Source organism: Streptococcus suis (assembly GCF_017601095.1).
GTDB lineage: Bacteria > Bacillota > Bacilli > Lactobacillales > Streptococcaceae > Streptococcus > Streptococcus suis_Z.
Map to the genome: position 1 here is coordinate 57,672 of NZ_JAGFUX010000007.1, position 57,671 is coordinate 115,342.

50 protein-coding genes, 1 tRNA gene and 1 other RNA gene (2 of these 52 cut by a window edge) are annotated in these 57,671 nt (G+C 44.0%); 36 read left to right on the forward strand and 16 right to left on the reverse strand.

The window, feature by feature from the left end:
- The 10 genes from dnaG to J5566_RS07195 all read left to right on the forward strand — a co-directional run.
- Positions 1-768, forward strand: the 3' portion of a protein-coding gene (dnaG, locus tag J5566_RS07150) for a DNA primase (protein WP_208562691.1). 1,020 nt of this gene lie to the left of the window's left edge; only the last 768 of its 1,788 coding nucleotides appear in the window; its start codon lies off the left edge, out of view; its stop codon occupies positions 766-768.
- Between the two features lie 2 nt (positions 769-770).
- The gene (gene rpoD / locus J5566_RS07155; RefSeq protein WP_158454537.1) at positions 771-1,889 is read left to right on the forward strand and encodes an RNA polymerase sigma factor RpoD; all 1,119 of its coding nucleotides are present in this window, start codon (positions 771-773) and stop codon (positions 1,887-1,889) included.
- A 568-nt stretch (positions 1,890-2,457) separates the two neighbouring features.
- Positions 2,458-2,781, forward strand: a complete 324-nt coding sequence (locus J5566_RS07160; protein WP_208562692.1) for a metal-sulfur cluster assembly factor — start codon at positions 2,458-2,460, stop codon at positions 2,779-2,781.
- A 520-nt stretch (positions 2,782-3,301) separates the two neighbouring features.
- Positions 3,302-4,750, forward strand: a complete 1,449-nt coding sequence (locus J5566_RS07165; protein ID WP_208562693.1) for an aminotransferase class I/II-fold pyridoxal phosphate-dependent enzyme — start codon at positions 3,302-3,304, stop codon at positions 4,748-4,750.
- 2 nt (positions 4,751-4,752) lie between these two features.
- Positions 4,753-5,610 carry a polyamine aminopropyltransferase gene (gene speE, locus J5566_RS07170; RefSeq protein ID WP_208562694.1) on the forward strand — a complete coding sequence of 286 codons (858 nt, stop codon included), beginning with the start codon at positions 4,753-4,755 and terminating at the stop codon, positions 5,608-5,610.
- Positions 5,610-6,869, forward strand: a complete 1,260-nt coding sequence (locus J5566_RS07175; RefSeq protein ID WP_208562695.1) for a saccharopine dehydrogenase family protein — start codon at positions 5,610-5,612, stop codon at positions 6,867-6,869. Before speE ends, J5566_RS07175 begins: the two co-directional genes overlap by 1 nt.
- Complete coding sequence (gene nspC, locus J5566_RS07180; protein ID WP_208562696.1) at positions 6,870-7,997, forward strand: carboxynorspermidine decarboxylase; 1,128 nt, start codon at positions 6,870-6,872, stop codon at positions 7,995-7,997. It begins immediately after the preceding gene.
- Positions 7,994-9,097, forward strand: a complete 1,104-nt coding sequence (aguA, locus tag J5566_RS07185) for an agmatine deiminase (protein ID WP_208562697.1) — start codon at positions 7,994-7,996, stop codon at positions 9,095-9,097. The genes nspC and aguA overlap by 4 nt, the downstream gene beginning before the upstream one ends.
- On the forward strand, positions 9,094-9,969 hold the full coding sequence (gene aguB / locus J5566_RS07190; RefSeq protein WP_208562698.1) for an N-carbamoylputrescine amidase: 876 nt from the start codon (positions 9,094-9,096) through the stop codon (positions 9,967-9,969). Before aguA ends, aguB begins: the two co-directional genes overlap by 4 nt.
- 37 nt (positions 9,970-10,006) lie before the next feature.
- The gene (locus J5566_RS07195) at positions 10,007-11,278 is read left to right on the forward strand and encodes a transglutaminase domain-containing protein (RefSeq protein WP_208562699.1); all 1,272 of its coding nucleotides are present in this window, start codon (positions 10,007-10,009) and stop codon (positions 11,276-11,278) included.
- Positions 11,279-11,306: 28 nt separating this feature from the next.
- On the opposite strand, the gene J5566_RS07200 is transcribed toward J5566_RS07195, so the two are convergent.
- Positions 11,307-11,900 carry a TVP38/TMEM64 family protein gene (locus tag J5566_RS07200; protein WP_208562700.1) on the reverse strand — a complete coding sequence of 198 codons (594 nt, stop codon included), beginning with the start codon at positions 11,898-11,900 and terminating at the stop codon, positions 11,307-11,309.
- A gap of 106 nt (positions 11,901-12,006) precedes the next feature.
- Here J5566_RS07200 and ssrA point away from each other — a divergent pair.
- The 3 genes from ssrA to add all read left to right on the forward strand — a co-directional run bounded on the left by ssrA (position 12,007) and on the right by add (position 13,579).
- Positions 12,007-12,354, forward strand: a transfer-messenger RNA (tmRNA) gene (gene ssrA, locus J5566_RS07205).
- A gap of 2 nt (positions 12,355-12,356) precedes the next feature.
- Positions 12,357-12,444, forward strand: a tRNA-Ser gene (locus J5566_RS07210).
- Between the two features lie 118 nt (positions 12,445-12,562).
- The gene (gene add / locus J5566_RS07215) at positions 12,563-13,579 is read left to right on the forward strand and encodes an adenosine deaminase (RefSeq protein ID WP_208562701.1); all 1,017 of its coding nucleotides are present in this window, start codon (positions 12,563-12,565) and stop codon (positions 13,577-13,579) included.
- A gap of 41 nt (positions 13,580-13,620) precedes the next feature.
- Here the strand turns inward: add and J5566_RS07220 are convergent, their stop codons facing one another.
- From J5566_RS07220 to J5566_RS07230, 3 genes are read right to left on the reverse strand one after another with little or no spacing between them, the layout of a single operon-like run.
- On the reverse strand, positions 13,621-14,388 hold the full coding sequence (locus J5566_RS07220; RefSeq protein ID WP_208562702.1) for an ABC transporter permease: 768 nt from the start codon (positions 14,386-14,388) through the stop codon (positions 13,621-13,623).
- 15 nt (positions 14,389-14,403) lie between these two features.
- Complete coding sequence (locus J5566_RS07225; protein WP_208562703.1) at positions 14,404-15,114, reverse strand: ABC transporter ATP-binding protein; 711 nt, start codon at positions 15,112-15,114, stop codon at positions 14,404-14,406.
- Positions 15,107-15,481, reverse strand: a complete 375-nt coding sequence (locus J5566_RS07230; protein WP_208562704.1) for a GntR family transcriptional regulator — start codon at positions 15,479-15,481, stop codon at positions 15,107-15,109. Before J5566_RS07230 ends, J5566_RS07225 begins: the two co-directional genes overlap by 8 nt.
- Positions 15,482-15,628: 147 nt before the next feature.
- Between J5566_RS07230 and J5566_RS07235 the strand changes: the two genes are divergently transcribed.
- The 3 genes from J5566_RS07235 (at position 15,629) to pyk (ending at position 21,401) form a co-directional block, all read left to right on the forward strand.
- Entirely contained in the window at positions 15,629-18,739 is a 3,111-nt protein-coding gene (locus J5566_RS07235) for a DNA polymerase III subunit alpha (RefSeq protein WP_208562705.1), read from the forward strand.
- A gap of 81 nt (positions 18,740-18,820) precedes the next feature.
- On the forward strand, positions 18,821-19,831 hold the full coding sequence (pfkA, locus tag J5566_RS07240) for a 6-phosphofructokinase (RefSeq protein ID WP_208562706.1): 1,011 nt from the start codon (positions 18,821-18,823) through the stop codon (positions 19,829-19,831).
- A gap of 64 nt (positions 19,832-19,895) precedes the next feature.
- Positions 19,896-21,401 (forward strand): pyruvate kinase, encoded by a 1,506-nt coding sequence (gene pyk, locus J5566_RS07245; protein WP_208562707.1) that lies wholly within the window; start codon positions 19,896-19,898, stop codon positions 21,399-21,401.
- 97 nt (positions 21,402-21,498) lie between these two features.
- Here the strand turns inward: pyk and J5566_RS07250 are convergent, their stop codons facing one another.
- Entirely contained in the window at positions 21,499-22,614 is a 1,116-nt protein-coding gene (locus tag J5566_RS07250) for an NAD(P)/FAD-dependent oxidoreductase (RefSeq protein ID WP_208562708.1), read from the reverse strand.
- 76 nt (positions 22,615-22,690) lie between these two features.
- Between J5566_RS07250 and J5566_RS07255 the strand changes: the two genes are divergently transcribed.
- The 10 genes from J5566_RS07255 to J5566_RS07300 all read left to right on the forward strand — a co-directional run bounded on the left by J5566_RS07255 (position 22,691) and on the right by J5566_RS07300 (position 33,942).
- The gene (locus J5566_RS07255) at positions 22,691-23,308 is read left to right on the forward strand and encodes a GDSL-type esterase/lipase family protein (RefSeq protein ID WP_208562709.1); all 618 of its coding nucleotides are present in this window, start codon (positions 22,691-22,693) and stop codon (positions 23,306-23,308) included.
- Between the two features lie 70 nt (positions 23,309-23,378).
- Positions 23,379-23,924, forward strand: coding sequence for a signal peptidase I (lepB, locus tag J5566_RS07260; RefSeq protein ID WP_208562710.1), 546 nt, complete (start codon positions 23,379-23,381; stop codon positions 23,922-23,924).
- 186 nt (positions 23,925-24,110) lie between these two features.
- Positions 24,111-25,925, forward strand: a complete 1,815-nt coding sequence (glmS, locus tag J5566_RS07265) for a glutamine--fructose-6-phosphate transaminase (isomerizing) (protein WP_208562711.1) — start codon at positions 24,111-24,113, stop codon at positions 25,923-25,925.
- Positions 25,926-26,081: 156 nt separating this feature from the next.
- Positions 26,082-26,723: an amino acid ABC transporter permease gene (locus J5566_RS07270; RefSeq protein WP_208562712.1), complete on the forward strand. Its 642-nt coding sequence runs from the start codon at positions 26,082-26,084 to the stop codon at positions 26,721-26,723.
- An 11-nt stretch (positions 26,724-26,734) separates the two neighbouring features.
- Entirely contained in the window at positions 26,735-27,367 is a 633-nt protein-coding gene (locus J5566_RS07275) for an amino acid ABC transporter ATP-binding protein (RefSeq protein ID WP_208562713.1), read from the forward strand.
- Between the two features lie 15 nt (positions 27,368-27,382).
- Positions 27,383-28,216, forward strand: coding sequence for an amino acid ABC transporter substrate-binding protein (locus J5566_RS07280; RefSeq protein WP_208562714.1), 834 nt, complete (start codon positions 27,383-27,385; stop codon positions 28,214-28,216).
- Positions 28,217-28,601: 385 nt separating this feature from the next.
- Positions 28,602-30,365 carry a PTS mannitol-specific transporter subunit IIBC gene (locus J5566_RS07285; RefSeq protein WP_208562715.1) on the forward strand — a complete coding sequence of 588 codons (1,764 nt, stop codon included), beginning with the start codon at positions 28,602-28,604 and terminating at the stop codon, positions 30,363-30,365.
- A 29-nt stretch (positions 30,366-30,394) separates the two neighbouring features.
- Complete coding sequence (locus J5566_RS07290; protein WP_208562716.1) at positions 30,395-32,347, forward strand: BglG family transcription antiterminator; 1,953 nt, start codon at positions 30,395-30,397, stop codon at positions 32,345-32,347.
- A gap of 1 nt (position 32,348) precedes the next feature.
- Complete coding sequence (locus J5566_RS07295; RefSeq protein ID WP_208562717.1) at positions 32,349-32,786, forward strand: PTS sugar transporter subunit IIA; 438 nt, start codon at positions 32,349-32,351, stop codon at positions 32,784-32,786.
- A gap of 13 nt (positions 32,787-32,799) precedes the next feature.
- Entirely contained in the window at positions 32,800-33,942 is a 1,143-nt protein-coding gene (locus J5566_RS07300; RefSeq protein WP_208562718.1) for a mannitol-1-phosphate 5-dehydrogenase, read from the forward strand.
- A gap of 15 nt (positions 33,943-33,957) precedes the next feature.
- On the opposite strand, the gene J5566_RS07305 is transcribed toward J5566_RS07300, so the two are convergent.
- The 3 genes from J5566_RS07305 to J5566_RS07315 are packed head-to-tail and all read right to left on the reverse strand — an operon-like array spanning position 33,958 to position 36,449.
- Positions 33,958-35,172: a cation diffusion facilitator family transporter gene (locus J5566_RS07305; protein WP_208562719.1), complete on the reverse strand. Its 1,215-nt coding sequence runs from the start codon at positions 35,170-35,172 to the stop codon at positions 33,958-33,960.
- Between the two features lie 56 nt (positions 35,173-35,228).
- Positions 35,229-35,687 carry a threonine/serine exporter family protein gene (locus J5566_RS07310; protein ID WP_208562720.1) on the reverse strand — a complete coding sequence of 153 codons (459 nt, stop codon included), beginning with the start codon at positions 35,685-35,687 and terminating at the stop codon, positions 35,229-35,231.
- Positions 35,688-35,690: 3 nt separating this feature from the next.
- Positions 35,691-36,449 (reverse strand): threonine/serine exporter family protein, encoded by a 759-nt coding sequence (locus J5566_RS07315; RefSeq protein WP_208562721.1) that lies wholly within the window; start codon positions 36,447-36,449, stop codon positions 35,691-35,693.
- Between the two features lie 151 nt (positions 36,450-36,600).
- On the opposite strand from J5566_RS07315, the gene J5566_RS07320 reads away from it, so the two are divergent.
- Positions 36,601-37,041 carry a MarR family winged helix-turn-helix transcriptional regulator gene (locus J5566_RS07320; protein WP_208562722.1) on the forward strand — a complete coding sequence of 147 codons (441 nt, stop codon included), beginning with the start codon at positions 36,601-36,603 and terminating at the stop codon, positions 37,039-37,041.
- Positions 37,042-37,054: 13 nt separating this feature from the next.
- Entirely contained in the window at positions 37,055-37,414 is a 360-nt protein-coding gene (locus J5566_RS07325; protein ID WP_208562723.1) for a DUF1304 domain-containing protein, read from the forward strand.
- A 168-nt stretch (positions 37,415-37,582) separates the two neighbouring features.
- On the opposite strand, the gene J5566_RS10540 is transcribed toward J5566_RS07325, so the two are convergent.
- Positions 37,583-37,885 (reverse strand): hypothetical protein, encoded by a 303-nt coding sequence (locus J5566_RS10540; protein WP_244228977.1) that lies wholly within the window; start codon positions 37,883-37,885, stop codon positions 37,583-37,585.
- A gap of 37 nt (positions 37,886-37,922) precedes the next feature.
- On the opposite strand from J5566_RS10540, the gene J5566_RS10545 reads away from it, so the two are divergent.
- Positions 37,923-38,615, forward strand: a complete 693-nt coding sequence (locus tag J5566_RS10545) for a C39 family peptidase (RefSeq protein WP_348002281.1) — start codon at positions 37,923-37,925, stop codon at positions 38,613-38,615.
- 166 nt (positions 38,616-38,781) lie between these two features.
- Here J5566_RS10545 and J5566_RS07335 read toward each other — a convergent pair whose 3' ends face one another.
- Genes J5566_RS07335 through J5566_RS07350 form a run of 4 tightly spaced genes read right to left on the reverse strand, consistent with a single transcriptional unit; the run spans position 38,782 to position 41,669 of the window.
- A complete protein-coding gene (locus J5566_RS07335) occupies positions 38,782-39,627 on the reverse strand; it encodes a DUF4097 family beta strand repeat-containing protein (RefSeq protein WP_208562724.1) in 846 nt (281 codons plus the stop codon).
- Positions 39,614-40,198, reverse strand: a complete 585-nt coding sequence (locus J5566_RS07340; protein WP_208562725.1) for a DUF1700 domain-containing protein — start codon at positions 40,196-40,198, stop codon at positions 39,614-39,616. The genes J5566_RS07335 and J5566_RS07340 overlap by 14 nt, the downstream gene beginning before the upstream one ends.
- 11 nt (positions 40,199-40,209) lie before the next feature.
- Positions 40,210-41,355: a DUF1700 domain-containing protein gene (locus J5566_RS07345; protein ID WP_208562726.1), complete on the reverse strand. Its 1,146-nt coding sequence runs from the start codon at positions 41,353-41,355 to the stop codon at positions 40,210-40,212.
- Positions 41,352-41,669, reverse strand: a complete 318-nt coding sequence (locus J5566_RS07350; protein ID WP_208562727.1) for a PadR family transcriptional regulator — start codon at positions 41,667-41,669, stop codon at positions 41,352-41,354. Before J5566_RS07350 ends, J5566_RS07345 begins: the two co-directional genes overlap by 4 nt.
- Before the next feature lie 148 nt (positions 41,670-41,817).
- Between J5566_RS07350 and J5566_RS07355 the strand changes: the two genes are divergently transcribed.
- Entirely contained in the window at positions 41,818-42,723 is a 906-nt protein-coding gene (locus J5566_RS07355) for an AEC family transporter (protein WP_244228978.1), read from the forward strand.
- A gap of 36 nt (positions 42,724-42,759) precedes the next feature.
- On the opposite strand, the gene J5566_RS07360 is transcribed toward J5566_RS07355, so the two are convergent.
- From J5566_RS07360 to J5566_RS07370, 3 genes are all read right to left on the reverse strand, one after another.
- Positions 42,760-43,161 (reverse strand): DUF5684 domain-containing protein, encoded by a 402-nt coding sequence (locus J5566_RS07360; RefSeq protein WP_208562728.1) that lies wholly within the window; start codon positions 43,159-43,161, stop codon positions 42,760-42,762.
- Positions 43,162-43,288: 127 nt separating this feature from the next.
- Positions 43,289-44,509: a peptidase T gene (pepT, locus tag J5566_RS07365; RefSeq protein ID WP_208562729.1), complete on the reverse strand. Its 1,221-nt coding sequence runs from the start codon at positions 44,507-44,509 to the stop codon at positions 43,289-43,291.
- A gap of 9 nt (positions 44,510-44,518) precedes the next feature.
- The gene (locus J5566_RS07370) at positions 44,519-45,334 is read right to left on the reverse strand and encodes a Cof-type HAD-IIB family hydrolase (protein ID WP_208562730.1); all 816 of its coding nucleotides are present in this window, start codon (positions 45,332-45,334) and stop codon (positions 44,519-44,521) included.
- Positions 45,335-45,502: 168 nt separating this feature from the next.
- Between J5566_RS07370 and J5566_RS07375 the strand changes: the two genes are divergently transcribed.
- From J5566_RS07375 to addA, 6 genes are all read left to right on the forward strand, one after another.
- On the forward strand, positions 45,503-45,937 hold the full coding sequence (locus J5566_RS07375; protein ID WP_208562731.1) for a hypothetical protein: 435 nt from the start codon (positions 45,503-45,505) through the stop codon (positions 45,935-45,937).
- 59 nt (positions 45,938-45,996) lie between these two features.
- On the forward strand, positions 45,997-48,681 hold the full coding sequence (locus J5566_RS07380; RefSeq protein ID WP_208562732.1) for a glycoside hydrolase family 3 N-terminal domain-containing protein: 2,685 nt from the start codon (positions 45,997-45,999) through the stop codon (positions 48,679-48,681).
- Positions 48,682-48,852: 171 nt separating this feature from the next.
- Positions 48,853-50,220 carry a H2O-forming NADH oxidase gene (gene nox, locus J5566_RS07385; protein WP_208562733.1) on the forward strand — a complete coding sequence of 456 codons (1,368 nt, stop codon included), beginning with the start codon at positions 48,853-48,855 and terminating at the stop codon, positions 50,218-50,220.
- 139 nt (positions 50,221-50,359) lie between these two features.
- Complete coding sequence (gene pcrA / locus J5566_RS07390; RefSeq protein WP_208562734.1) at positions 50,360-52,633, forward strand: DNA helicase PcrA; 2,274 nt, start codon at positions 50,360-50,362, stop codon at positions 52,631-52,633.
- 81 nt (positions 52,634-52,714) lie between these two features.
- The gene (gene rexB / locus J5566_RS07395) at positions 52,715-55,981 is read left to right on the forward strand and encodes an ATP-dependent nuclease subunit B (RefSeq protein ID WP_208562735.1); all 3,267 of its coding nucleotides are present in this window, start codon (positions 52,715-52,717) and stop codon (positions 55,979-55,981) included.
- Positions 55,981-57,671, forward strand: partial view of a helicase-exonuclease AddAB subunit AddA gene (gene addA, locus J5566_RS07400; protein WP_208562736.1) — the 5' portion only. Its footprint extends 1,957 nt past the window's final position; 1,691 of the gene's 3,648 nt are visible here — the first part of the coding sequence; it begins with the start codon at positions 55,981-55,983; its stop codon lies beyond the right edge, outside the window. Before rexB ends, addA begins: the two co-directional genes overlap by 1 nt.

The following is a 57,671-nucleotide window of genomic DNA, read 5'->3' on the forward strand; positions in this document are numbered from 1 at the left end:
ATGGACCCGGATGAGTTTCTATCAAAAAATTCACCTCAGGCCCTGCAGGATGTCCTGAACAAATCTCGTATGAGTCAGGTGGAGTTTTTAATTCATCACTTGAGGCCAGAAAATCCGGATAATCTGCAGATGCAGATTGATTTTGTGGACCGAATCGCTCCAATTATCGCAAATACCAAGTCGATTACGGCTCAGAACACTTATATCTATAAGGTGGCTGATTTGCTGTCTGACTTTGATTACAGCCAGGTGGAATTGGCTGTCAATGCGGTTCGCCTTCATCAAAGGCAGGAAAGGAGTCGAGATGTTTCGAGGCAGGAAATGCTTCCTCCCCTTGTTCGAGAATTACCGCAGCAACTAAAGATTAGCCCATTGATTCGGACCGAAAATCATTTGTTGTATCGGATGCAAGAGCATGCCCACATTTTGAATGATTACCGTTTGAGGGAAGATTTTCATTTCTATACCCCTGAATTGGAAACCTTATATCAAGTTCTCAAGACTGAGGGAGAAGTTTCCAGTTATGAGCTGGCCCAGATGGAGGAATCTGTTCAGCGTGCCTGGTACCGTGTTATGGAAGAACGGTTGCCAGCGGATGTTGGACAGGATGAACTTGAGGAATTAGAAGCTAGAAGGCAAAGGGAGTGGATGCGACGTGAAAATCAAGTCAAATCTAGAACCATTCGTGAACAAACCCATGTGGGAAATGATGCTGCTGCCCTTGATGAGTTAGCACAACTCATCGCACAAAAAAGAAAAATGGAGTAAACATGGCAAGTAAAAAAGAAAAGAAAACAGAAGTGACCACCTTTGATGTCCAAGTTGCAGAATTTATCCGCAACCACAAAAAACAAGGGACAGCGGTTGATGATGTCATTAACGACCAGTTGATTATTCCTTTCACCTTGGATGCTGACGGTATTGATGATTTGTTGCAACGCATCCAGGATGCGGGAATTTCCATTGTTGACAAGGAAGGCAATCCTTCTGCCCGTGTTATGCAGGTGGAAGAAGAACCAGAACTATCGGATGAAGAATTGCTAGGTAGCAACTCTGCCAAGGTCAATGACCCTGTCCGCATGTACTTGAAAGAAATCGGTGTGGTGCCACTCTTGACCAACGAAGAGGAGCAGGAATTGGCTTTGGCGGTCGAAGCGGGGGATCCAGAAGCCAAGCAACGTTTGGCAGAAGCCAACTTGCGTCTGGTTGTATCTATTGCTAAACGCTATGTTGGCCGTGGTATGCAGTTCCTTGATTTGATTCAAGAAGGGAATATGGGCTTGATGAAGGCTGTTGACAAGTTTGACTATTCTAAAGGCTTCAAGTTTTCAACCTATGCAACCTGGTGGATTCGTCAGGCCATTACCCGTGCCATTGCGGACCAGGCTCGTACTATTCGGATTCCTGTTCACATGGTGGAAACTATTAACAAATTGGTTCGTGAACAACGCAATCTTTTGCAAGAATTAGGGCAAGATCCTACGCCTGAACAAATAGCAGAGCGTATGGACATGACACCAGATAAGGTCCGTGAAATCCTCAAAATCGCTCAAGAACCTGTTTCTCTGGAAACACCAATTGGTGAAGAAGATGATAGTCATCTTGGAGATTTCATCGAAGACGAAGTGATTGAAAATCCAGTTGACTACACGACACGTGTTGTCCTCCGTGAGCAATTAGATGAGGTATTGGACACGCTGACAGACCGTGAAGAAAACGTTCTCCGCCTCCGCTTTGGTCTTGATGACGGTAAAATGCGCACGCTTGAAGATGTTGGTAAAGTCTTCAACGTAACCCGCGAACGCATCCGCCAAATCGAAGCCAAAGCCCTCCGCAAACTCCGCCACCCATCCCGCAGCAAACCACTCAGAGATTTTATAGAGGATTAAAACACCACTGACGTGGTGTTTTAACCCGAGCCTAGAAATAGGAAAGCGAGGCATAAGCCTACGGATAGGCTTTCTCAACGTCCGCATAGAAATCCGAAAGCGGACAAAGTTCGGTGGCACTTATCAGTTCACTTGCTAAATATTGGCAACAAGCGAGAGTTCGGGGAGGTTTTGACACAAACTTCGTTTGTTTAATCTCCAACCTTCAACAGTCTCCCAGACTGATTTTGACACAAACTTCGTTTGTTTAATCTCCAACCTTCAACAGTCTCCCAGACTGATTTTGACACAAACTTCGTTTGTTTAATCTCCAATCTTCAACAGTCTCCCAGACTGATTTTGACACAAACTTCGTTTGTTTAATCTCCAATCTTCAACAGTCTCCCAGACTGATTTTGACACAAACTTCGTTTGTTTAATCTCCAACCTTCAACAGTCTCCCAGACTGTTGAAGCCTGCCCAGAAATATGAAAGCAGGCTAACCCAGTGGTGTTTTTACGCGAGCAGAGAAAGTGCACGCAGTGGAACTGTTTGCAAAAAAATTATATGATCCAGAGAGGAATCGAAAATGGCCTATTCTGAAGAAGAAGTAAAGGAAATCCAGGAGCGAATTTTCCATGCTTTGGAAGAAGTGATTGACCCTGAATTGGGGATTGATATCATTAATCTTGGTCTGATTTATGACATCCGTTTTCAGGATGGACGGACTGAAATTGATATGACCCTTACAACCATGGGCTGTCCTTTGGCTGACTTGATAACAGATCAGATTCATGATGTGTTGAAGTCTATTCCAGAAGTGACAGAAGTAGATGTGCGCTTGGTTTGGTCTCCAGCTTGGACTATTCAAAAAATGAGCCGCTATGCTCGCATTGCCCTTGGAATCAAATAAACAAACAGTCTCGAATGATGAGACTGTTTTTTCTATTTTTATACGGAATTTTATCGATTTTTTGTTGAAATCATCAAAAAGTTCTTGCTAAATAGTTGGAATGATGGTAAACTTAACGTGCCTAGGAAAAGTTATTAAACCTATTCTAGCAAATATCAGACCTATATGGGAACAGTAGCTCCGCTATTGATCATAACCGAAGCCTACGGACAGGCGGGTCGAATGCCGAAGCGTGGCGTAAGCCACATTATTGATAGGGTTAAAAGCCTACATTTTATAAGTTGATGTTGGGAAGTTTTTCCTAATTTCTAATTTTGTCAGTGTGGTGAAAGCACACGTCATCTTGTGAAACGGTCAATAAAGTACGTATATATTTGCACTGGAGAGTAGGAAACGGTAGGCACATAAACTCAAGAGAAGAATAAAAAACGTCAATTTGGATTGTAGAGCAGGATGAACCCTGCTCTTTTTACTTTTTTAAAAAAGTGCAGGAGTCCATCAAGCAAAGGAGTTTTTCAATATGAAAAATCAACACCAAGCCCCTATTTATCAGGGATTGGTACAGTTACGCCGAAAACGGATTGTTCCTTTTGATGTCCCAGGACACAAAAGGGGCCGTGGAAATCCAGAGTTGGTTGAACTGTTAGGAGAGAAATGTGTTAGTATTGATGTTAATTCTATGAAACCTTTGGATAATCTGGGGCATCCTGTGTCCATTATTCGAGAGGCTGAGGAATTGGCAGCGGAAGCCTTTGGCGCCAGCCATGCCTTTCTCATGGTTGGAGGAACCACATCTTCCGTCCAGACTATGATTTTGGCAACCTGTAAGGCGGGCGATAAAATCATCCTCCCTCGAAATGTACACAAATCTGCCCTCAATGCTTTGGTCCTATGCGGAGCTATACCAGTCTATGTGGATATGAGTGTGGAGCCACGGATTGGTATTGCTCTTGCCTTGGAAAATGATGCCTTTGAACGGGCTATTTCTGAGCATCCTGATGCGGTTGCTGTCTTGATCAACAATCCGACCTACTATGGAATCTGCTCAGACCTGCGTACCTTGACTGAGAAAGCTCACGCAGCGGGCATGAAAGTCTTAGTCGATGAGGCTCATGGTGCGCATTTGCATTTTTCGGACCAATTGCCAGAGGCGGCTATGGATGTGGGGGCTGATATGGCAGCTGTTTCTATGCACAAATCAGGTGGCAGTCTGACCCAGAGCTCGCTCCTCTTAGTCGGTCCTGATATGAATGTGGAGTATGTCCGCCAGATTATCAATCTGACCCAGTCGACATCCGCTTCCTATCTCTTGCTGGCTAGTTTGGATATTTCACGGAGAAATCTGGCCCTTCGTGGCAAAGAATCTTTTGAAAAGGTCATTGAAATGTCTGAGTATGCTCGCCGTGAAATCAATGCCATCGGTGGTTACTATGCCTATTCTAAGGAATTGATTGATGGCAAAACGGTGCATGATTTTGATGTAACCAAGCTCTCCATCTATACGCAGGGCATTGGTCTGACGGGGATTGAAGTCTATGATTTGTTGCGGGATGAGTATGACATCCAGATTGAATTTGGCGACATTGGCAATATCTTGGCCTATATTTCAATCGGTGACCGCCTGCAGGATATCGAGCGGCTGGTGGGGGCTCTGGCTGACATCAAGCGTCTCTACTCACGAGATGGTTCGGATTTGATTTCGGGAGAATACATCCAGCCGCAGCTGGTTTTGTCACCGCAGGAAGCCTTTTATGCGGAGCGGGAAAGCCGTTCCCTGCAAGAAGCAGTTGGTCAGGTCTGCGGAGAATTTGTTATGTGCTACCCGCCTGGTATTCCGCTCTTGGCTCCAGGTGAACGAGTGACTCAGGAAATTGTTGACTACATCATCTTTGCCAAGGAGCGCGGTTGCTCCGTCCAAGGTACAGAAGATCCAGATGTTAATTTTATCAATGTCATTAAGGAGGGTTAAAGATGGAAATGTGGTTTTCAGAAGTCCAAACGCCAGATGTCAAGTTATCCATTCGGACCAGCCAGCAGCTCTATGCTGGCAAGAGTGAATTTCAGGACATTGCTGTACTGGATTCACCAGCCTTTGGAAAGATTTTGACACTTAACGGTCGGGTTCTCTTTTCAGATGCAGATGATTTTGTTTACAACGAAATGGCTGTCCATGTGCCCATGGCCGTCCATCCCAATCCCAAGAAAATCTTGATTCTGGGTGGGGGAGATGGTGGCGTTGCCCAAGTTCTCAGTATGTATCCTGAAATTGAACGTATTGACGTTGTAGAGCCAGATGAACTCTTGGTTGAGGTCTGTCGGGAATATTTCCCAGACTATGCATCGGGTTTAGAAGATGAGCGGGTCGAGGTTTATTTACAAGATGGTCTGCGTTTCTTGCGCAACTGTGAAAACGAATACGACATCATCATCAATGATGCGACAGATCCATTTGGACACACGGAAGGGCTCTTTACCAAGGAATTTTATGGTAATGCCTACCGAGCTTTGAAGGAAGATGGCATCATGGTTTACCAACATGGTTCACCATTCTATGACGAAGATGAGTCTGCTTTTCGTTCCATGCACAGAAAGGCGACCCAGTCCTTCCCAATCAGCCGTGTTTATCAGGCCCACATTCCGACATCTGCGGCGGGCTATTGGTTATTTGGCTTTGCCTCTAAAAAATACCATCCCATTGAAGATTATGATAAGGAAAAATGGAAGGCGCGTCAGCTTTTCACAGAATACTATACCGCAAATTTGCATATTGGAGCATTTCTCTTGCCCCGTTATGTCGAAGATATTTTAGAAGAAGAGGAGAAAAAATAATGAGTCGTTTATTAGTGATTGGTTGTGGCGGAGTTGCCCAAGTTGCCATCAGCAAGGTTTGCCAGGCGGAAGATACCTTCAAGGAGGTCATGATTGCCAGCCGGACCAAGTCCAAATGTGATGATTTGAAGGCAGTCTTGGAAGCTAAAACGTCTGTAAAAATCGAAACTGCCCAAGTGGATGCAGACAAGTTAGAAGAAGTGATTGCCTTGATTGAAAGCTACCAGCCTAAAGCTGTTTTGAACGTGGCCCTTCCATATCAAGACTTGACCATCATGGATGCTTGCTTGGCGACAGGAGTGGACTACATCGACACCGCCAACTACGAGTGTGAGGACACCGAAGACCCAGAATGGCGGGCTATCTACGAAAAACGCTGTGCAGAAGAAGGCTTTACGGCTTACTTTGACTACTCATGGCAGTGGGCTTATAAGGAGCGTTTTGAAAAAGCAGGGCTGACAGCACTATTGGGATCCGGTTTTGATCCAGGTGTGACTAGCGTATTCTCAGCCTACGCATTGAAACATTATTTCGATGAAATTCATTACATCGACATCCTAGACTGTAACGGTGGAGACCACGGCTATCCATTTGCGACCAACTTTAACCCTGAAATCAACTTGCGTGAAGTTTCAGCCCCAGGCTCCTACTGGGAAAATGGCAAATGGGTGGAAGTTGAAGCTATGTCTATCAAGCGAGAATATGACTTCCCAGAAGTGGGTCAGAAGGATATGTACCTCCTCCACCACGAAGAAATCGAGTCGCTTGCTAAGAATATTCCAGGTGTCAAACGCATTCGATTCTTCATGACCTTTGGTCAGTCTTACTTGACCCACATGAAGTGTTTGGAAAATGTTGGCCTCTTGCGTACGGATCCAATCAACTTTAATGGACAAGAAGTAGTGCCTATCCAATTCCTCAAAGCATTATTGCCAGACCCAGCTAGCCTAGGTCCTCGTACTGTTGGGAAAACCAATATTGGTTGTATTTTCACAGGGGTCAAAGACGGTGTAGAGAAAACCATCTACATCTACAATGTTTGTGACCACCAAGAGTGCTACAAGGAAGTTGGTTCACAGGCTATTTCCTACACAACTGGTGTGCCAGCTATGATTGGAACCAAGCTGGTTATGGATGGTACCTGGAAAAAACCAGGGGTTTACAACTTGGAAGAATTGGATCCAGATCCATTTATGGACCTGCTTAACCAGTATGGTCTACCTTGGCAGGTAGTAGAAAATCCAGTTTTGGTGGACTAGATGAGAATTGATCAAGTCCCAACGCCAGCCTATGTCATTGACGAAGCAAGGCTGGTTAACAATTTAGAAATTCTCAAGTCTATCCCAGACCGCACAGGCTGTAAGGTACTTTTGGCCCAAAAAGCCTTTTCCATGTATGCCACCTATCCACTAATTAGTCAATACCTTGCTGGAACCACCGCATCAGGTCTCTATGAAGCCAAGCTGGGTCGTGAGGAATTTGGGGGCGAAGTCCATGTCTTTGCTCCAGCCTTCAAGGATGCGGATTTGGAGGAGATTTTGGAAATTGCAGACCATATCGTCTTTAACTCAGAGCGCCAACTCCGCAAGCACGTTGACAAATGCCGAGCAGCTGGGGTTAGTGTCGGCCTGCGGATCAATCCAGAATGTTCCACCCAAGGTGAACATGCACTCTATGACCCTTGTGCAGCGGGTTCTCGTTTTGGTGTTCGCATTGACCAGTTTTCAGAAAACCTGCTGGACTTGGTGGATGGTCTGCATTTCCATACACTCTGCGAGCAAAATTCAGATGATTTGAAAACGACCTTGGATGCTGTTGAGGATAAATTCGGTCCCTATCTTCACAAAGTCAAATGGCTCAATATGGGCGGAGGCCATCATGTGACCAGAGAAGACTATGATCTGGACTTGCTGATTTCTTCTATCCAGTACATGCAGGAAAAATATGGGCTGGAAGTCTACATCGAGCCAGGAGAAGCCATTGCTCTCAATGCAGGCTATCTGGTGACGGAGGTCTTAGACATCGTTGAAAATGGTATTGAAACATTAGTGCTGGATGCTTCGGCTACCTGTCATATGCCGGATGTCTTGGAAATGCCCTATCGCCCACCGCTTCGCCATGGCTTTGAGGCTGGTGAAAAGTCCCATACTTACAGACTGTCTTCCAATACCTGTCTGACGGGGGACATCATCGGCGATTATTCCTTTGAAAAGCCTGTGGAGATTGGTGACAAACTCTATTTTGAGGACATGGCAATCTATTCTTTTGTTAAAAATAATACCTTCAACGGCATCGGTCTGCCAAGTCTGGCCCTCATGGACAAGTCTGGTGACTGCCGTATTATCAAGGAATTTGGATATGAAGATTTCAAGGGGAGGTTGTCATGATAGAAAGTCCAAAAGCTGCTGGCTACCGCATGCCTGCTGAGTATGAGCCCCATCATGGTACCCTTATGGTGTGGCCGACTCGCCCAGGATCCTGGCCCTTTGATGGTCAGGGGGCAAAAAAAGCCTTTAGCCAGGTCATTAAAACCATTGCTGAAAGCGAGCAGGTCTATCTCTTGGTCGATGAGGCTCACCGAGAGGAGGCACAGTCTATGCTAGGTGATGGCATCACTTACCTAGATATTCCAACAAATGATGCTTGGGCGCGTGATACAGGTCCGACGGTTTTGGTCCATGAAAATGGCAGAGCTTTGTCTGTCGATTGGGCTTTTAACGCATGGGGCGGAAGCTATGATGGTCTTTATCAGGATTATGAGGCAGATAATCAGGTGGCTAGTCGCTTTAGTCAGGCCATCGGTCTGCCAGTCCATGATGCCCAGCCCTTTGTCCTAGAAGGAGGAGCAATCCATAGCGATGGGGAGGGGACCATCTTGGTGACGGAATCTTGTTTACTCAGTCCAGGCCGTAATCCTCATTTGACCAAGGATCAGATCGAGCAAGTGCTTCTAGATAGTCTAGGTGCTGAAAAGGTTCTCTGGCTTCCATACGGAATTTTCAATGATGAAACCAATGAGCATGTCGACAATGTTGCGGCCTTTGTTGGTCCAGCTGAGCTGGTCTTGGCCTGGACGGATGATGAGGCAGACCCCCAATATGCCATGTCCAAGGCTGATTTGGACTATTTGGAAAAAGAGGTTGATGCCAAGGGCAGAAAGTTAATCGTCCATAAACTGCCAATTCCCCAAAATCCCATTTTGGTGACAGAAGAGGATTTGCCAGGCTATGTCTATGAAGAGGGGGAAGAAAAACGAACAGCAGGCGAACGCTTGGCGGCTTCCTATGTGAATTTTTACGTCAGCAACGGTGCTGTCTTGGTGCCTCAGTTTGCTGATGAGCATGATGCACAGGCACTTGAGCTTCTCGCGCAGCTTTTTCCTACCAGAAAAGTCGTCGGCATACCAGCCCGTGACATCCTACTTGGAGGTGGGAATATACACTGTATCACCCAGCAAATACCCCGATTTAGAAAGGAAAACAAATGAGAAATGTTACTGTAGCAGCTGTTCAGATGCAGTGTAGTCAGGACCTTTGGGAAAATCTGGCTACCGCAGAGCGTTTGGTCAGACAGGCTGCTGGTCAGGGAGCGCAGATTATCCTCCTACCCGAACTCTTTGAGCGTCCTTATTTTTGTCAAGAACGCCAGTATGACTATTACAACTATGCCAAGTCTGTAGAGGAAAACGATGCTGTTCAGCATTTTATTCCTATCGCCAAGGAGTTACAGGTGGTCTTGCCTATTTCCTTTTATGAAAAAGACGGCAATAGTCTCTACAATTCCATTGCGGTTATTGATGCGGATGGTAGTGTTTTGGGAGTTTACCGTAAGACCCATATCCCTGACGACCATTATTATCAGGAGAAGTTTTACTTCACACCGGGCAACACTGGTTTCAAGGTCTGGGAAACACGTTATGCCAAGTTTGGCATTGGCATCTGTTGGGACCAATGGTTTCCAGAAACTGCTAGATGTCTAGCTCTGAATGGGGCAGAATTGCTCTTTTACCCAACAGCTATTGGTTCGGAGCCCATTTTGGATGCGGATAGCCAAGGTCATTGGCAGCGGACTATGCAGGGTCATGCGGCAGCCAATATTACCCCGGTCATTGCGGCCAATCGGATTGGCTTGGAAGTAGTACAATCTTCCGTTGAAAATGGCGGCCAATCTTCTAGCCTGCGTTTTTATGGTTCCTCTTTCTTGACAGATGAAACAGGTGAATTGATTGAGAAAGCAGGTCGTGAAGAGGAAGCTGTCTTGCTTGCCACGTATGATTTGGACAAGGGTGCGCGTGAGCGCTTGGACTGGGGACTATTCAGAGATCGTAGACCACACATGTACCACAAAATAACAAAATAATGGTAGAATAGTAAGAGATTTTGTTGGAAGGTGTGACATGAAAAGTTTACGGCGAATTGTACTAGTCTTGGTCTTGTTAGCAGTTGGAGTCGGCCTTTATTTAGGAGTCACTGGTTCAGTAGCCTTTCAAAATATGGAAACGGCTTTGAAACTGCAAGAAAGCTTGACCAAGCTAAAAGCTGAAAAGCAGGCTAAACAGGCAGAGTTGGAGAAGCAATTTCCAGCACTTAGAGAAGAATTGGCAGATAAGTTTTACTTTTCTTCCTTGAATAATGTGAAGGAAGAAGAAGCTTATATGACGCTCTACCTTAATTCTCGAGCAGCCGTTACAACTACGGATTATTATGAAATGCCGAGCTTGTCGGATATTTCAATCTACCGTGTCCACCATTCCTTGTCTAATGATTTCCCTGAATTTTATTGGTTTGGAGCGGGTGCCTACGCCATGGAAAACCAAACTCCAAATTTGACAGACCAGCAAATTGAAGCCTATTTTACCATGTTGGAAATGGGAAAAAATATTGTCAGCCAACTACCACAAACCAACGAATTTGACAAGGTTAAGGCAATCTATGATTATGTTATTCTCCATACGGAGTATAATCATGCAGCTTTGACAGATGACACTCTTTCTTTTCAAAACCAAGCCATAGACTCCGTCTTGCTAAAAGGGCTGTCAGTCTGTGGTGGTTACAGCCGAACCTTTCAATTTTTATGTCAATTAGCAGGCATTGAATCCATCTATGTCACTGGATTTTTGGAATTGGGACCTGAATTTGAGCTTGCCAATACCTATCATGCATGGAATTTGGTTAAGATTGATGGAAACTACTATGGAGTAGATACCACTTGGGGAGATCCTGCCTACATGTCAACTGATCAGACTGAGAATCTACCTGCAATCAACTATGATTATCTGTGTATTCCAGCAACGATTTTGGAGAGAAGTCACCGTCCAGTTTCGCGCTTGTTGGAAGCTTATCAGATGGAAATTTCTTCTAAAAACGATCCCAATTTGACCTATCCAACTTATGATGACAATTCCTTGAACCAACATTCTTTGGATGGAACTTACATGGAGGGTCAAGATATGAGCAAGGTCGTAGAGCGCTTGCGCCAATCGCTTGCTGCAGGACAAGATTCAATTAGCTTACAGTTTGCTGATAAATCCCTATTTGACCAGGTCTTACAGGATGTAGCCCAGTCGGATTCACAGATTAGTGCCCTTTATTTTGATGAATTTGGCAGTTCATCCATTGGTTATTCTAATGACCCTTATGTTTATAGTATTCAACTCACCAAGCAATAAAAAAAGGAACTGAGCGTTCCTTTTTTGTTTATCCAAAAAGATTTTGTAACCATTGGCTGCCGTATATCCAAAAGTAGCTATATGCAATGATTGAAATTGGACGGCACAAGAGGGTGATCAGAATGAATTTCCGATAAGACATGGAAGTTAAACCAGTAATCATCACGACAATATCGGCTGGAGAAATCGGTGACAACATGCAAGCGATAAAAAAGACTTCGTAACCTCGTTTATTGTCAATCTTACTTTCATATTTATCAAAGGTTTCTTCATTCATAAAAAGCAGGCAGAATTTTTTTCCATATCTTCTCGCTAAGGCGAAGAGGAGGATGCTGCCGATTGAGATACCAACATAGTTCAGGAAAAAGCCCCACCAAAAATTGAAGACCAAAAAACCGACAACCGTTGTCACCCCTCCAGGAATAATTGGAAAGACAACTTGAAAAACTTGAATGCCCAAAAAGGACAGGCTGCCAAATGCACCTTGACTTTTGATTGTGTCGGTCAGAACATTCTGATTGTTTAAAATTCCGATGCGGTAAAGCCAAATTATTAAGAAGAAGGATGCAATCAGGGTTAAAATGCTGAGTACCTGAATGGTTTTCTGCCAAAATCTATACATAATACTATTTTACCATTTTTCTTTTAATTTCCAAATACTAATAATCTCTAAAAAAGTCTTGCATTTTGTTTGATACTTTGCTATAATAATCTCCGTATTCAACCTCGGGGTTGTTACGGATTCGACAGGCATTATGAGGCTTGTTCTGCAACTCATCGGCAGATGTAAAAATGCCAGTTAAATATAACTGCAAAAAATACAAACACTTACGCATTAGCAGCTTAATAACCTGCCTGCGTGACCAGTCACGAATTGCTTGTGTTTGCTGATTGGTCTTAAAATAACAAGCTACGTTGGGATTGAGTCAGGCAGTTCCAAAAGAGATTTACTGACTCGCTTGGTCTAGGTTTGAGTTATGTATCGAGTTCAAGTTAAAGCAAGACATAACCTATGGTTGTAGACGAATAAGTTAGCAGGTGTTTGGACGTGGGTTCGACTCCCACCAGCTCCATATATGGAAGATTACTCAAGAGGCTCAAGAGGCCGTGTTGGAAACGCGGTAGGCGTGTAACAGCGTGCGTGGGTTCGAATCCCATGTCTTCCGTATGTTAGAAGGGACAATGTTCGGCATTGTTCTTTTTTTATGTTCTTTTTTCAAATTTTTCTTGAAATATAAATGAATTGTGCTAAGATAGGAACAATATCGTTTTAGGAGGTTTCCAGTGCACATAGAAGAATTGAAGCAACTCGCAAAAGTTGAACTCCATTGCCATCTTGACGGGTCCCTGTCGCTTGAGGTGGTTCGTCAATTGGCAGGACTTGCCAAGATTGACTTGCCTCAGTCCGATCAGGAATTGCAAAAATATTTACAAGCACCTAAAAGCGTGGAGAGTTTGAATGACTATCTAAAAGTCTTTTCATTTGTGAGGCCCCTACTTCAAACCAGAGAAGCCTTGTCGCTTGCAGCCTATGATGTTGCCCGACAAGCTGCGCAAGATGGTGTTATCTATCTGGAAGTTCGTTTTGCACCGGAATTATCCATGGATCGAGGGCTGTCAGCTGGTCAAGTTGTTCAAGCAGTGCTAGCAGGATTAAAAGCTGCTCAAGAGGAGTTTGGCATACTCGCCAAAGCCTTGGTCTGTGGTTTGAAACAATCCCCAGAGGAGTTGAACCAAGCTGTCTTTGAAGATGTGTTTTCCCTTGCTGATTCTGGACTGGTTGGATTTGATTTTGCCGGAAATGAGGTGGATTTCCCGACCCAGCAGATGGAGAAGGCCATAAAAGACTGCCAGGCTTTAGGCTTGCCTATGACCTTTCATGCTGGCGAATGTGGTTGTTCTGCCAATGTCGCTTATGCTGTGCAATTGGGTATCAAACGTATTGGTCACGGAACAGCACTTGGAAAAAGTCCAGAGGTCATCAACCAAGTTCTTGCAGCAGGTACAACCATTGAGATGTGTCTGACGAGTAACCTCCAAACCAAGGCTGTTGCCAGCCTAGCTGAATTTCCCTATCCAGCTCTTTATCAGGCAGGAGCTGCAATTACAATTAACACAGATAATCGTACGGTATCCAATACAACCTTGACAAGAGAGTATAGCCTTTTTCAAGAGTATTTTCAGACCAGTAAGGACGATTTTTACCAGTTTAATCGTAATGCAATTGAGGCTTCCTTTGCTTCTGTTGAAGAAAAAGAAGTTTTGCGCAAGCAACTGGAAGCGAATTATCAATCAAAGTAAAGAAAGAAGCTCTTTGACCAAGTGGTCGTGGAGCTTTTTTCTTACTGTAAATTGAGTTTCTTACTCATAATATAGTGGGTTCCAAAATAATAGCCGAAAGCTAGTAAGATGGAGATGAATGTAAGGATTGGATTAGGCAAGATAGACAAGCTAGTTCCGTAGAGTGTTTCTAATTCTGAGAGGTAGAAGAGGGAACTGATGATGCCTACGATGGATGAAATGGAGAAGTAGGCTATGAAGGCCATCAAGGTGCGGTAGTCTTTAAACAATTGACCGATGGAGATAGAAAAGTAGATGAGTAGAACAGAGTTAACAGTAGAAATAAATTGGGCAAAGCCATATTGTAGAATACTTGGAATATCTGTTAATTCAGTTACAACTGTATACGTACCTAGAAACTCATCAATCCCTGAAATACTGAAGGCAACCAAGAGGCTCAAGATTGCAACGATAGCTGCTAACAAGCTCCATAAGAGGGCTGCAACCAATTTTGACAAAATCAAATGATGGGCTGAAACAGGCAGGGTCATGGTAAGGTAGCCCTGGCGACCATATATGTTGTGGCGGAAGCGATTGACAATCAAAAAGAGTGTCGAAATTCCGATGGTAATGAGGATGGCAGCAAAGGCAAACATGACAAAGCCCAAAAGGGTTGCTTCTGCATTACTGATTTCACTTGTTTCTGCACGGATGACATTGGAACGTAGCCAGAAGCCAACGACAATGGCAATGGCTAAGACCAGGGCGTATAGAGCCAGGTACCATTTTCCGACGGATTTAAATTCATATTTTAACAGTTTAGCAAACATATCTTTTCCTTTCCACTAAGCCTTGAAATCTGAACGGAAGAGTTCATCGATAGATTGACCTGAATCAATTCGGAGGTCATCAACATTTCCTTGGCGGACAATACTACCATTCTGCAAGAAAATGACTTCATCTAAGATAGCTTCGATATCCGAAATCAAGTGTGTAGAGATAATGACAGAAGCAGTCGGAGAATAATTTGATACAATTGTTTTCAAAATGTAATCTCGCGCCGCAGGATCGACTCCGCCGATTGGTTCGTCCAAGACATAAAGTTGTGCCTGACGACTCATGACCAAAATGAGTTGCACCTTTTCCTTATTTCCTTTGGAGAGGTGCTTCATACGACTGGCTAGGTTAATCTGCAAATCTTCTAAAAGATGAAGGGCACGTGCTTGGTCAAAATCTGCATAAAAATCTTTGAACAATTCGACTGCTTCGATGACCTTCATATTTTCGTCCAAGTAGGTCGTATCTGGGAGATAGGACACCATGGCCTTGGTCTCAGGAGAAGGGGTGCGGCCATTTATCAAGATTTGTCCATACTCAGGCTGTAATAAGCCGTTCAAGAGCTTGATTAGTGTCGTCTTACCAGAACCGTTTGGACCCAAGAGTCCGATGATTTTTCCAGCTGAAAGTTTGAAGTTTACATTGTTCAGAGCGACAAGGCCACCGTAAGATTTGGAAACTTGTTGAAATTCCAAAAGTGTAAGGTTTGTGTTATTCATTTACATCTCCTTTCAAATAGTCGTCCAACTGCTGCACCAATTGGTCTTGACCAAAGCCCAAATCAACCATGTTGGTTACAAAGTTTTCCAGTTCTGTTTGGGCTAAGGCTTGACGGGTTTCTTGGATCAATTCAAGATTGTCAGTTACAAAACGTCCAGTTGTACGAACAGAGTAAACGAAGCCCTCGCTTTCTAAATCGGACAAGGCCCGCTGTACAGTATTGGGATTGACACCAGCAGTTTCTGCCAAGTCACGGACTGTCGGTAACTTATCGCCAGGTTTGAGTTGGTTGGTAACAATCTGTAGTTTTATGGTATTGGTTATTTGAATGTATATGGGGACGTTATTGTCGAATTTCCAGGCCATACGGTATCCTTTCTAAGCGATTGCTTAACTGTATCTTTGTTCTATATACATAATACAGCAATATGAAATAAAATGCAAGTATTTTGTTTAAAAAGTTTATTGATACAATTTTTGATATAATAGAAGAAAAGATAGAAGGAGGAAACCATGTTTGCCCAGCTTTATACCAAAACCGTCTATAGTTTTATGGATAGTATGGTGACCATTGAGGCCTATGTCGAAAAAGCAAAGGAACTCGGTTATCAGTCTATCGGTATGATGGATAAACAAAATCTGTATGGTGCCTTTCATTTTCTTGAGTGTTGTCAAAAAGCTGGTCTGCAACCCTTGATTGGCTGTGAGATGGAGTGGCGACTGAAAGAAAGTCAAGATAAATTGACCATCCTCTTTTTAGCTCTTTCAACCAAGGGTTACCAGCAGTTGATGAAGTTATCGACGGCTAGTATGATGGGGCAGGAGGTCTTGCACTTGTCTGATTGGCGAATGGAGGATCTTGCGCTGATTGTTCCCTATTATCCTGGTGTTGAAGAGCTTGACTTGGGCTGTGATTTTTATATCGGAGTTTCTTTGGACACACCCCAGAAGGAGTTTGGTCGTCCTTTGATTCCCCTCCATCAGGTTCGTTATTTTTCCAGTCAGCAAATTGAAGCTTTGCAGGTTCTGCATGCTATCCGAGACAATCTGACGCTCAATCAAGTAGAGGATTTGGCTAGAAACCAGTCTTTAGAAGAGGCTCGTTCAATCAGACAGTCCTTTGCCAAATGTTTTCCAAGTGCTCTAGAGAATCTAGATCAGTTGGTCAAAGGTATTGCCTACGAAATTGATACTAACTTAAAATTGCCTCGCTTTAATCGGAAAAGACCAGCAGTTGAAGAACTTCGTGAGAAGGCAGAAGCAGGGCTGAGAAACAAGGGCCTTTGGCTACCAGACTATCAGAAACGTTTGGTGCACGAATTAAGTGTCGTTCATGAGATGGGCTTTGATGATTATTTCCTGATTGTATGGGATTTGTTGCGATTTGGGCGGAGTCAAGGCTATTATATGGGAATGGGACGTGGGTCAGCAGTAGGAAGTTTAGTGGCCTTTGCCTTAAACATTACGGGTATCGATCCGGTCCGTCATCACCTACTCTTTGAACGATTCTTAAACAGCGAACGCTATACCATGCCGGATATCGATATTGATATTCCAGATATTCACCGTGGGGACTTTATTCGTTATGTCCGTGACCGCTACGGTACTATGCATGCTGCTCAGATTGTGACTTTCTCAACCTTTGGAGCTAAGCAGGCCATTCGCGATGTCTTTAAGCGTTTTGGAACACCAGAATATGAACTTTCTGCCTTGACAAAAAAAATCTCATTCAGAGATAATCTGGCGTCAGCTTATCAGGGGAATGCCTCATTTCGTCAGTTGATTAACAGCAAACTGGAGTACCAAAAAGCCTTTGCCATTGCCCAACAAATAGAAGGTCAACCACGCCAAACCTCTATTCATGCAGCAGGTGTTGTACTAAGCGACCAGGACCTGACTGACACTATTCCTCTAAAAGCTGGAGAGGATATGCTCGTCACCCAATATGATGCGCATGCTGTTGAAGCCAATGGCTTGTTAAAGATGGACTTTTTAGGCTTACGTAATTTGACCTTTGTCCAAAAAATGGCAGAAAAAGTGGCGGATCGCTATGGCAAAGAGCTAGACATTGCGAATATTGACTTGGAAGATCCAGAAACACTGGCCCTCTTTGCAGCTGGAAAGACAAAAGGGATCTTCCAATTTGAACAAGCTGGTGCCATCAGCCTCTTGAAACGGGTCAAACCCTCTTGTTTTGAAGAAATTGTTGCGACAACCAGTCTCAATCGACCAGGGGCCAGCGATTATTCAGAAAACTTTGTTAAACGAAAGCACGGTAAAGAAGCAGTGGATTTGCTTGATCCATCAATAGCACCCATCTTACAGCCAACCTACGGCATCATGCTTTACCAAGAGCAAGTAATGCAAATTGCCCAAGTCTATGCAGGTTTTTCTCTTGGAAAAGCTGACTTGCTGCGGAGAGCCATGTCCAAGAAGAATGCCCAAGAAATGCAAGCCATGGAAGAAGCCTTTGTGATGGGAGCTCATTCTAAGGGGCATGACGAGGAAAAAGCCAAGGACATTTTTGCTATGATGGCTAAATTTGCAGGATATGGTTTCAACCGTAGCCATGCCTATGCCTATTCGGCCTTAGCTTTTCAGATGGCCTATTTTAAGACCCACTATCCAGATGTTTTCTTTGATGTGATGTTGAATGATTCTAGCAGTTCTTACATTAATGATGCTTTACAAATGGGCTTCAAACTTGCAAAACTCAACCTCAACACCATCCCTTATCATGATAAAATCACAAACAGGCAGATTCATCTGGGTTTGAAACAAATCAAGGGTCTTGCAAAGGATTTCTCTCTTTGGTTGATGGAGGCTCGTCCCTTCCATTCGGTAGAGGATTTCATTCTTCGCTTGCCGGCAAACTACCAGAAAAAAGAAGTTTTGCTACCAATTATTCAGCTAGGTTTATTTGATGATTTTGAACCCAATCGTAAGAAAATAGTAGAAAATTTGGACAATCTTTTTGTTTTTGCAGAAGCTTTCGGTTCCTTCTTTGCGGAAGAATCCTATAGCTGGATAGAATCAGATGACTATTCAGACAGTGAGAAATTTGAGATGGAACAAGCCTTGCTTGGTGTTGGGATTAGTCCCCATCCCCTGGTCTCTATTCGAAAAGCCAGTTCACTCAAACTAGATAATTTGTCAGATTTGCTAGTGGAAAACCGAGCGACCATTCTCGTCGAGGTCTTATCTGTACGGGTTATTCGCACAAAAAAAACTGGACAGCAGATGGCCTTCCTTCAGGTTTCTGATACCAAAGAACGTTTAGAAGTGACCGTCTTTCCAGAAGCCTTTCAGCAATTTGGCCATTTGTTAGCAACTGGCGCCTTGCTGTATATTAGTGGAAAAGTACAGGAGCGGGATGAAAAGCTACAATTGGTAGTAGAACAAATCCAACCTGCTAGTATAGAAAAATGTTGGTTGCAATTGGAAAATCAAAACTTTGACCAACAAATTGCTCGTATCTTGAAAAAATACCCTGGGACTATTCCTGTTATTGTTCATTATCAAGATGAAAATCGGACCCTTCAGTTACAGGGAATCTATGTCGAAAAAACGCCAGATTTAGAAACAGAATTGGCTGACTATGTGATGAAAACGGTTTTTCGGTAAAAAATCGCAAAAAGTCAAGCAAGTTCGCTCTAAGTGTGTTATAATAAGGCAGTTAATTTGAAAATAAAAGGAGCAAATGAAATGAAGCGTATTGGTGTTTTAACCAGTGGCGGAGATGCCCCTGGTATGAATGCTGCCATTCGTGCAGTTGTTCGCCAAGCAATTTCAGAAGGCATGGAAGTTTATGGGATTAGCGAAGGCTACGCAGGTATGGTGGCTGGAAAAATCGAACCATTAACTATTCGTTCAGTTGGAGATATCATCTCTCGTGGTGGTACCTTCCTTGGTTCCGCTCGTTACCCAGAATTCGCACAGTTGGAAGGCCAACTGAAAGGAATTGAGCAGTTGAAAAAACATGGCATTGAAGGTGTCGTTGTTATCGGTGGTGATGGTTCTTACCACGGTGCCATGCGGTTGACGGAACATGGGTTCCCAGCTGTTGGTGTACCTGGTACAATCGATAACGATATCGTTGGTACGGACTTCACAATCGGTTTCGATACGGCTGTTACAACTGCTATGGATGCCATTGATAAAATCCGTGATACATCATCTAGTCACCGCCGAACTTTCGTTATCGAAGTAATGGGTCGCCATGCAGGTGATATTGCGCTTTGGTCTGGTATTGCGGCCGGTGCGGATGTGATTGTAGTTCCAGAAGAAGAATTTGACATTAAAGATGTTGTAGCAAAAATTAAAAAGGGCTATGAAACTGGTAAAAAACACAGTATCGTGGTCTTGGCAGAAGGTGTGATGCCAGTTGCACAATTCGCTGAAGAATTGAAAGCTGCCGGTGATGTGAGCGACCTTCGTGTAACAGAACTTGGTCACATCCAACGTGGTGGTTCACCAACGGCTCGTGACCGTGTCCTGGCGTCTCGTATGGGTGCACACGCAGTTAAATTGCTCAAAGAAGGCCGCGGTGGTCTTGCTGTCGGTATCCGCAATGAGCAAATGGTTGAAAACCCAATCCTTGGAACTGCTGAAGAAGGTGCTTTGTTCAGTTTGGCAGAAGATGGCAAGATTATTGTCAACAACCCACACAAGGCAGATTTGGGTCTTGCTACATTGAACAGAGAAATCTCTTTCTAATACAGAGAACAACATTCGTTTCTAGGGTCATAAGACCAGTAAAATATAAAGGAGTTTTGTTAAGATGAACAAACGTGTAAAAATTGTTGCAACCCTTGGTCCTGCGGTAGAAATCCGTGGTGGTAAAAAATTCGGTGACGACGGTTACTGGGGTGAAAAATTGGATGTTGAAGCATCAGCACAGAAAATTGCTGCCTTGATTACAGAAGGTGCCAACGTTTTCCGTTTCAACTTCTCACACGGTGATCACCAAGAGCAAGGTGACCGTATGGCAACTGTCCGTCGTGCAGAAGAAATTGCTGGTAAAAAAGTTGGTTTCTTGTTGGATACAAAAGGTCCAGAAATCCGTACAGAATTGTTTGAAGACGATGCAAAAGAGTACGCATACTCAACTGGAGACAAATTGCGAGTTGCAACAAAACAAGGCATTAAATCAACTAAAGAAGTGATTGCTTTGAACGTAGCTGGTGGTTTGGATGTCTTTGATGATGTTGAAGTTGGCAAACAAATCCTTGTTGACGACGGTAAACTTGGTTTGACTGTTGTAGAAAAAGATGCTGTAAACCGTGAATTTGTTGTTTTGGTTGAAAACGACGGTGTTATCGCAAAACAAAAAGGTGTGAACATTCCTTACACTAAAATTCCTTTCCCAGCACTTGCAGACCGTGATAATGCGGATATCCGCTTCGGTTTGGAACAAGGCTTGAACTTCATCGCAATCTCATTTGTACGTACTGCAAAAGACGTAGAAGTTGTTCGCAACATCTGTAAAGAAACTGGTAACGACCACGTTCAATTGTTTGCGAAAATCGAAAACCAACAAGGTATCGACAATATTGATGAAATCATCGAAGCAGCAGATGGTATCATGATTGCTCGTGGTGACATGGGTATCGAAGTACCATTTGAAATGGTTCCAGTTTACCAAAAAATGATCATCACGAAAGTGAATGCAGCTGGTAAAGCAGTTATCACAGCAACAAACATGTTGGAAACAATGACTGAAAAACCACGCGCAACTCGTTCAGAAGTATCAGACGTCTTTAACGCAGTTATCGACGGTACTGACGCAACAATGCTTTCAGGTGAGTCTGCAAACGGTAAATACCCAGTAGAATCCGTTCGCACAATGGCAACTATTGCTAAAAATGCTCAAACTCTTTTGAATGAGTACGGTCGTTTGAACTCAGATCACTTCAACCGTGCTTCTAAGACAGAAGTTGTTGCATCAGCCGTTAAAGATGCTTGCCACTCTATGAACATCAAATTGGTTGTAACTGTTACTGAAACTGGTTACTCAGCACGTGCTATTTCTAAATACCGTCCAGATTCAGACATCTTGGCAGTAACCTTCACTGAAAAAGTTCAAAAATCATTGATGTTGAACTGGGGTGTCATTCCGGTTGTGACTGAAAAACCTGAATCAACTGATGATATGTTTGAATTGGCTGAGCGCGTTGCGAAAGAGCAAGGCTTGGTTGAAGCTGGTGATGACATCATCATTGTAGCTGGTGTTCCAGTTGGTGTTGCTGGTTCAACAAACACAATGCGTGTTCGCACTGTAAAATAATGTATATAGAAAAAGCCTATTGTATCAACGTTTCTGCGTTGTGCAATAGGTTTTATTTTCGTTTTGGGACAATTTGAAGTAAAAGGAAAAGCCAAGATCAGTTCTTGACTTTTGTGATGTAGTTGTCTGGTGTGTAGGCAGCTCTGTCGAAGTTGGTTTCTTTTCCAAGAATTTCCATCGCAATTTGCCAACCGATATAAGGACCGTTGGTCAGGCCGGTTGAACCGAGTCCACTTGTTACCCAGAGATGGTCCTGATCAGCGACTTGTCCATAGAATGGCGAGTAGGTTGAAGTATAGGCGCGGGTACCGATGCGGGTGCGAGCGATTGGAAAATCGGCTAATTGGGGCATGAATTCCTGAGAGCGGTCTCGCATGGCTTGGATTTTATCTGAATCTAGTTCGAGATCATAGCCCATATCATCTTCATGGGTTGCACCAACGATGATACGTCCTTGAGAAAATGGCAGGATATCAATTTCACCATAAGGCATGCAGACTGGCCAATTTTCAGTGTCAAAGTGTGTGTCCAATTCAAAGAGTTGTCCTTTTTGTGGGCGGACATCCACTTTGTAGCCAATTGGTTCCAATAAATTGGGTAACCATGCACCAGCAGTTAGTAGGATATGATCGGCTGTCCATTCTTCTTGACCAACTAAGACAGTCTGTTCATCCTTCAAACCGACTTTTTGGCGGAAGATTTGCCCACCATTTTCAAGAAATTGTTGGTGGAGGATATCCAAGAGCCTACCACCATCCACTCGTCCACCACCTTCTAGATGAAGACCGAAAAATTCATCCTTTAAAAGCGGGAGGTAGTCCAGAAGTTCCTCTTTTTCCACTTGCTGAATCTGACCAATGACAGGAGCATCTTCACGTCTATCTAGGGCAATTTTCTGGACCTTTTCAATCAAGTCCTTCCGACTCTTTAGGCCGATGGTTCCAGTCACCTGGAAGGGTAAGTCGTTGATGCCATCTGCTCTTAAATCTGCCATCAGTTGTCGATAAAAACTGGCCCCTGAGGAGGTCAGACGGTACCAGTCTTTGTTTTTCTTCTGGGCCATCCAGGGGCAGATAATGCCAGCTGCCGCCCTTGTTGCAGTACCGATGCCTTCATCAACTAAGCGTATGGACAGGTCAGGGGATTTGGATAAATAATAGGCTGCTGTGGAGCCAACAATGCCTCCACCGATAATGATAATTTCTTTCTTCATAATGTTCATTATATCACAAATTCGCTTGGGTTTATTTATTTTTTTGTGCATGATACAATAGAAAAAAGGAGAACTTATGTCTGATATTATGTATCCAGAGGTTCTGACAGTTGGTTCAGGATCCATTCGCATTGCGACAGTTGGTGATAGTTTGACCTATGGTTATGGTCTGGAGGACCGTCTCAATCATGCCTATCCTTGTATTTTAGCTGAGAAGTTGGGGCATGCTTATCAAGTGGCGAATTTTGGTCTTAGTGGTCGTTCCCTGCAATCAACGGCTGATTATCCATATTTCCAAGAAAAAAATGCTCAATTATCTCTAGACTATCAACCAGATCTGGTCTTGATCATGATTGGTAGCAATGATAGTCGAGCACCTTACTGGAATCAGGAGAGATTTGAACAGGAATACCGTCAAATGATTGAAACCTACCTGAACTTGGAAAGCCAGCCAGATGTCATTATCATGGTGCCACCCTATATTCCGACCAGTCGTTTCGGTTTGAACAACGAAATTGTCAAGACGGTCCTACAAGAGATGATTCCCCGTTTGGCAGAAGAATATGGTCTAGAATGGATCAACTTTTATCCCTTGACAGAAGGACATGCTGAATATTATAGTGACGGCCTGCATTTGACTCCACTTGGCAATCAATTGTTAGCTGATGAAGTCTATCGGAAAATCACCTCCTAAGTAAGCCATGCTGAAAGTTTCGTTTTGTGACTGAAATATGCTATACTAGTAAGCAGTATAAGGAGATTTTATGGTAAAAAGAGATTTAATCAAGAATGTGATTTTACTGGCTTCTCTTTTGTGTGGTATACTGGCTATCCGTTATTATTTTTTCGAGCCAGTGACCATTCAATCATCGATGGCCAATACATATTTGAAAGAAAAAGATTTGATTGTCGCTGTCAAGGACGCCGATCTAAGCTATGGTGACTTTGTCCTTTACAAGGTGGACAATAAAGAATATGTTGGGCGACTCATTGCCGAAGAAAATGATACCGTGACCTACATGGATGATGTCTTTTACCGCAATGAAGCAGTCGTAGAAGAATCCTATTTATCTGACAGTCATTTTCAAGAATATTACACAGAAGATTTTTCAATCGCAACTCTGACCAATGGAGAGTACCAAGCTATTCCTGCTAAGCACTACCTCATTCTCAATGATGATAGAACCAACTTTGAAGATAGTCGAACATTTGGTCTGATTGCAAAAAACCAGATTGTGGGGCGGTTGACCTTCCGTATCAGTCCCCTGTCTGAATTTGGTTTCATCGATACAGGAATTGTCCAAGAATAATACCGAGCAATCGGTATTTTTTTATTGTGAAAACACAGAAGTTGACTAGACCAATTTTTTGATTGACAGATTGCAAATGTTTGTATATACTATGTTTATCGCTCTTTTTGAAGATAGAGTTGACTATACCAATTTTAAGAAAAAGTTAAGAAAGTTCAATTTCTATGGAAATTGAAGGTGAACTGTATGTGTGGAATTGTTGGTGTTGTAGGGAATACAAACGCAACTGATATTTTAATTCAAGGACTTGAAAAATTAGAATACCGTGGTTATGATTCAGCAGGTATTTTCGTAACAGGTGGGGAGCAGGCTCACTTGGTAAAAGCAGTAGGTCGCATTGCTGAATTATCAGCAAAAGTTGGTGATAAGACCGAGGGAACAACAGGAATTGGTCATACGCGCTGGGCAACTCACGGCAAACCAACTGAGGATAATGCTCATCCACATACCTCACAAACTAGTCGTTTTGTACTTGTTCACAATGGTGTGATTGAAAACTACCTTGAGATGAAAAATGACTACTTGGCAGGTCACGATTTCAAGGGTCAAACTGACACAGAAATCGCTGTTCACTTGATTGGGAAATTCGTAGAAGAAGACGGCTTGTCTGTTTTGGAAGCCTTCAAAAAAGCGCTTCATATCATCCAAGGTTCATATGCCTTTGCCTTGATTGATGCTGAAAATCCTGACATTATCTATGTTGCCAAAAACAAATCTCCACTTTTGATTGGTTTGGGCGACGGTTACAACATGGTCTGCTCAGATGCCATGGCGATGATTCGTGAAACCAGTGAATATATGGAAATCCACGATAAAGAATTGGTCATCGTGACCAAAGACAGCGTTCAAGTAACAGACTATGAAGGCAATGCTATTGAGCGTGGCAGCTACACGGCTGAATTGGACTTGTCAGACATCGGTAAGGGGACTTATCCGTTCTACATGCTCAAGGAAATTGACGAGCAACCAACTGTTATGCGTAAGTTGATCTCAACCTATGCAGATGCGGACGGTAAGATGACAGTTGACCCTGCAATCGTGAAAGCTGTTCAAGAAGCAGACCGTATCTATATCTTGGCAGCAGGTACTTCTTACAATGCAGGTTTTGCTTCCAAAAACATGATTGAAGCCTTAACAGATACCCCTGTTGAGTTGGGTGTGGCGTCTGAATGGGCCTACCACTTGCCAATCCTCAGCAAAAAGCCACTCTTTATCCTCTTGACCCAGTCAGGTGAAACGGCAGATAGCCGTCAAGTCTTGGTGCGTGCCAATGAAATGGGAATTCCAAGTTTGACCATTACCAACGTGCCAGGTTCAACTCTTTCACGTGAAGCGACTTACACCATGTTACTCCACGCAGGTCCTGAAATTGCCGTAGCTTCAACCAAGGCTTATACTGCTCAGGTGGCTGCCCTTGCCTTCTTGTCAAAAGCTGTTGGTGAAGCCAATGGGAAACAAGAAGCTATCGACTTTGACTTGGTACATGAGTTGTCCATCGTTGCCCAGTCTATCGAAGCAACCCTTTCGGAGAAAGACTTGATTGCAGACAAGGTTGAAAAACTCTTGGCAACGACGCGTAATGCTTTCTATATCGGACGTGGTACAGATTATTATGTAACTCTTGAAGCAGCTCTCAAGTTGAAAGAAATTTCTTACATTCAAACAGAAGGCTTTGCGGCTGGAGAATTGAAACACGGAACCATCTCCTTGATTGAAGACGGTACTCCAGTGATCGCTCTGCTTTCTGCCAATGAAAAAGTAGCAGCTCACACCCGTGGAAACGTTGCAGAGGTAGTATCCCGTGGTGCTAATACCTTGATTGTGGTGGAGGAAGGCTTGGATCGTGAGGGTGACGACATCGTGGTCAATAAGGTGCATCCATTCTTGTCAAGTATCTCCATGGTTATTCCAACTCAGTTGATTGCCTATTATGCGTCCTTCCAACGTGGTTTGGATGTCGATAAACCGCGTAACCTTGCAAAAGCCGTTACGGTTGAATAAATTATGAAAGGATTTGGGTAACCAAATCTTTTTTTGCAAAAAAATTCGAAAATCATCCGGAAATTGCATTAAATTTTATAAAAATTCTGAAAAATCCTTTGTTTTCTCAGAGGATTTTTGATATACTAGTATCTAACTATCACAAGAGGAGGGACTATGTCTTACATTTTTGAAATATTACCAAGCCTGCTAGATGGGGCTTTGGTGTCCTTACAAGTGTTTGTATTTGTCTTGGTCTTGTCTCTTCCCTTGGGAGCTGTTTTGGCCTTCCTGATGCAAATGAAGTTTGCACCCTTGCGCTGGTTCTTGCAGTTCTATGTGTTGATTATGCGAGGCACTCCCTTGCTCTTACAATTGATTTTTATCTATTATGTCTTGCCAAGTGTTGGAGTAACTTTTGATCGGATGCCATCAGTCATCATTGCCTTCACTCTGAATTATGCTGCTTATTTCTCTGAGATTTTTAGAGGAGGAATAGAAGCCATTCCTGCGGGTCAATATGAAGCTGCAAAAGTCTTGAAGTTTACACCTTTTCAGACCGTTCGCTACATCGTATTGCCTCAGGTGGTGAAAATTGTCTTGCCAAGTGTCTTTAATGAAGTCATTACTCTGGTAAAAGATACATCATTGGTCTATGCCTTGGGCGTGAGCGATCTCTTGCTAGCAAGTCGAACAGCTGCCAACCGTGATGCTAGCCTGGCTCCTATGTTCATCGCTGGGGCAATTTACCTGCTCATGATTGGGGTAGTGACCCTAGCATCTAAACAAATTGAAAAGAAATTTGACTACTATAAATAGGAGGAACTGCTATGTTAGAATTACGCAATCTATCCAAACGCTTTGATAACAAACAGATTTTCTCCAATTATGATTTGGTCATACCAGAGGGTAAGATTATAGCTATTGTTGGTCAATCGGGTGGGGGAAAAACGACACTGCTCCGTATGCTAGCTGGTTTGGAATCAATCGATGAGGGAACTCTGATCTACAATGGGCAAGAACTGCCTGTGGAAGAGTTAGGGAAACGACATCTGCTGGGCTTTGTCTTTCAGGACTTCCAGCTTTTCCCTCACTTGTCTGTTTTGGAAAACTTGGTCCTGTCTCCTGTGAAAACCCAGGAAATGCCGCGTCAAGAGGCAGAAGACAAGGCCCGGAAATTACTTGAGAAGCTTGGTTTAGCCAACCATGCAGACGCCTATCCATTCTCCCTCTCAGGTGGCCAGAAGCAACGGGTAGCCCTTGCTCGTGCCATGATGATCGATCCAGAAATTATCGGCTATGATGAGCCGACTTCGGCCTTGGATCCTGAATTGAGAAAGGAAGTGGAGAATCTTATCTTGCAAAACCGTGATACTGGGATTACACAGATTGTAGTGACCCACGATATGCAGTTTGCGGAGAATATTGCGGATGAGATTATCAAGATTGAACCCAAACACTAGAATAGGATATTGATTATGAAAATAAAAAAAATGCTTTTGACTGCTGTCACCTTCCTCTCAACTCTTAGCCTTGCTGCTTGTGGAACTTCGCAAGAAACAAGCCAAGATAAGTGGTCAACCTACGAAGATGAAAAGACCATTACTATTGGTTTTGACAAAACTTTCGTACCGATGGGCTTTGAAGATACCAACGGTGAATACACTGGTTTTGACGTAGAACTGGCAACAGCTGTTTTTGACACCTATGGTATTACTGTCGAATGGCAGCCAATCGACTGGGATTTGAAAGAGACTGAACTCAACAATGGTAACATTGACCTCATTTGGAATGGCTATACTGTGACAGATGAGCGTGCTGAAAAAGTGCTCTTTACAGATTCTTACATGGATAACAAGCAGGTCTTGGTAACTAAAAAATCTTCAGGTATCGCAACAGTAGCAGACATGGAAGGCAAGCTTTTGGGAGCTCAAGCAGGTTCTGCAGGTTACTCTGTTTTCGATTCACAACCTAAAATCCTCAAAGACCTCGTGTCAGGAAATGATGCAAGCCAATATTCAACCTTCAACGAAGCCTTGATTGACTTGAAGAATGATCGGATCGACGGTCTCTTGATTGACCGTGTTTATGCCAATTACTACCTACAACAAGAAGGCATCATTGCTGACTACAACATCATTGATGCTGGATTTGCGGATGAAACATTTGCAGTTGGTGCTCGTAAGTCAGACACTACCTTGGTAGAAAAAATCAATGCAGCCTTCAAAGAACTGTACGCAGACGGTACCTTCCAAGAAATCTCTGAAAAGTGGTTTGGTGAAGATGTAGCAACAGATGCAGTGAAAAACTAATTTATATAAGATAAGAGGTTGGGCTCAAGCCTAGCCTCATTTCTCAGAGTTCGTGTCAACATCTCGGCGCAGTGGTTGATTGGCAGATTTGTTCGTGTTTTACACTCCAAATCTGGCCTTTACGACTGTCGTGAACGGAGTTCACTTCATTTCCGACCTCAAACTGTCTCCCAGACAGTTTGAGCTGTGCGGGGGTGGGAGTAAAATAGTCCAGTGGACTATTTTAGCCCGAACCTACTGTTTGGAAGTGAGGGGGACCTCTTTTTTTTGTTCGTTAGAGTTCTTTCCCACTCCCTTTTTTGTCACATTTTTTGTGACAAGATTTGAGTTTTATTGTGTCAAGAGGTTTTGTATAATAAACTTACAAAATAGGAGGAAAAATAATATGGAAAATTCTTCAATTCGTGTTCGTCTTCAAAAGCTGGGGACAACGCTGTCTAACATGGTCATGCCCAATATCGGTGCCTTTATCGCTTGGGGTGTCTTGACCTCGCTCTTCATTCCAACAGGTTGGTTGCCAAATGAAACCTTTGCAACTATTGTTGGTCCCATGATCACCTATCTCTTGCCACTCTTGATTGGTTATACTGGTGGTTACAATGTATACGGCCAACGTGGTGGTGTCATGGGTGCCATCTTGACTATGGGTGTCATTGCAGGTTCAAGCGTTCCAATGTTTATTGGTGCTATGGTAGTTGGTCCATTAGGAGCAATTGCAATCAAGAAGTTTGATGAAAAGGTACAACCTAAAATCCGTCCTGGTTTTGAGATGTTGGTCAACAACTTCTCGGCTGGTTTAATTGGTTTTGCCTTGATGCTAGTAACCTTCAAGATTGTTGGTCCGTTTGTTGAGAGCATGACAGGTGTAATTGGCAATGGTGTACAAGCAATTGTGGATATGAAACTCTTGCCACTTGCTAACATCATCATCGAGCCTGCTAAAGTCCTCTTCCTAAACAATGCCCTTAACCACGGTATCTTTACACCGCTCGGAACAGAGCAAGTATTGGAAGCTGGTAAGTCTGTTCTCTTCCTTTTGGAAGCTAACCCTGGTCCAGGTCTTGGTATCTTACTTGCCTATGCCTTCTTCGGAAAAGGCTCCGCAAAATCTTCTTCATGGGGTGCAATGGTTATTCACTTCCTCGGTGGTATCCATGAAATCTACTTCCCATATGTCATGATGAAACCAGCTCTCTTCCTCGCAGCTATCGCTGGTGGTGTATCAGGTACTTTTGTCTTCCAAACGCTTAATGCTGGACTTGCTGCTGCAGCCTCACCAGGTTCAATCATCGCTATTACAGGTATGGTGCCAAAAGGTGATGGCTATCTTGGAAACGTATTTGCCGTATATGCAGGTGTATTCGCAGGTGCTCTTGTATCCTTCCTTGTCGCTTCGATTATCTTGAAAGCTGATAAGTCAGAAGGGGAATCATTGGAAGCGGCTCAGGCTGCAACAAAAGCTGCCAAGGCTGTTGCAAAAGGCCAAGCGGTCGAAACAGTCGCAGCAGAAATTTCAACAAACTCTGTAAAACAAATCATCTTCGCATGTGACGCTGGTATGGGTAGCTCTGCAATGGGTGCTTCGCTCCTCCGCGATAAAGTTAAGAAAGCTGGCTTGGATATCCCAGTTACCAACAAGGCAATCGCAAACTTGCAAGATACTGAGCAAACCTTGATTGTGACCCAGCAAGAATTGGCTGACCGTGCTGCTCAACGTACCCCACGCGCTATTCATGTTGCAGTTGACAACTTCCTAACTTCTCCAAAATACGATGAAATCGTTGCTAAATTACTGGGACAACCTGCTGTTGCAGTTGCAGCTCAAGTCTCAGAAGACGCCAGTTCAGCTGAAATTGATTTGAACTACATTGATGAAGTAGTTTTTGCCTATGGCCAATCCCAAGGTTCTGCCACAATGGGTCAAGCAACTCTTTCTGCTATCTTTAAAAACAAGGGAATTGGTATTCCAGTTGCAAGCGTACCGTTTGAACAATTAGCTGAGCACAATGCTAAAAATATCCTTGTAGTCACAACCATTTCACAGCAAGCAGAAGTACAACAGGCTGCTCCAAATGCGCAACTCTTGGTTGTAGATAGCTTAGTAACAACACCAGAATATGATAAGATTGTTGCACGTATGCACAAGTAATTTTTTCAACAATGTAGTATAATGAACCTATGCTATTAACAAAACGTGAAGAACAACTGATGAAAGCTTTCCTCCAGGTAGGGAAGCTTTCATTGAAAGAAATGGCGGAAATCCTGCAAGTTTCCTCTCGAACGGTCTATCGAACCTTGTCTGATTTGGAGCTAGCTTTGGAAGAAAAGGGGATTGAGCTGGTCAAGGAAGGGAAGAAATATTATCTAGTGGGTAATGTGTCCCTCCTAGAGGATTTGGAATCGCAGGATGGTTTTACAGCCAACCAACGCCTGCTGCAGATGTCTTATCAATTATTGACCAGTCAGGAACCCATTACCAATGAAGCCTTCCAAGAGCAGTTTCTGGTTTCAAATGTGACTGTCATCCAGGATATTGCGACCATTGAAAAGCGCCTGACGGACTTCGGGCTCAACCTCAATCGTCAGAAAGGCTATACCCTGGAAGGGTCAGTTGCCCAGAAAAGACGTCTCTTAGCAATTCTCCTCGCCAATGCCATCTCTGTTCAGGAATTTTGGCAAGATTCCTATGCGGACTTTCCTATTTTAGTGGTGGAGCGAGTGGCTGCCAGTCGGTCTGCCTTTGAAGGCTTACAGGCTCATCTGGGAGAATTAGATCCCAAGATGAGGCAGGTCTTGATTAGTTTGTTGGCACTGGCGGACAACCAAGGTAATCTGGAAGATAGTATGTCAGTGTCCAAAGATGCCTTGGATTTTTCGCAAAAAGTGTTTACAGAACTGGCTAAGCAAACCAAGACCTATTATTCCATTCAGGAGATTATCTTTTATGCTAGGGTCTTGGACGAGCTGGTAATCAAACGCCAGCAAGTCCCTCTTTTTCGAGAAGCATTTGACAGTCGTTTTTATTACAATATTTCCCAATTGGTGGACACAGTTTCTCGCTTTACTAAGATTGACTTCATCAAGGATTCCTTGCTCTTTCCAATGCTCTTTAATCATATCCGTCTGAGTTTGGCAGTCCCCATTCTCTATCCTGATTTTGCGACCAGCAATATTGCCTACTTGGCGACCCAGAAAAATCCCTTCTTGCATCGCTTGATCAGCCAGGTCATGCAGGATATCTTTCCAGACTATATTCAGAATGAATATGAGTATGAGTTGGTCACCTTGCATTTTGCTTCCAGTTTGCGGCGAAGTCCGGATATTTATCCAATTCGAATCCTGTTGGTAACGGACGAAAGACCCTTGACAACCAGTGTCTTGGTTTCAAAAATCAAAAACATTGCGCCGTTTGTGGAGTGGATTACGGTGAAAAGTAGTTCGGATTTGGCTACGGTTGATTGGCAGCAATTTGACTATTGTTTGACCACAAAACCGCTCCCTCATTTGGATTTGAACTTGATTTCGACTTTTCCATCGACAGAGGAAATTTTGGACTTGCAAGAAACCTTGCAGTCAATCCAAGAGAATCGGACGGTACAGATTCGAGAGACTGTGAAGATTTCCTATCAGTATGACTTGCAGCGCTACCTAGAAGCCAGCAGTCGCTTGCTAAAAGAATTTAGTTTGACTTTTTTGGACAATCCAGCTTCCTTTGAAGAGACGGTTGGAGTCATCGTATCAAGATTAGATGGTTTGTTGGATGCTGACTATTTGACCCAAAAACTCTTGGCTCGATTTCAAGCTAGCCCTTTGGCGATTCCGCAGACTAATCTTGCCTTGATCCATACCCAGTCTAGACAGGTGGAAAGAAGTCAATTTCACATCATTGAACTAAACCAGCCAGTGCAGGCCTTGTCGATGAATCACGAGTGGGAAGAAGTCAGACGGGTCTTGGTTATGATGACTAGTCCAGAAGAACAGGATGAGGTCAGAGAACTGATGACTGCCATCAGCCAGTCCATCATCGAAAATAAACTCTATACAGAAATTTACCGAACTGGTAACCAAGAAATTATCTACCAGTTATTGCATTCTATTTTTAACGAAAAAATCAAGAAATTGGAGAATTAACATGGAAATTCAACACAACCTTATCAAATTAAACCAAACTTTTGCCAACAAAGAAGATGCGATTCGCTACTGTGGTCAACAGTTGGTAGCTGCTGGCCATGTCAATGAAGCCTATATCGAAGCTATGATTGAACGAAATGAAGAGCTTTCTGTCTATATGGGTAATTTCATCGCCATTCCTCATGGTACTGATGCGGCCAAAAAGGAAGTTCTGTCATCAGGTATTACCATCGTACAAGTGCCTGCGGGTGTCAACTTTGGGACAGAAGAAGATCCAAAGATTACAACAGTTCTATTCGGAATTGCTGGTTTAGGTGATGAGCATTTGAACATCATCCAAAAGATTTCTATTTTCTGTGCAGATGTGGATAACGTAGTCAAATTGGCAGATGCTCAGTCAGAAGACGAAGTAATCGCCCTGTTGAATAGTGTAGGCTAAGAGAGGAGATAAGATGAAACAAGCAGTTCACTTTGGGGCAGGCAATATCGGACGTGGTTTTATCGGGGAAATCCTCTTTGAAAACGGCTTTGAGATTGCCTTTGTCGATGTCAATGAAACCATTATTGATGCCTTGAACCAACGTCATTCCTACGAGATTGAAATTGCAGAAGAGGGCCAACGCCACATCGCAGTTTCAGGGGTGCGTGGGATTAACAACCGTCTCAATCCTGAAGAAGTTGTCACAGCTATTTCAACAGCTGATTTGGTAACGACAGCCATTGGGCCAAACATCCTGCCTTTCATTGCAGGTCTGGTAGCCCAAGGGATTGAAGCCCGTCGCCAAGCAGGCAATACTCAACCGCTTGATGTCTTGGCCTGTGAGAACATGATTGGTGGCTCTGCCTTTCTTTACGAAGAAGTCAAAAAACACCTGTCAGAGGAAGGTTTGGCTTACGCAGCAGAGTTTATCGGCTTCCCAAATGCAGCAGTGGACCGTATTGTCCCTGCCCAAAGCCATGAAGATCCCCTCTTTGTCGTAGTTGAGCCTTTTAATGAGTGGGTGGTCGAAACACAAGGCATGAAAAATCCAGACTTGAAGCTGGAGGGTGTTCACTATGAAGCGGACTTGGAGCCTTTCATTGAACGCAAACTCTTCTCCGTCAACTCAGGTCATGCAACTTCTGCCTACACTGGTGCTCACTTTGGGGCGACCACTATCCTAGAAGCCTTGCAAAATCCTGAGGTGAAAAGCAAGGTGGAAGCTGTGCTGGCAGAAATCCGTAGCCTCTTGATTGCCAAATGGAACTTTGACGAGCAAGCCTTGGTCGATTACCACAAGGTCATTATCAGTCGTTTTGAAAATCCTTATATCGTGGATGACATTGCTCGCGTAGCTCGGACACCAATCCGTAAACTCGGCTATGACGAACGCTTTATCCGCCCAATCCGTGAACTCCGTGAGCGTGGTTTGTCCTATGACAACCTCCTTGCCACTGTCAGCTATATCTTCGGCTACAAGGATGAAACAGATGAACAATCCGTTCAACTGCAAGCCCTCTTGCAAGAAAAATTCCTGCCAGAAGTTGTAGCAGAAGTGACAGGCTTGGCCGACCCAGCCTTGATTGAAGAGATAGTAGCAGTTATTACTAGATAAAAAAGACTTCTCAACCTAGTCTGGTTGAGAAGTTTTTTCATCTATTTTTTTAGAAATTTGGTGGAAGATGACAGTCCATCTTTCATGACGTCGCCAGAGGGATGTGTGGACATAGTCTCCGATTTCAAAAGTGACTAGTTTGGACTTCTGGCTGACAGAGGTCATCTGGTAGTTGGAGAGATAGGTGGATTGAACTGGGTGAGCTTTCAGCATCTCGGTTTTATTGAGGTAGCGACCCTTGGCATCAATCAAGAGATAGTCTTCATCAATCAGGTCTTCATAGCCTTTTTCATGGGCTTGGATTTCAGACTCAAAGCGATAGAGCTTGTCAAAGACATGTTCATAGATTTCATCGTGAGGAATTTCAGAGGGCTCTACATGGATATCGACATCGAAAACCCCATGTTTGAGTGTTAGCAGTTGCTCGACCTGCTCGGTAATCTCATGGCTTTCATAGACGGACAGGTCAGGATTCATTTCTAGCACAATGTCCAGATAGATATTGGCCCCGTAAGTCCGGCCACGCTGGGATTTGACAGCAACGACCTTAGGCAGTTTGAGAATATCCTCTTCGTACTTGTGGAGAAGTTCCTCATCAAAACCGTCAGAAAGAGTAAAAAAGCTCTCCATGAAAATCTCATAGGCAGTTTTCAGGATGAAGAAGGTGATGACAATAGCCGCAATCTTATCAACGATTGGAAAGTTAAGGGCCGCCGCAAAGACCGCAAGAGAAGTCCCGATAGATGTTACCGCATCAGACAGATTGTCCTTGGCAGTAGCCTCCAAAGCCTTAGAATTGACCTTGCGAGCCAACTTGCGATTGTAGAGATAGACCCCGATCATGACGATAGCCGAGAAAATTCCAACCACCGCACCCATGATGTCAATCTCCACAACCTCATCGATCAGCAATTTGAGAATGGTCGAATGGAGGACCTGAAAACCAACGACAAACATGATGAAAGAGGTAATCAGACTAGCCAAATCTTCCATTTTCCAATGACCAAACTTATGGTCGGTATCCGCAGGTTTCTGGGCCATTCGCAGGCCGATCAGGACTGCGACATTTCCCACAATATCCGAGATATTGTTAAAAGCATCAGCCGTCAGGGCATCAGAGTGAAAAATGGTCCCCGCCGACAGCTTGAGCCCGGACAGTATGACGTAGGCGACAATGGACACAAGGGCCCCACGCTCCGCCAGCTTCAGATTTTTTACTTGTTGGTTCATAGCCTCTCCTTATTTCCCTCCATGATAGCAAAAAAACTCCCCAATTTCAAGGAGGCTTACTTTTCGATTGGACCATAGCGGAGCTTCATATACTTGTAGAGTCTGAGGAGGACAGTCCCGCTGGCCATACCGATTGGAATGACCAGAGCCAAGGTGATAACGGTTGAAACGTTGACCAAGGCAGTGGCGTGCTCTCCAGATACAAAATAAGTCGTCGTCATATAGGCCCGATAGCCAGGTACCAGTGGTGCCAAGATTGCCAAGGAAAAAATAACCGAGGGTGTCTTGAGGACGATACTCATGACCTGACTGATACAGGAGCCGATAATGGCAGCCGTCAGCGTTGCGATAACGGCATTGGTTGGCTCTAAAAGTGCCAGATAAAGTAGCCACACCACCATGCCCAATAGCCCGCCTGGAAGCAGCATTTGTTTTTGAACGTTTAAGACGATGAGAAAGGCCGCGATAGCGATGTAACTGGCCACAGCCTGTAACAAAAAATTCAAAATATCCATGACTCACCCCACAATCAAGAAAGCAACAGCCGTTCCAGCCCCTAAGGAAAGAATAACCAGTAGTGTTTGGAAAATCTTGGTCATACCCGTATTGATATGATTGGTCATCAAGTCGCGTACCGCATTGGTAAAGGCAATCCCAGGCACAAAGGGCATAACAGCTCCAGCGTTGACCAGGTTGGGATTGATGAGGAGGGAGCCATTTTTATCTACCAGGTAGGCCACCAGGGAAAAGACTAGGGCACCAGCAAAGGTGGATACAAAGTCGATACCAATCAATTGTTTAGTCAAGAGGGAGAAGGGAAAGGCAAGTAAAGTCGCTAGGGCAGTCACTAGAGCTTCCAAGGGCCCTCCACCAAACATAATGGTAAAGAAAGGAGCGGCGACCACTGCAGCTAGTGTCACTTGCAGATTGCTGTAAGGCTGGGGCTGGTTTTTAATCTGGTTGAGTTGTGCCAAGGCCTCTTCCAGACTGAGCTGCCCTTCTACGAGAGAACGGGAGACCTGATTTACCTGACAGACCTTCTGCATATCGTAGCTCTGGTGGACGATACGTTTCATCCGAGAGATATTGGTGTGGTCAATGGAGAAGAAGATAGCAGCAGGAATGGCAAGGACATTGGCATTTTCAATCCCTTGTGAATGGGCAATACGGATCATAGTATCTTCCACTCGATGAATTTCAGCTCCGCTTTGGGACAAAATAGCCCCTGCTAGCATGAGCACATCGATGACCTGATTGAGTTGGGTATGCTTGTCCATTGGTGCCTCCTCAGTTTTCTAGTTCTATTATAGCAAAAATTCCCATGGCTGAACGTTTTTTCAAGAAAAGTGAGCGGATCGTTTGCATTATTCTTGAAGGATGATATAATTGACTTATCAACAGTTGACAAGTCAACAAAAGGAGCACACCATGATAGCTATGAATGACTTGCTTTATCATGTAAAGCTAGCAGACGAGAGCATTACTCGTTTATTTGAAAAGCAGTTGGGTATTAGTCTGACACGCTTTCAGTTGCTGACTAGCTTGTTGGACCAAGCACCTTGTTTGCAACAGGATTTGCAAGAGAGTTTGCAGATTAACCGTGCAGCCATTACCAGACACTTGAAGATTTTGGAGGAGGCTGGTTATATCAGCCGTAGACAGAATCCAGACAGCAAAAGAGAGATGGTTGTAGAGCCGACCGCCAAAGCGGTAAAAGACTTGGTAACAGCCCCTCCCAGCCAGCACCTGCAGGTTAAACAAGCCATGGAAGCTATCTTGACAGATGAAGAAGCAGCACAGCTGAGCCAACTCTTAAGCAAGCTAGTCACTGGCTTAGAAGCTCTGCCATTTGACACAATCAACAACTAGAAATGGAGAAACTATGTCAATTTTTACTACTATCTTGGCGACAGTCGTTGCCCTTGAGCACCTTTACATCATGTACTTGGAAACCTTTGCTACCCAGTCGGTCAAGACCAGTCAGGTTTTCAATATGACGCAGGAGGAACTATCACGCAAATCTGTCACAGCCCTATTCAAAAATCAGGGGATCTATAACGGCCTACTAGCAATCTTCCTTCTTTACGGAATCATCACTGGCAACCTTGAAATCACAACGATTTTTGTCCTTTTTGTTATTGGAGCCGCAGGTTACGGTGCACTAACTGCCAGTCCGAAAATCCTCTTAACCCAAGGTGGCCCAGCTATCTTGGCCCTCTTGTCTATTTTATTATTTAAATAATGGAGTGGTTCGTTTAAATCATATTTTTTGTTTCGCTATCCTACCAATTTTGGAAGGTAGCGTTTTTTATATATCAAAACCTGACATTCCTTGAAAAAAATTTGTATGTAACATCAAAATGAGTATTATTTCGAAAAAAAGTGTATAATAATATTGTAAATAATCTTTTCAATTAGAAAAGCTAACTGACGTAAAAATCTTTGCTGACACGTTAGTTTCCAGAAACATTTTTGAAAGAAGGAAAAAATGATGAAAGGGAAAAAAAATAGTCATTCCAGCTCTAGTGCTGATCTTAGTTGGAGGGGCAGGGATCCTCGCCACCTTAAACCAATCTTCGGCACCAGTTAGTAACACCAGTAAAACCGCTACACAAGCCAGTAGCACAGAAACATCATCAGTAGCAAAAACCAAGGAGAGTAGTACAGAAAAAACGTCCACTTCTAGATCAGAACAAAGTAGTCCGTCAAGCACTTCATCTCCAAACTCGCAGAGCGAAAGTAGCGGGGCTGTGACAGAATCCAGCAAAGCAGCAACGACTTCCGAGCAGGGGGCGACTGAAACGACGACTGCAGAACAAAGTAAATCGAATCCCGCCACCAGTCAAGAAACGATAAATAAATTGACGAACTCTCAGTCTCAGGCAGGGAAGAAGCACATTCTCAATGTTAGCCCTCAAATCCAACGTGCCTGGAATACCTGTGCGCCCACTACAGTGAGTATGATGCTCTCCTACCGCGGGATTGAAGTTTCCCAGGAAGTCTTAGCGCAGGAGATGGGGACAGATACATCCTTTGGTACCCATAATGCCAACGCCATTCAAGTCCTAAACCGTCACCTGTTCGGTTATGATTTTCCTCAGGCAAACCAAGCAGGTTATCGTTTAGAAACGGTGACAACTGCAGATGTTCATTCTGACCAGATGCGCCTCTTTAAGCAACGGTTGAAACAGAATATCGCAGATGGGTATCCTATGTATTACACCTTTGATAGTTCCAAAATCTATCCAGGCCTCCGGGGAGAGCACAATGTTATTGGTATTGGTTATCAATTATCTGAGGATGGATCAGATATTGCTTACCTCTACTATTTAGATCCTTCTCCAACTGTTCAAGATGCGGTATATGGAGGCCTAAAAAAAGTAACTCCACAGGAGTTATTCGAAAGTATGCTCACCTGTGTAGAGCCAAACTATGGATGGTAATTGGGGAAAAGATTCCAGACAGAGTGGTTCGAACAAATAAAAAAACACAGCCAGATGGTGGATGAGTTCAGTAACATCCAGTCATACTGCTGTGTTTTTTCTATGCTGAAAAAGGCTGAGCGAGACCTGTACTCGAAGTTTAAGTGTGGCAAATGTTAGTCCATTATCATTCAACAAGGATATCTCCCTGCTTGCTAAAGAGGACAAGTTGGGTCTGGGATTGGGTCTGGGTTTGTGGAAGGATGACTTGACCTGATTCAGAGTAGGCTTCCACACGGAGAGTTTGCTTGCTGTCTTCTTTGAGTTGGATGTGGGTGTCACCCTTGAGGACCATGATGTCATGGTGTCCGCCAAGAGTCAGATTGTTGGCTGTGAGCTGACCCAGAGTGAGGGAGATTGTGCTTTTGAATTGGCTTTCTGATGGAGTTTGGCTGTCTAAGCGCGTGTCATCTAGCACAAGGTCCCCATCTAGTATGCTGAGGGCGATTGAGTCAATCTGGCTATCTTCGATGACTGCTTTTCCTTTTTGAATCGACAAATCAAGTAGATCAATATCAAGCTTCTTCAGGTGGACATCTCCATTCATCAATCCGCTGAGTTTATCTAGCTGACGACCTTTGGGAACATAGAGGACAGGCTGATAGGAAGTATCAGGTGTTTGATGATAGAGACTGAAGAACTGATCAAAAAGACTCTCTGACACATCTTGCCCCTGGTCCTTGATGACCAGCTTGCCATCCGTCAGTTGGTAGTTGGTCAGATCCGTCTGGTGGTGCTGGTTGCGATAGTAGTAGAGGTGGAACTGGTCATCATCAGACGGTAAAATACTGATGCTACCGTTTATATCGATGCTTGAGACATCTGAAAAGCTAACATTTGTTTGTTGGCGGTACTGGCTAGTTACTTCCTTGAACTGGTTCCATCCGCCCATGAGATAGCCGGAAACGGCTAGTAGAGCGCCAAGGGCCAGCAGGCCGATGGCTATTTTCGGTAGGGAATCAAATCGTTTCATGGGAACCTCCTGTGCGTATGTGCTTGGCTACCCAGTTGAGTACAAAGAGTATGGCCTTGTTACCAAAATGAAAACTGGCCTGTATGCCGAGCAGTCCAATGGCTAGGCTCATGAGGCTAAGTCCTGCAATCAAGAGTCCGCTGGACCATGAGAGGCGAAGGAGGTCAAGGGCGAAGAGGAGATGGGCTAGTCCTCCGAGGATAGCGCTGATCCAGAAACAGCCTAGGAGAATCAGACCAGCCAAGACAAGCAGGATGAGGAGGACAAAGAGGAGGAGAAGGCAGATGGAGAGAGGGAGTCCGACGGGGGCCGCCAAAATAGCCAGTCCGAGCAACCAGATTATATTGTGGTGCTGGGGCTTTTCATCTGCCATTTGCTTGTTGAAGAGGTTGGTAAGGATTTCGCGGGCCGCTTCAGAAGGGGGACCGAGTTCTTCTATTATCGCAGTTTCTCCGTCTGGACCAGCTTCGTCAAAATACTCATTAAAGTGGTCCAAGGTATCTTCCAGGTCTTTTTTGGGTAAATGGCGGAGCTGTTTAGCCAGTTCTGTCATGTATTCATAGCGTGTCATGGTCTCCTCCTTTATGCAAGAGTTACTCGGCAATCGTTACAGCGAAGAGTGAGCTTGCTTGGGCAATCGGCGACTGAATAGTCCAAGATGACTGGTTCTTCATCCAAATTCAACAAGTCCATCATTTCTTTGGGCAAGTGGAGAACGGAGTCATCTGCTTCTAACTCAAGATTGAAGGGCTCTGCTAACTGTATGGACAAGACACAATCATCAGCCTGGCAATTGAGCCTGTCTGCCAACTGCAATTGCTCAAGCACTCCGACACAATCGGTTAAATCCAAATCACCTGTGGTAAGTTGACAGCGATTGAAATTGATCTGACAATCGGACAAGGAAGTCCGCAGTTGGTCACAGTTTGACTGGCTGAAGTTTGCTTGGACATCATCGCCGATAAGATCTAGCTTTTTAGTTTCAAGCTTGGTTACTGACAACTGCCCATCTTTCATCTTCAAGAAGCATTCTTCCTGGACCTGTAGCTGGCTCAGAGTCAGGGAACTGTCGGACAAGTCCAGACAGAACAAGTCCACCAAGTCCAAGTTGCGGATGGTCAGCTTGCTATCTGAGAGAGTGAGGCTTAGGTTGGTCAGGGGAAGAAGCCTTTGGGGGAGACTAAGAATGGCATAGCTATCTTCCGACTGAGTCTCCAAGATTCTATCGGAATCGAGACTGGTTTTCAAAACCAGGCAATCTCCTTCGAGTTGGTAGTCCAAGGTCACACCTGTTTCTTCTGGATTCATTTGGTAGCGTAGCTGGGCTTTTTCCAGCTGACCCACTTGGACGATTAAACTCATCGATTCAAGTTCCAGCTTTAATTGACGGAAATCAGGCAGTTGCGCCTCAACAGTCTGTACATTGATCTCATTTGTCTTTGGAGAAGAGTCATGAAAGAGTTTTTTCCAGTTAAATGGTTCTTTAGCGGTCGCTTGAAAAACTGTCCTGCTTTCCAGGGGACTCTCAGAAATCAATTCATCACTAGGGAGGTTGGCCATGATTTCTTGAGCAGCTTCTCTGGGCTTGCCCAAGTCTTGAATGGCTTTTTGGTCATCTCCTTTTTCTTCAAAGTACTCTTGGAAATAGTCCAATACTTCTTGACGTGCATGGGGCTGTAAGCCAGCCAATTCCTGTTCCAATAGGAGTAAATAATCTGCTCGGTTCATTTGCGTAGGCTCCCTTCTATGATTCCGTCGATGGTGCGCTTGTAGTTGGTCCATTCTTCCTCGAGAAATGGGATGTGACTCCTTCCTGCTGGGCTGATGGTGTAATATTTGCGTTTCCGCCCCAAGTATTCTTGCTGGTAGGTGGTGACGTAGCCAGCCTTTTCCAGTTTTTTGAGAATGGGGTAGAGTGTTGATTCTTTGATATCCGCTGCTAACTTAATGGTCTGACTGATTTCATAGCCATAGGAATCCTGCTTATCGAGGATAGATAAAATCAGAAATTCAATTAAGATAGAGGAGACGGGATAGTACATGCAATCACCTCTTTATCCTTATGTAAAATATTTATATATAAATTATATACATAAGGATAAAAAAGGTCAAGTCTTATATATAAAAATTTTATATAAAGATGGAAGAGAGTGTGCTATACTAAAAAAAACTAGAGAAGGAGGAGTCAATTTGCCAGCATTTATTTATCGTGCCCTTGGGTTTGTCTTTGTTATGGGGATCGGCTATATATTACGACATCGAGGCCTTGTCAAGAAGGAGGATGCCCGCATCTTTTCGACCATCCTGATGAATGTGACCCTACCATCAGCCTTACTCTTGTCCTCTCAATCCATGAAAGTGGAACAGATTACCTTCTTGCCATTTTTCTTGGGGATTGTTGCCAATCTTTGTTTGCTAGTAGCTAGTTATGTGGTTTGGCGAAAGGATAGGCATAAGCAGGCAGCAGTCATGGTGGGCTTGAGTGGTTATAATATCGGCACCTTTACCCTACCCTTTGTGCAAGCTTTTTTTCCAGCTAGCAGTTTAGCAACGGTTCTTTTGTTTGATGCTGGCAATGCCATTATGGTATTGGGTGGTAATTTTAGTCTGGCCAGTCAGTTAACCAATCAGGCTTCGCCAGGTTTTTGGCGCAGTCTCAAGCCACTGGGCAAATCGCTTCCCTTATTGGTTTACTTATTAACCTTGACCCTGGCCTATTTCTCCATTTCCTTACCTCAAGATCTTTTGTCTATCTTTTCTATCGCTGCCCAAGCCAATCCCTTTCTTGCCATGCTGTATTTGGGAGTATTATTAGATTTTCCAGTCAGTTGGGCAGGCTGGAAGGAGCTGGTTCAGGGCTACTGGGTTCGTTTGTTGACCAATTTCTGTCTGGCTGGTTTGGTCTTCTATGGCCTGCCTCTTTCTTCCTCTCAGACTTGGATGGTCTTGTTATGCCTTTTGTCTCCCATCTCAGTCTTGGCTCCCTTTTACGCTTGGAAGTTGGGTAGTGATGGAGCAGAGGCTGCCAATCTCAACTCGCTATCCATTTTAGGAAGTCTGCTTGCTTTGTTTGCTCAGCTATATTTTGGACCATAAAAAAGACACCTGTTCAGGAGAACAGGTGTTTTAGCCTTAGTTCAAGAAGAACTCTTGTGGACCTTTGTAGCTATGTGCTTCTTTGAAGGCCATATAAACATTAATCAATGGTGTAAAGAAGAGGTAGAAGACGGACTGTACAGTTGATAAGCCGAAGGCACGTCCATAGTTGTATGTCAAATAAAGGCTATAAAGTGGACCAGCAACTGGAATCAAGATAAAGAGGATAAAGATACCTTTTTCTTCACCAAATGTGATGCATTGTTGGATATAAAGGTTATAAATTGGAATCAGGGCCTTCCAAGCTGCATAACCAGCACGGCGGAAGAGGACCATGTTTGAAAAAATGGTCAAGAGATACCAAATGACTGTGACGGCGATGGAGATCAACCAAAAGCCAATCAACATGCCATTTAACAAAGCTTCATCAGAATACATAAACGAATCTCCTTTTTCTTTTATGACTTCATTATACCAGTATTAATTCAATAATACAATATAAATGTGCATTTTTTTGAAAATTTTTCTGAAAAAGTCGATTTTCTTGGGAAAATCGACTGAAAAGTTAATTGTAAGAAACGATTCCGAGGATGACATCAACGGCTTTTTCCATGGTTTCGAGGCTGACAAACTCGAAGCGGCCGTGCATATTTTCTCCACCTGCGAAGATATTTGGCGTTGGAATGCCCATGAAGGAAATCTTGGAGCCGTCTGTTCCGCCGCGAACTGGCTCGATCAGTGGCTTGATACCTAGATTTTCCATGACGTCCTTAGCGATGTTGATAGGGGTCATGTCTTTTTCGATGATTTTCTTCATGTTGTAGTACTGGTCATGCAGGTTGACAATGACGCGTGGAGTGTCAAAGGCCTCATTCATTTTTTCAGCGATGTCTAACATGAGCTGTTTGCGGGCAAGGAAATCCTCTTCCTCAAAGTCGCGGATGATATAGGTGGTAGAAGCAGTATCGACACTGCCCACCATGTTCATCAAGTGGAAGAAGCCTTCATAGCCTTCAGTTTTTTCAGGGCGGTCTGCTTCTGGAAGGGCATTGTGGAAGTCAATAGCTAATTGGAAAGCGTTAATCATCTGATCCTTGGCAGATCCTGGGTGGACATTGCGTCCAAGGAAATCAATCTTGGCAGCAGCTGCTGAGAAGGTTTCGTACTGGAGTTCGCCCAGCGGTCCGCCGTCCATGGTGTAGGCAAAGTCCACATCAAAATCTTCCACATCAAACTTGTCAGCACCGACCCCGATTTCTTCGTCAGGACCAAAGCCGACACGGATTTCGCAGTGTTTGATGTCTGGATTTTGTACCAGGTACTCAATAGCCGTCATGATTTCGGCAATGCCTGACTTGTCATCAGAACCCAGCAAGGTGGTACCGTCTGTGGTAATCAGTGTTTGACCCTGGTAGTTGGCAAGTTGTGGGAAGTCTTTTGGATGCAATTCATAGCCAGAAGTTCCCAAGGCAATCGGTTTGCCGTCGTAGTTTTCGATGATCTGCGGGTTGACACCTTCTGCGTTGAAATCCGCCGTATCCATGTGGGCGATGAAGCCAATCTTACGTGTCAAACTCGGGTCGTTGGCAGGGAGTGTTCCCACTGCAAAACCATTTGGCAGGTAGTGAACATTCTGTAAGCCGATGCGTTCCATTTCAGGCAGAAGGATATTCTGTGCGAACTCGACTTGGTTTTGGGTAGAAGGAGTAGTTGTCGAATTTTCATCTGAGCGAGTATTTTCTTTGACATAGACTAAAAAACGGTCTAAGAGTGTTGGGTATTTCATAGTATCTCCTTATTTGTTCAAAATGTGTTTTTCAATGGCCTTGGCAACGCCGTTGTTCTCATTGGTGTCTGTGATGTCTTGGGCGATTGCCTTGACCTGCTCGTTGGCGTTGCCCATTGCAATTCCTAAACCAGCAAATTCAATCATTTCCAGGTCGTTGTTGGCATCTCCCATAGCCATGATTTCTTCAGGAAGGATACCGAGACGGTCTGCCAATTTTTTCAAACCAGTGGCCTTGCTTGCACCGTTTGGCAAAATTTCCAAGAGATAGTCCTGTGAACGAACGGTGGAATAGCGTTTGCTGAGTACAGGATTGTGTTGATTTTCAAAGGCATCGATATGCTCTTTTTCACCGACGAACATGGCTTCAAAGAAGCGATGCTGACCTGATTGGGCTTCCTTCAAATTAATTGGTTGAGGAGTCATGCCCACTAAATGTGCGTCTAAATCGACCATATCATTTGCTTTTTCGGCAAGAACAAAGTAGTCCTCTTCGTCAAATAAGGAAATTTGAACATGGTCATTCTCAATAAAGGTAGCTAGGTAGTCAATATCAGCAATAGACAGTTCTTCCCAGTCAATCAGTTTCCAATCCTTTGTTGAATGGGTTGAGCAACCGTTATTGACAATGATATATTCATCTTCGATGTCAAAGCCAAGTTGCTCTACGAAAGGCTTAACGCCAACCAAGGGACGGCCTGTACACAAAACGACTGTCACACCAGCTGCCACAGCCTTATGGATGGCATCAATCTGCGGCTGCATCAATTCTTTATTCTCGTTTAGGAGCGTACCGTCCATGTCGAGGGCGATCAGTTTAATCATAATTACCTCCTTGTTTCTACTAGGACTAGTATAGCACAATTTAGAAAGGAGGGGGGAAAGAAATTCGATGAAGAGGTTCAAGAAAGAAAACAAAAAATCGTCTCCCTAATAGCTTCAAAAACATAGATATAAATGATATACTAAATTAAAAAGTATCAAGGAGTCTTTATGTTAAACCAAACAGACCTATTTCACCAAGTTGAACAACGTTTACAATCAGAAGGCATTCTCCAAGAGTTTGAAAGTAAGAATGGGCCGATAAGAGGGAGAATGATGATTCAAGAAGTAGCCATCCCAGAAGAGTTGAATTTTTCCTTTGATCCAGCTGACCAGGTTAAAGGCTATATGGCTTCCTTTGATTTCTATGAGATGGAATTAGGCATAGCCTATAGTCATACACAAAAGAAACCTGCCTCAGGTATTTGGTTTCGTCCTCAGGAGGAAGCTGCCGAAGAGCCTAGTAAAGAATGGATCGAATTTTTTATCAATACCTTGTTTGAAAACCTGAGTCATGAAGCAGGAATAGGCATGCCCATATTCAGTTTTGTTAATGATACAAGTGATTTTACCCTGATACCGACTGTTAAAAACACAAAAATGTAATCGTTTACAATTTTCTTGAATTATGTTAATATATCATTAAAACAAAGGAGGAAAAATAGATGAAAAAGTACCAAACCTATCTAGCGGCAGCAGCCCTGGTAGCAACCCTTGTCCCAGCTATGGAGGCAAAGGCTGAGACAGACCTTTCTGTCAACCAACCAAGTTCTGGTAGCAGCATAGAAAGTCAACCTGTGGTTACAGAGACAGGTGGATCCAGTAATGTAGCACCTGAAGCGGCAACTAGCGAAGAGGCTCCTTCTTCTAGCCCAGTTACAGAAACACCAACTGAGGAGTTGACACAGCCCAATGAAGAGCCTCTTATTGCCACGACTGAGGAAAAAGATCTAGATGGACTGATTTCAGATATGACAGTCCGACAAAAAATCACTCATATGTTGATGCCAGACTTTCGTAAATGGCAGGCAGAAGGTGAAGCAGCAGCAACGGATGTTACAGTTGTGCATGACGAGATTGCAGAAGCTATAGATCAGTATGACTTTGGAGGTGTTATCCTCTTTGCAGAAAACGTTAAGGCGACAGATCAGACCTTCCATTTAACCCAGGCCTTGCAAGATGCAGCTATCAGCAATAAGGCCAATAATGGAAAAATTCCTCTCTTGATTGGGATTGACCAAGAAGGGGGGATCGTTTATCGTTTAGGTTCAGGAACAGCTCTTCCTGGCAACATGGCAATCGGCGCAACGGACAGCACCAAGATTGCTAAAGAAGCAGGTGAAATCATTGGTCGGGAGCTGTCAGCCTTGGGCATCAACGTTGATTTCGCCCCAGTTTTGGATACCAATAATAATCCCAATAACCCTGTTATCGGCCTTCGTTCCTTCTCATCTGATCCTGAAAGAGTTGCTCGACTAGGTGTGGCTATGATGTCAGGTATTCAAGATTATAATGTAGCAGTTGCAGCCAAGCATTTCCCAGGACATGGGGATACTGCGGTGGATTCCCATACTGGGCTTCCTTTGGTTGATAAGTCCTATGATCAGTTGAATGCTCTGGAACTCTTGCCTTTCAAAGTGGCAGTTGAAAATGGTGTCGATATGCTGATGACTGCTCATATCCAATACCCACAGATTGAAAAAGACAAGGTGATTTCAAAAGATTCTGGAGAAGAAATTTATATTCCAGCAACCCTGTCAGACGACATTTTAACAGGCCTAGTCCGAAACCAATATGGCTACGAGGGGATAATCATTTCAGATGCCATGGGGATGGATGCTATTGCCAAAAACTTTGGTGAGACAGAAGCTGCCTTGATGGCGATTCAAGCCGGTGTGGATATTGTCCTCATGCCAACTGTTCTTCGTTCCAAGGCGGATTTGGCAAAGATTGATCGAATCATTGATGCGATCGAAGTAGCAGTCCAGTCTGGTCAGTTAGATGAAAGTCGCCTGGATGCATCTGTGAAACGGATTTTGACTCTCAAGGAAAAACGAGGGGTCCTGAATTTCAAGACAGAAGATAAATCCCTTGAAACAGCTTTGGCACAAGTAGGTTCAGAGCTCAACCGTGATCTGGAAAGAATGATTGCAGCAAGTGCCGTAACCGTTGTGAAAAATGACGATACCATCCTACCATTTAAGGTGACGGAAGGAGACCATGTCTTACTTCTTGGAGCTTACAACAATGAATTGCCAGGCCTAGAATTGGGAATGCGTCGCCTCAAAGCGGATGGGATCATCCCAGAAACGGTCACCTTTGAAGCTGTTCGTTACAACAATCAATCCACCATCGATCAGCTCAAAGAAAAAATTGATGCTGCTAGCCATGTTATTGTCATCTCAGAAATCGGTAGAGAAGCTCAGCTTGCGGCAGATGTATGGCTAACAAAAATTCCGACAGAAGTCGTAGCTTATGCCAACGAAACCAATAAAAAAGCAGCAGTCTTGAGTATTTCTAAACCATATGATGTGGCAAACTATCCAGCTGCCAAGGCCATCCTGGCTGTCTATGGCAACAAGGGGATGGATCCAACAGAATCCCTCCGCCCAGACAATGCATTTGGTCCCAATATCACAGCAGGTGTCGAAGTTGTTTTCAACGGTCTCAAACATATAGGCCGCCTACCAGTTGATATTCCGATGATTGAAAACGGAAGCTTATCAGACACAGCGATTGCTTATGGTATAAACTACGGCCTTTTCTATAATGATCCTGTAAAACAGATTGAAGTCAGTCTACCTGAGTCAGTTCCTCAAAACACCGCCTTTTCAGCCTTGCTTAACTACCATAGTCTTTTGGGCTTGGAAAAAGCAGAGCATACGATCAAGATCCAAATCAATACCAAGCATTTCACCGCTCAACCGCACGAAACCTACATCATCGATGGAGATTATGTAATCTTTAACCGTGCAGCCAATGCAAGTGGGAATTTACAGCTTCATTTAGTAGGAACACAACTTGGAGAAGCCCAGCCAATCCTAGATATTGTCATTCAAGATGCCATTGGTCGTGTCTTCAGCCTTGAAGAAGCAGCCAATGATTTGCGCCCTGTCTATGTCGTGAAAGCAACAGATGACACCAAAGAGCCAACGCAGCCAACTGAAGGCGGAGCTGACAAGAAAGAGCTGGATACAAAACCAGTCATCCAACCACTTGCCAATAAGAAAGAAGAAACAAGTTCGAAACAGTTACCAAGTACAGGTCAAGTATCTGATCAGGCTAGTTTGATTCTTGGATTAGGACTGGGCTTGTTGGCCTTGGCTTATAAGGGGAGAAGAGAGGTTTAAAATCAGGCTAACCCCTTGATAAACTGGCTGTTAACTCACATTATGAAAAAAGGGAAATCAGCCCAAAGAAAAAAATTGTGAAAATTTGAGCGTAAATTTTGAAATCGGTATCAAAATCCAGTATAATGGATGATGTAAAAAAATATTTATTTTGAAAGTGAGATTTTACTTATGTCTAAAATCGTTGTTGTCGGTGCTAACCACGCAGGTACTGCCGCAATCAAAACTATGTTGACAAATTATGGTCAAGAAAACGAAATTGTTGTATTTGACCAAAACTCAAACATCTCATTCTTGGGTTGTGGTATGGCTTTGTGGATTGGTGAGCAAATTGCTGGTCCAGAAGGACTTTTCTACTCTGATAAAGAACAATTGGAAAGCATGGGCGCAAAAGTTTACATGGAGTCACCTGTTACAGCTATCGACTATGAAGCAAAAACAGTTACTGCACTTGTAAACGGTCAAGAGCATGTTGAAGCTTACGACAAACTTCTCTTTGCGACAGGTTCACAACCAATCTTGCCACCAATCAAAGGTGCTGCAATCAAAGAAGGTTCTCTTGAATTTGAAGCAACTCTTGAAAACTTGCAATTCGTTAAATTGTACCAAAACTCAGCAGATGTTATTGAAAAATTGAAAAACAAAGACATCAACCGCGTAGCAGTAGTTGGTGCTGGTTACATCGGTGTTGAGCTTGCAGAAGCATTCCAACGTAAAGGCAAAGAAGTTATCCTTATCGACGTTGTAGACACATGTTTGGCTGGTTACTATGACCGCGACTTGTCAGACCTTATGGCTAAAAACATGGAAGACAACGGTATCAAACTTGCCTTTGGTGAAACTGTTCAAGAAGTTGCTGGTGATGGCAAAGTTGAGAAAATCATCACTGACAAGAACGAATACGATGTTGACATGGTTATCTTGGCTGTTGGTTTCCGTCCAAACACTGCATTTGCAGGTGAAGGAATCGAGCGCTTCCGCAATGGTGCCTTCCTTGTAAACAAACGCCAAGAAACTTCAATCCCAGGCGTTTACGCTATCGGTGACTGTGCAACTATCTACGACAACGCTACTGGCGACACAAGCTACATCGCATTGGCTTCAAACGCCGTACGTACTGGTATCGTAGCAGCTCACAACATCTGTGGTACTGACCTTGAAGGTATCGGTGTACAAGGTTCTAACGGTATCTCTATCTATGGTCTTAACCTTGTATCAACAGGTTTGACACTTGAAAAAGCTACTCGTCTTGGTTTGAATGCAGCTGTTGCTGAAGTAACTGACAACCAAAAACCAGAATTCATGGAGCATGGTAACTTCCCAGTAACTATCAAGATCGTTTACGATAAAGATTCACGTCGTATCCTTGGTGCGCAAATGGCAGCTCGTGAAGATATCTCATTGGGTATCCACCTCTTCTCATTGGCAATCCAAGAAGGCGTAACAATCGAAAAATTGGCATTGACAGACTTGTTCTTCTTGCCACACTTCAACAAACCATACAACTACATCACAGTAGCTGCTTTGGGTGCTGAATAATCTATTCGATGAATATCTAAGGCTCAGAGATTTCTCTGGGCTTTTTTGTTGAGAAATTTTGTTCTACATTGCTGGACTACTTTTTAATCGATTTTTTGGTATAATGGAGAGTATGAAGTTTTAGAGAAAGTATGAGAATATGAACCCATTATTAAACGGAATGAATGACAGACAGGCAGAAGCGGTACAGACGACGGAAGGTCCGCTATTGATTATGGCAGGAGCTGGCTCGGGGAAAACCCGTGTCTTGACTCACCGCATCGCTTACTTGATTGATGAGAAAATGGTCAATCCTTGGAATATTTTGGCCATTACCTTCACCAATAAAGCGGCACGTGAGATGAAGGAGCGGGCCTATGCACTCAATCCAGCAACTCAAGATAGCTTGATTGCGACCTTCCACTCCATGTGTGTCCGTATTTTACGCCGTGATGCCGACCATATTGGTTACAATCGCAATTTTACGATTGTGGATCCTGGTGAGCAACGGACACTGATGAAACGTATCCTCAAACAGCTCGATCTGGACCCTAAAAAATGGAGCGAACGGACCATTTTAGCTACCATTTCCAATGCCAAGAACGACTTGATTGATGATATCGCCTACGAAGCCCAAGCGGGCGACCTTTACACGCAGATTGTTTCAAAATGCTACAAGGCTTACCAGAAAGAACTGCGGCAGTCAGAGGCTCTTGACTTTGATGACCTGATCATGCTCACGCTCCGCCTTTTTGACCAAAATCCAGAGGTCCTGACCTATTACCAGCAGAAGTACCAGTACATCCATGTCGATGAGTATCAGGATACCAACCATGCCCAGTACCAATTAGTCAAGCTCCTGGCATCGCGTTTCAAGAATATCTGTGTGGTCGGGGATGCAGACCAGTCGATCTACGGCTGGCGTGGTGCGGATATGCAAAATATCCTTGACTTTGAAAAGGACTATCCTGAGAGCAAGGTCGTTCTTTTGGAGGAGAACTATCGCTCCACCAAGACTGTCTTGCAGGCTGCCAATGAAGTCATCGAGAACAACCGTAACCGCCGTCCTAAGAAACTCTGGACGCAAAATGCGGAAGGGGAAAAAATCACCTACTACAAGGCCAGTGATGAAAATGACGAGGCTATTTACGTAGCCGGTCAGATTGACCAGTTGGTGCGGTCAGGCAAGACTTATAAGGACTTTGCCGTCCTTTATCGGACCAATGCCCAGTCACGTACCATTGAGGAAGCCCTACTTAAATCTAATATCCCATATACCATGGTCGGTGGCACCAAGTTCTACAGCCGTAAGGAAATCCGCGATGTCATTTCCTACCTTAACCTCATCGCCAACCCGTCTGACAATATCTCATTTGAGCGTGTGGTCAACGAGCCAAAACGTGGGGTAGGACCTGGTACGGTTGACAAAATTCGTGACTTTGCTACCATGCAGGATATGTCCCTGTTAGAAGCCAGCCAGCATATCATGCTGTCAGGTATCAAGGGCAAGGCTGCTCAGGCAGTTTGGGATTTCTCCACCTTGATTTACAATCTGCGAGACCGCTTGGATAGCTTGACTGTGACCGACTTGGTTGAGGCTGTCCTCAACCAGTCTGGCTACCTCAACGCCCTTGCTATTCAGGGGACGATTGAGGCCAATGCCCGTATCGAAAACATTCAGGAATTCCTGTCTGTTACCAAAAACTTTGATGAAAAGGGGAGCGAGGAAGAAGAAACAGGACTTGAAGCCCTTAGTCGCTTCCTAAATGATCTAGCCTTGATTGCGGACACGGACGATGATAGCCGTGAGACATCGGAAGTCACCCTCATGACCCTCCACGCTGCCAAGGGATTGGAGTTTCCCATTGTCTTCCTGATTGGTATGGAGGAAAATGTCTTTCCGCTCAGCCGTGCTTCAGAAGAGGAAGCTGAGTTGGAAGAGGAACGCCGCCTGGCCTACGTGGGCATCACCCGTGCCGAGCAGGTTCTCTATCTGACCAATGCCAACTCTCGCTTGCTCTTTGGCCGCACCAACTACAACCAACCTAGTCGCTTCATCCGGGAGATTTCCAGCGACCTCCTCGACTACCAAGGGCTTGCCCGTCCTGCCAATACCAGCTTTAAGGCGTCTTATGTCAATGGCAGAGCGACTCAGTTTGGCCAAGGTATGAGCTTGCAGCAGGCCCTTCAAAGTCGTAAATCCTCTGTCCAGCCCAACCGTACTCTAGGTGGGGACTTACCATTTGGTCAAACTTCCGCCAATCCAGCGACCAACTGGTCAGTTGGAGATATTGCCGTTCATAAGAAGTGGGGGAGAGGAACCGTCCTAGAAGTGTCAGGTACAGGGACCAATCAAGAACTCAAAATCAACTTCCCAGAAATGGGTCTCAAAAAAGTGTTGGCTAGCCTGGCACCGATTGAGAAGGGCGAATAAGAGCTAACTGTCCATCTGATTGGGCAGTTTTTTTCTGATTTTTGATATAATAAAAAGAGGATATTTTTTAGGAAGTGGCGTATGAAATTATATTACACAAGTATTCGAAATAATTTGACCCAACTCTTGACGGAAGAAGCTCAAGCCTATGCAAATAAAGGCTATCGGGTTTTCTACATAGCTCCAAACTCCCTGTCTTTTGAGAAGGAGCGAGCGGTTTTATCCCATCTGGAAGAGGGAGCTTCGTTTGCTATTATGGTGACGCGGTTTGCCCAGCTGGCTCGATATTTGGTTATCAACGATAGCGAGGAAAGGCACAGCATTGATGACCTGGGACTAGCCATGGTATTCTTTCGTGTCTTGTCACAGTTTCAAGAAGGGGAATTAAGGGTTTATGGTCGGCTGCAGAAGGATTTTGGCTTCGTTCAACAGTTGGTCACTTTATACAAAGAGTTGCAACGGGCAAATATGTCCATTTTAGACCTGGAGGCAATGGAATCTCCAGATAAACAGGCAGACTTGGTAAAGATTTTCCTATCTGTGACTGAAATTTTGTCCAAAGAAGGGTATGAACACCAGACAAGGTTGGCACAGTTGAGAGAAGTCATCGAGTCAGGACAATTGGACCAGCAGTTGAAAGAAATGGTATTGATTGTCGATGGTTTTTCACGTTTTTCAGCAGAAGAAGAAGCTTTTGTAGCAGCCTTAAACAGTCGTGTAGCAGAAATTCTAATTGGTGCCTATTCCAGCAAGAAAGCTGTAAATGCGACCTATATTGAAGGAAATGTTTATCAAGCTAATGTTGACTTTTTGCGACAGTTATCAGCCCAATTCCAGACAAAGATTTCATATATTGGTTTAGAACCTGAACTGGACAGTATTGGTAAATTTTCAAAGAATATGGAGTCGATTTATGACTACAGCGGGACCATGATAGACTTGACTCCAGCAGACCAAGAAAAAATCCAGCTATGGGAGGTTGTTAACCAAAAAGAAGAGGTGGAGCAGGTTGCGACTGCCATTCGTCAGCATGTGCATCAAGGGGCTCGCTATAAAGACATTTTGTTGCTCTTGGGTGATGTGGATAGCTACAAGTTGCAGATTGGCAAGATTTTTGACAAGTATGACATTCCTTACTATTTCGGCAAGGCAGAGGAGATGAGTCATCATCCCCTGGTCCATTTTGTGGAGTCCTTGGAACGTTTGCGCCGCTATCGTTTCCGAGCGGAAGACCTGCTCAATCTCCTCAAATCTGGTTTGTACGCCAGCATTTCCCAAAAGGAGCTGGACCTATTTGAGTCTTACATCCTCTTTGCAGATATGAAGGGGCAGGCTACTTTTTCGAGGACTTTTGGGGTCAATGGCAGAGCGGACTATGACGCTGAAGTCATTAAGGAGAAAAGGCTTGTCTATGATTTGAATGTCTTGGAACCTCTACGTGCTAAGATTATGGAGCCTTTGAACCAGCTGTTTAAGGTAGGTCCCCAATCTGGTGCTGCCTTGCTTGAAAAATTCGCAGCATTCTTGGAGGCGATTGAGCTTCCAAAAAATATGGAAAAAATGTCTCTAAATTTGAACGAAGTAGAGCAAGAAAAAGAAGAGCAGGTCTGGAAAAGTTTCTGTCATGTGCTAGAGACCTTCCATCAACTCTTTGCTCAGGAAAAGTTGAGCTTGGACGACTTTTTAGCCCTCCTTCAAGCAGGCATGCAGACCAGTCACTATCGCACCGTTCCTGCAACGGTTGATGTGGTCAATGTCAAATCCTATGATTTGATTGAGCCGCACACTGCAAAGTATGTTTATGCTATCGGAATGGGCCAGTCCAATTTTCCAAAAGTTGCCAAGAATACCAGTCTATTGACAGAAGAAGAGATGGAAAAAGTCAATCTTGTCTCGGCTAGTTCCTCACGTTTCGATTTGGTCAGCCGAGAGAATATCAAGAAGAACCATGCTGCCATGATGTCACTGCTTAATGCTGCGACGGAACAGTTAGTTATTTCCACACCTCAGATTTATAACGAAGGTGAAGATAGTCTCTCCCCTTATATCAAGATTCTCCAAAAAATGGGGCTGAAATCCGAAGAACGTGGTCGGATTAAAAGTCTTAGTCCGCAAGACATCGGTCACTACAAGAGTCTCTTATCCCGTTTGATTGAGTCAGAAAGACCCTCTCTTGATAATGAAGAATGGGAAGGGCAGACGGCCTTCTGGACAGTCTTGGTTCGCCATTTGAAGAAGAAATTGGAGTCGCAAGGCATTGAAATTCCGACCATTACTGGTGATATTGCTTCCAAACAACTTTCAGATGATACCTTGGCTGCTCTCTATCCAGAGGATAAGCCGCTCAATCTTTCAGCATCCAGCTTGACCAATTTCTACAATAACCAGTATCTTTACTTTGTCCGTAATGTTCTTCTCTTGCGAGAACAGGAATCCATCCATCCGACTGCCTTTCAGCATGGTTTGTTCTTGCATCGGATTTTTGAACGAGTGGTCATGGACCAATCTGAGCTAGATTTTGATCAAAAAGTGGACAAGGCCATCCTGCGTACGCGTGACGAGGCAGAATTTGCTATGTTTTATAACCAGGATGCGGATGCTCGTTATACGGAGGAGGTGCTGGATAAGATTGCTCGTTCCAGTGCGACTATTTTGCGGGATAATGATTTGGTTGAAATTGATGGTCAGGAAAAGAGTTTCCGTCAGGATAAGGCGCTGGTTTTTGACCTTCAAAATGGCAAGAGTGTGCATGTAAATGGTACCATTGACCGCTTGGATACCTTGCAAATCAATCAGGCTGTAGGTGTTGTGGATTACAAGTCCAGCGACCAATCTTTTTCAGTTGGGGATTTTTACAATGGTCTCAAACCTCAGTTGGTGACCTACTTGGCAGCCTTACAAGAGCTGGATGAAACCAAGGATAAACCTGTTTTTGGAGCTATGTATTTGCATTTGCAGGATCCGATTATCAAATTAAAAGACACGAAGAATTTAGAACAGCTAGAAGGAGCTGCCAATACTAGCTTGGTTTACAAGGGGCTTTTCTTGAAGGAGGAAAGTCTGGGGCTCAATCATTTTTATCAGACTCGTAACCAACTCTACACGGAAGATGAGTTTGCGGTTTTATTGAACCACAACCAAGAACTATACAAACAAGCTGCCAAGGACATCCTGGATGGTCGCTTTGCTATTAACCCTTATACCAAAGATGGGCGTTCGGTGGCAGGTGAGCAGCTGAAGGCAATCACTGGTTTTGAGGCGGATCGGCACATGGGCATGGCACGGCGGTTGGTCAAAGAGGCCAAGCGTCAAGATTGGATGGAACGAATGAAAGGAGGTCAGGACTAATGGCTTTTGAAGAATTTTTAAGCGTGGAAGAAATCAAGGCTGTGCAGCTGGCGGAAGCCAATTCTGATAAGCAACAAAAACGCACACCTGAGCAGATTGAAGCCATCTACACGCACGGTCAGAATGTTCTGGTCTCTGCATCGGCTGGGTCAGGAAAGACTTTCGTCATGGTTCAACGGATTTTAGATAAGTTGAAGCGTGGCGTCGGGATTGACCAGCTCTTTATCTCGACCTTTACAGTCAAAGCGGCAGGTGAGTTGAAGGAGCGGATCGAGAAAAATCTCAATGAAACCATTGCGGAGACGATGGATATGAACTTGCGTCGGCATTTGTCAGCCCAGTTGGCGGATTTGACCAAGGCGGATATTGGGACCATGGACTCTTTTACGCAGAAATTGGTGACAACCTACGGTTATAGCCTTGGTATTTCTCCACAGTTTCGGATTTTACAGGATGAGACAGAAAAAGCGAGTCTGAAAAAAGAGGTTTTTGACCAGCTCTTTGCAGATTATCTCGAAGAGGATGAAAATGGTACATTCCGCAAATTGGTACGCAATTTTTCGGGCAACCGCAAGGATAATAGTGGTTTTCGTCAGGTTGTCTATCAGGTGCATGATTTTAGCCAATCGACCAGCAGTCCAACTAAATGGCTGAAAGAGCAGGCCGTTCAAGCTGATTTGTACAGTCAAGAGCGTATAGAGCAGATCTTAGTGCAAGGCTTTAAGGAAAAAGTGTTAGACAAGCTCTATCAAGCTGCAGATTTCTTCCGCTACCATGTAGAATGGGGCAGAAATGACTTTGGTTCCGCCAAGTATTTTGCAAATGTGGAAGAAGTCTTGGATTTGCTGACAGGTTTAGATAGTTTGGACCGGAAGGACTTGATGGAACGGGTTGAAAAAGTCCTTCTTATCAACGACCAGTCCAGAGGAAAAGGCCTGACCAATGCCAATCGACCAAAAGATGAGCATTTGATAGCCTTTAAAGAAGAATACAATGCTGGCAAGAGCCAGCTTATCTCGGGACTACGAGATTTGGGTCAGGAAGTTTATGAATTAACCCTGCTGAAAGATTATCAGGTTCAAGCTTTGCCACTGCTTGTATTATTACGTGACTTTGTCTTGGATTTTTCGCAGGCTTATCTGGATGTCAAAATCAAGGAAGCAGCTTTTGAATTTGGCGATATTGGGCATTTCGCTATTCGTATTTTAGAAGAAAATGCGGACATCCGCCAGTTTTTCCAAGAAAAATACCACGAAGTCATGGTGGACGAGTACCAGGATAACAACCATAGCCAAGAGCGGATGTTGGACTTGTTGTCAAATGGTCACAACCGCTTTATGGTAGGCGACATTAAGCAGTCCATCTATCGATTCCGCCAGGCGGATCCGATGATTTTCCAAGAGAAATTTGAACTGTATCAGGCAAATCCTCAGGTTGGAAAATTGATTTTGCTCAAGGAAAACTTCCGTAGTCAGATTGAGGTCTTGGAGGCAACAAATACTATTTTCACGCGCCTGATGGACCGTCAAGTCGGGGAAATCAAGTATGACGACACCCACAGTCTAGTGGCTGGTAGTCCTGGTCAAAAAATTGCCCAGCCCAAGCATGAGATGGAATACTTCATTTACGACCAGCAGGAGAGCGCACATTCTTCAACGGATGCTGAGGAGGAAACTCCTCTGACTGCTGG

What these genes read in the sequence shown, in the direction of transcription:
- pcrA (WP_208562734.1), top strand. Translation starts at nt 50,360, where the DNA reads ATGAACCCATTATTAAACGGAATGAATGACAGACAGGCAGAAGCGGTA.
- J5566_RS07160 (WP_208562692.1), top strand. Translation starts at nt 2,458, where the DNA reads ATGGCCTATTCTGAAGAAGAAGTAAAGGAAATCCAGGAGCGAATTTTC.
- nox (WP_208562733.1), top strand. Translation starts at nt 48,853, where the DNA reads ATGTCTAAAATCGTTGTTGTCGGTGCTAACCACGCAGGTACTGCCGCA.
- J5566_RS07290 (WP_208562716.1), top strand. Translation starts at nt 30,395, where the DNA reads ATGCTATTAACAAAACGTGAAGAACAACTGATGAAAGCTTTCCTCCAG.
- J5566_RS07250 (WP_208562708.1), bottom strand. Translation starts at nt 22,614, where the DNA reads ATGAAGAAAGAAATTATCATTATCGGTGGAGGCATTGTTGGCTCCACA.
- J5566_RS07220 (WP_208562702.1), bottom strand. Translation starts at nt 14,388, where the DNA reads ATGTTTGCTAAACTGTTAAAATATGAATTTAAATCCGTCGGAAAATGG.
- J5566_RS07295 (WP_208562717.1), top strand. Translation starts at nt 32,349, where the DNA reads ATGGAAATTCAACACAACCTTATCAAATTAAACCAAACTTTTGCCAAC.
- J5566_RS07255 (WP_208562709.1), top strand. Translation starts at nt 22,691, where the DNA reads ATGTCTGATATTATGTATCCAGAGGTTCTGACAGTTGGTTCAGGATCC.
- J5566_RS07370 (WP_208562730.1), bottom strand. Translation starts at nt 45,334, where the DNA reads ATGATTAAACTGATCGCCCTCGACATGGACGGTACGCTCCTAAACGAG.
- J5566_RS07175 (WP_208562695.1), top strand. Translation starts at nt 5,610, where the DNA reads ATGAGTCGTTTATTAGTGATTGGTTGTGGCGGAGTTGCCCAAGTTGCC.
- J5566_RS07300 (WP_208562718.1), top strand. Translation starts at nt 32,800, where the DNA reads ATGAAACAAGCAGTTCACTTTGGGGCAGGCAATATCGGACGTGGTTTT.
- rpoD (WP_158454537.1), top strand. Translation starts at nt 771, where the DNA reads ATGGCAAGTAAAAAAGAAAAGAAAACAGAAGTGACCACCTTTGATGTC.
- aguA (WP_208562697.1), top strand. Translation starts at nt 7,994, where the DNA reads ATGATAGAAAGTCCAAAAGCTGCTGGCTACCGCATGCCTGCTGAGTAT.
- J5566_RS07315 (WP_208562721.1), bottom strand. Translation starts at nt 36,449, where the DNA reads ATGGACAAGCATACCCAACTCAATCAGGTCATCGATGTGCTCATGCTA.
- J5566_RS07375 (WP_208562731.1), top strand. Translation starts at nt 45,503, where the DNA reads ATGTTAAACCAAACAGACCTATTTCACCAAGTTGAACAACGTTTACAA.
- J5566_RS07340 (WP_208562725.1), bottom strand. Translation starts at nt 40,198, where the DNA reads ATGACACGCTATGAATACATGACAGAACTGGCTAAACAGCTCCGCCAT.
- J5566_RS07270 (WP_208562712.1), top strand. Translation starts at nt 26,082, where the DNA reads ATGTCTTACATTTTTGAAATATTACCAAGCCTGCTAGATGGGGCTTTG.
- pfkA (WP_208562706.1), top strand. Translation starts at nt 18,821, where the DNA reads ATGAAGCGTATTGGTGTTTTAACCAGTGGCGGAGATGCCCCTGGTATG.
- pyk (WP_208562707.1), top strand. Translation starts at nt 19,896, where the DNA reads ATGAACAAACGTGTAAAAATTGTTGCAACCCTTGGTCCTGCGGTAGAA.
- J5566_RS07200 (WP_208562700.1), bottom strand. Translation starts at nt 11,900, where the DNA reads ATGTATAGATTTTGGCAGAAAACCATTCAGGTACTCAGCATTTTAACC.
- rexB (WP_208562735.1), top strand. Translation starts at nt 52,715, where the DNA reads ATGAAATTATATTACACAAGTATTCGAAATAATTTGACCCAACTCTTG.
- J5566_RS07195 (WP_208562699.1), top strand. Translation starts at nt 10,007, where the DNA reads ATGAAAAGTTTACGGCGAATTGTACTAGTCTTGGTCTTGTTAGCAGTT.
- J5566_RS07280 (WP_208562714.1), top strand. Translation starts at nt 27,383, where the DNA reads ATGAAAATAAAAAAAATGCTTTTGACTGCTGTCACCTTCCTCTCAACT.
- J5566_RS07335 (WP_208562724.1), bottom strand. Translation starts at nt 39,627, where the DNA reads ATGAAACGATTTGATTCCCTACCGAAAATAGCCATCGGCCTGCTGGCC.
- J5566_RS07235 (WP_208562705.1), top strand. Translation starts at nt 15,629, where the DNA reads ATGTTTGCCCAGCTTTATACCAAAACCGTCTATAGTTTTATGGATAGT.
- J5566_RS07305 (WP_208562719.1), bottom strand. Translation starts at nt 35,172, where the DNA reads ATGAACCAACAAGTAAAAAATCTGAAGCTGGCGGAGCGTGGGGCCCTT.
- nspC (WP_208562696.1), top strand. Translation starts at nt 6,870, where the DNA reads ATGAGAATTGATCAAGTCCCAACGCCAGCCTATGTCATTGACGAAGCA.
- J5566_RS07165 (WP_208562693.1), top strand. Translation starts at nt 3,302, where the DNA reads ATGAAAAATCAACACCAAGCCCCTATTTATCAGGGATTGGTACAGTTA.
- J5566_RS07345 (WP_208562726.1), bottom strand. Translation starts at nt 41,355, where the DNA reads ATGAACCGAGCAGATTATTTACTCCTATTGGAACAGGAATTGGCTGGC.
- J5566_RS07310 (WP_208562720.1), bottom strand. Translation starts at nt 35,687, where the DNA reads ATGGATATTTTGAATTTTTTGTTACAGGCTGTGGCCAGTTACATCGCT.
- J5566_RS07380 (WP_208562732.1), top strand. Translation starts at nt 45,997, where the DNA reads ATGAAAAAGTACCAAACCTATCTAGCGGCAGCAGCCCTGGTAGCAACC.
- lepB (WP_208562710.1), top strand. Translation starts at nt 23,379, where the DNA reads ATGGTAAAAAGAGATTTAATCAAGAATGTGATTTTACTGGCTTCTCTT.
- J5566_RS07360 (WP_208562728.1), bottom strand. Translation starts at nt 43,161, where the DNA reads ATGTATTCTGATGAAGCTTTGTTAAATGGCATGTTGATTGGCTTTTGG.
- J5566_RS07350 (WP_208562727.1), bottom strand. Translation starts at nt 41,669, where the DNA reads ATGTACTATCCCGTCTCCTCTATCTTAATTGAATTTCTGATTTTATCT.
- aguB (WP_208562698.1), top strand. Translation starts at nt 9,094, where the DNA reads ATGAGAAATGTTACTGTAGCAGCTGTTCAGATGCAGTGTAGTCAGGAC.
- pepT (WP_208562729.1), bottom strand. Translation starts at nt 44,509, where the DNA reads ATGAAATACCCAACACTCTTAGACCGTTTTTTAGTCTATGTCAAAGAA.
- J5566_RS07225 (WP_208562703.1), bottom strand. Translation starts at nt 15,114, where the DNA reads ATGAATAACACAAACCTTACACTTTTGGAATTTCAACAAGTTTCCAAA.
- J5566_RS07275 (WP_208562713.1), top strand. Translation starts at nt 26,735, where the DNA reads ATGTTAGAATTACGCAATCTATCCAAACGCTTTGATAACAAACAGATT.
- J5566_RS07285 (WP_208562715.1), top strand. Translation starts at nt 28,602, where the DNA reads ATGGAAAATTCTTCAATTCGTGTTCGTCTTCAAAAGCTGGGGACAACG.
- J5566_RS07320 (WP_208562722.1), top strand. Translation starts at nt 36,601, where the DNA reads ATGATAGCTATGAATGACTTGCTTTATCATGTAAAGCTAGCAGACGAG.
- speE (WP_208562694.1), top strand. Translation starts at nt 4,753, where the DNA reads ATGGAAATGTGGTTTTCAGAAGTCCAAACGCCAGATGTCAAGTTATCC.
- J5566_RS07230 (WP_208562704.1), bottom strand. Translation starts at nt 15,481, where the DNA reads ATGGCCTGGAAATTCGACAATAACGTCCCCATATACATTCAAATAACC.
- J5566_RS07325 (WP_208562723.1), top strand. Translation starts at nt 37,055, where the DNA reads ATGTCAATTTTTACTACTATCTTGGCGACAGTCGTTGCCCTTGAGCAC.
- glmS (WP_208562711.1), top strand. Translation starts at nt 24,111, where the DNA reads ATGTGTGGAATTGTTGGTGTTGTAGGGAATACAAACGCAACTGATATT.